The sequence below is a fragment of the Nocardia fusca NBRC 14340 genome (assembly GCF_001618425.1).
In the GTDB taxonomy this organism is placed as follows: domain Bacteria; phylum Actinomycetota; class Actinomycetes; order Mycobacteriales; family Mycobacteriaceae; genus Nocardia; species Nocardia fusca.
In genome coordinates this window covers 1-57,671 of the sequence record NZ_BDCU01000025.1, presented here as the reverse complement: position 1 = coordinate 57,671, position 57,671 = coordinate 1, and the positions used below count along the sequence as shown (strand labels likewise).

The 57,671-nt window shown below is 69.0% G+C and carries 54 protein-coding genes (1 of these 54 running past the window's edge); 26 read left to right on the top strand and 28 right to left on the bottom strand.

Annotated elements, in window-relative coordinates; all coding sequences use genetic code 11:
• Positions 1-236: the 3' end of a patatin-like phospholipase family protein gene (locus tag NF4_RS15365; protein WP_063128021.1), read on the top strand. It extends 733 nt beyond the left edge of the window; 236 of the gene's 969 nt are visible here — the last part of the coding sequence; the start codon falls outside the window, past its left edge; the stop codon is at positions 234-236.
• A gap of 154 nt (positions 237-390) precedes the next feature.
• On the opposite strand, the gene amaB is transcribed toward NF4_RS15365, so the two are convergent.
• The gene (gene amaB / locus NF4_RS15360; protein WP_063128020.1) at positions 391-1,926 is read right to left on the bottom strand and encodes an L-piperidine-6-carboxylate dehydrogenase; all 1,536 of its coding nucleotides are present in this window, start codon (positions 1,924-1,926) and stop codon (positions 391-393) included.
• A 112-nt stretch (positions 1,927-2,038) separates the two neighbouring features.
• Between amaB and NF4_RS15355 the strand changes: the two genes are divergently transcribed.
• Together NF4_RS15355 and lat are read left to right on the top strand one after the other, a co-directional pair.
• Positions 2,039-2,491 carry an Lrp/AsnC family transcriptional regulator gene (locus NF4_RS15355; RefSeq protein ID WP_030522498.1) on the top strand — a complete coding sequence of 151 codons (453 nt, stop codon included), beginning with the start codon at positions 2,039-2,041 and terminating at the stop codon, positions 2,489-2,491.
• An 85-nt stretch (positions 2,492-2,576) separates the two neighbouring features.
• A complete protein-coding gene (lat, locus tag NF4_RS15350; RefSeq protein WP_063128019.1) occupies positions 2,577-3,935 on the top strand; it encodes an L-lysine 6-transaminase in 1,359 nt (452 codons plus the stop codon).
• A gap of 18 nt (positions 3,936-3,953) precedes the next feature.
• Here lat and NF4_RS15345 read toward each other — a convergent pair whose 3' ends face one another.
• Entirely contained in the window at positions 3,954-4,298 is a 345-nt protein-coding gene (locus tag NF4_RS15345; RefSeq protein WP_063128018.1) for a hypothetical protein, read from the bottom strand.
• A 204-nt stretch (positions 4,299-4,502) separates the two neighbouring features.
• On the opposite strand from NF4_RS15345, the gene NF4_RS15340 reads away from it, so the two are divergent.
• Positions 4,503-6,356 (top strand): serine/threonine-protein kinase, encoded by a 1,854-nt coding sequence (locus NF4_RS15340; RefSeq protein WP_063128017.1) that lies wholly within the window; start codon positions 4,503-4,505, stop codon positions 6,354-6,356.
• Here NF4_RS15340 and NF4_RS15335 read toward each other — a convergent pair.
• Positions 6,331-6,909 carry a histidine phosphatase family protein gene (locus tag NF4_RS15335; RefSeq protein ID WP_063128016.1) on the bottom strand — a complete coding sequence of 193 codons (579 nt, stop codon included), beginning with the start codon at positions 6,907-6,909 and terminating at the stop codon, positions 6,331-6,333. The genes NF4_RS15340 and NF4_RS15335 overlap by 26 nt on opposite strands.
• A 104-nt stretch (positions 6,910-7,013) precedes the next feature.
• On the opposite strand from NF4_RS15335, the gene vapB reads away from it, so the two are divergent.
• The 4 genes from vapB to NF4_RS15315 all read left to right on the top strand — a co-directional run bounded on the left by vapB (position 7,014) and on the right by NF4_RS15315 (position 13,252).
• A complete protein-coding gene (gene vapB / locus NF4_RS38625) occupies positions 7,014-7,292 on the top strand; it encodes a type II toxin-antitoxin system VapB family antitoxin (RefSeq protein ID WP_063128015.1) in 279 nt (92 codons plus the stop codon).
• A 79-nt stretch (positions 7,293-7,371) separates the two neighbouring features.
• Positions 7,372-11,919 carry an ATP-dependent helicase gene (locus NF4_RS15325; RefSeq protein ID WP_157120336.1) on the top strand — a complete coding sequence of 1,516 codons (4,548 nt, stop codon included), beginning with the start codon at positions 7,372-7,374 and terminating at the stop codon, positions 11,917-11,919.
• 251 nt (positions 11,920-12,170) lie between these two features.
• Entirely contained in the window at positions 12,171-12,950 is a 780-nt protein-coding gene (locus NF4_RS15320; RefSeq protein WP_063128014.1) for a DNA-formamidopyrimidine glycosylase family protein, read from the top strand.
• 113 nt (positions 12,951-13,063) lie between these two features.
• Positions 13,064-13,252: a hypothetical protein gene (locus NF4_RS15315; protein ID WP_063128013.1), complete on the top strand. Its 189-nt coding sequence runs from the start codon at positions 13,064-13,066 to the stop codon at positions 13,250-13,252.
• A 28-nt stretch (positions 13,253-13,280) separates the two neighbouring features.
• Here the strand turns inward: NF4_RS15315 and glpD are convergent, their stop codons facing one another.
• Positions 13,281-15,011 (bottom strand): glycerol-3-phosphate dehydrogenase, encoded by a 1,731-nt coding sequence (gene glpD / locus NF4_RS15310; protein WP_063128012.1) that lies wholly within the window; start codon positions 15,009-15,011, stop codon positions 13,281-13,283.
• Between the two features lie 349 nt (positions 15,012-15,360).
• Between glpD and glpK the strand changes: the two genes are divergently transcribed.
• Positions 15,361-16,857, top strand: a complete 1,497-nt coding sequence (gene glpK / locus NF4_RS15305; RefSeq protein WP_063128011.1) for a glycerol kinase GlpK — start codon at positions 15,361-15,363, stop codon at positions 16,855-16,857.
• Here glpK and NF4_RS15300 read toward each other — a convergent pair.
• From NF4_RS15300 to NF4_RS15285, 4 genes are all read right to left on the bottom strand, one after another.
• On the bottom strand, positions 16,839-18,044 hold the full coding sequence (locus NF4_RS15300; RefSeq protein WP_063128010.1) for an aminotransferase-like domain-containing protein: 1,206 nt from the start codon (positions 18,042-18,044) through the stop codon (positions 16,839-16,841). The genes glpK and NF4_RS15300 overlap by 19 nt on opposite strands.
• An 83-nt stretch (positions 18,045-18,127) precedes the next feature.
• Positions 18,128-18,940, bottom strand: a complete 813-nt coding sequence (locus tag NF4_RS15295) for a DUF8176 domain-containing protein (RefSeq protein ID WP_232330481.1) — start codon at positions 18,938-18,940, stop codon at positions 18,128-18,130.
• Between the two features lie 361 nt (positions 18,941-19,301).
• Positions 19,302-20,207: a hypothetical protein gene (locus NF4_RS15290; RefSeq protein ID WP_232330480.1), complete on the bottom strand. Its 906-nt coding sequence runs from the start codon at positions 20,205-20,207 to the stop codon at positions 19,302-19,304.
• 520 nt (positions 20,208-20,727) lie between these two features.
• Positions 20,728-22,131, bottom strand: coding sequence for an NAD(P)H-quinone dehydrogenase (locus NF4_RS15285; RefSeq protein WP_063128007.1), 1,404 nt, complete (start codon positions 22,129-22,131; stop codon positions 20,728-20,730).
• Positions 22,132-22,386: 255 nt separating this feature from the next.
• Here NF4_RS15285 and NF4_RS15280 point away from each other — a divergent pair, with 255 nt between their 5' ends.
• Positions 22,387-22,866: a gamma-glutamylcyclotransferase family protein gene (locus tag NF4_RS15280; RefSeq protein ID WP_030522513.1), complete on the top strand. Its 480-nt coding sequence runs from the start codon at positions 22,387-22,389 to the stop codon at positions 22,864-22,866.
• A gap of 425 nt (positions 22,867-23,291) precedes the next feature.
• Here the strand turns inward: NF4_RS15280 and NF4_RS15275 are convergent, their stop codons facing one another.
• Positions 23,292-24,488 (bottom strand): M20 family metallopeptidase, encoded by a 1,197-nt coding sequence (locus NF4_RS15275; protein ID WP_232330479.1) that lies wholly within the window; start codon positions 24,486-24,488, stop codon positions 23,292-23,294.
• A 246-nt stretch (positions 24,489-24,734) separates the two neighbouring features.
• The gene (locus NF4_RS15270) at positions 24,735-25,439 is read right to left on the bottom strand and encodes an enoyl-CoA hydratase-related protein (RefSeq protein ID WP_063128005.1); all 705 of its coding nucleotides are present in this window, start codon (positions 25,437-25,439) and stop codon (positions 24,735-24,737) included.
• A 103-nt stretch (positions 25,440-25,542) separates the two neighbouring features.
• Between NF4_RS15270 and NF4_RS15265 the strand changes: the two genes are divergently transcribed.
• Together NF4_RS15265 and NF4_RS15260 are read left to right on the top strand one after the other, a co-directional pair.
• Positions 25,543-26,322, top strand: coding sequence for a purine-nucleoside phosphorylase (locus tag NF4_RS15265; RefSeq protein ID WP_063128004.1), 780 nt, complete (start codon positions 25,543-25,545; stop codon positions 26,320-26,322).
• Positions 26,323-27,822: a phospho-sugar mutase gene (locus tag NF4_RS15260; protein ID WP_063128003.1), complete on the top strand. Its 1,500-nt coding sequence runs from the start codon at positions 26,323-26,325 to the stop codon at positions 27,820-27,822.
• Between the two features lie 7 nt (positions 27,823-27,829).
• On the opposite strand, the gene upp is transcribed toward NF4_RS15260, so the two are convergent.
• Positions 27,830-28,453 (bottom strand): uracil phosphoribosyltransferase, encoded by a 624-nt coding sequence (upp, locus tag NF4_RS15255; protein WP_063128002.1) that lies wholly within the window; start codon positions 28,451-28,453, stop codon positions 27,830-27,832.
• 152 nt (positions 28,454-28,605) lie between these two features.
• On the opposite strand from upp, the gene NF4_RS15250 reads away from it, so the two are divergent.
• From NF4_RS15250 to NF4_RS15220, 7 genes are all read left to right on the top strand, one after another.
• The gene (locus NF4_RS15250) at positions 28,606-28,920 is read left to right on the top strand and encodes a type VII secretion target (RefSeq protein ID WP_063128025.1); all 315 of its coding nucleotides are present in this window, start codon (positions 28,606-28,608) and stop codon (positions 28,918-28,920) included.
• 4 nt (positions 28,921-28,924) lie between these two features.
• Entirely contained in the window at positions 28,925-30,016 is a 1,092-nt protein-coding gene (locus tag NF4_RS15245) for a C40 family peptidase (RefSeq protein ID WP_198165342.1), read from the top strand.
• Positions 30,017-30,079: 63 nt separating this feature from the next.
• The gene (locus NF4_RS15240) at positions 30,080-30,430 is read left to right on the top strand and encodes a hypothetical protein (protein ID WP_063035762.1); all 351 of its coding nucleotides are present in this window, start codon (positions 30,080-30,082) and stop codon (positions 30,428-30,430) included.
• A gap of 58 nt (positions 30,431-30,488) precedes the next feature.
• Positions 30,489-30,836, top strand: a complete 348-nt coding sequence (locus tag NF4_RS15235) for a YbaB/EbfC family nucleoid-associated protein (protein WP_063128000.1) — start codon at positions 30,489-30,491, stop codon at positions 30,834-30,836.
• Positions 30,837-30,974: 138 nt separating this feature from the next.
• A complete protein-coding gene (locus NF4_RS15230; RefSeq protein ID WP_063127999.1) occupies positions 30,975-32,234 on the top strand; it encodes a SatS C-terminal domain-containing protein in 1,260 nt (419 codons plus the stop codon).
• A 255-nt stretch (positions 32,235-32,489) separates the two neighbouring features.
• Positions 32,490-32,687, top strand: a complete 198-nt coding sequence (locus NF4_RS15225) for a type II toxin-antitoxin system VapB family antitoxin (protein ID WP_030522525.1) — start codon at positions 32,490-32,492, stop codon at positions 32,685-32,687.
• Between the two features lie 90 nt (positions 32,688-32,777).
• Positions 32,778-33,461, top strand: a complete 684-nt coding sequence (locus NF4_RS15220) for a JAB domain-containing protein (RefSeq protein ID WP_084533146.1) — start codon at positions 32,778-32,780, stop codon at positions 33,459-33,461.
• Positions 33,462-33,515: 54 nt separating this feature from the next.
• Here the strand turns inward: NF4_RS15220 and NF4_RS15215 are convergent, their stop codons facing one another.
• From NF4_RS15215 to NF4_RS15180, 8 genes are all read right to left on the bottom strand, one after another.
• Positions 33,516-34,424 (bottom strand): metal ABC transporter permease, encoded by a 909-nt coding sequence (locus tag NF4_RS15215; protein ID WP_030522527.1) that lies wholly within the window; start codon positions 34,422-34,424, stop codon positions 33,516-33,518.
• A 5-nt stretch (positions 34,425-34,429) separates the two neighbouring features.
• The gene (locus NF4_RS15210) at positions 34,430-35,164 is read right to left on the bottom strand and encodes a metal ABC transporter ATP-binding protein (protein WP_063127998.1); all 735 of its coding nucleotides are present in this window, start codon (positions 35,162-35,164) and stop codon (positions 34,430-34,432) included.
• On the bottom strand, positions 35,161-36,078 hold the full coding sequence (locus tag NF4_RS15205; protein ID WP_063127997.1) for a metal ABC transporter substrate-binding protein: 918 nt from the start codon (positions 36,076-36,078) through the stop codon (positions 35,161-35,163). The genes NF4_RS15210 and NF4_RS15205 overlap by 4 nt, the downstream gene beginning before the upstream one ends.
• Positions 36,079-36,219: 141 nt before the next feature.
• Positions 36,220-36,993, bottom strand: a complete 774-nt coding sequence (locus tag NF4_RS15200; RefSeq protein ID WP_063127996.1) for a succinate dehydrogenase iron-sulfur subunit — start codon at positions 36,991-36,993, stop codon at positions 36,220-36,222.
• Positions 36,993-38,792, bottom strand: a complete 1,800-nt coding sequence (sdhA, locus tag NF4_RS15195; RefSeq protein ID WP_063127995.1) for a succinate dehydrogenase flavoprotein subunit — start codon at positions 38,790-38,792, stop codon at positions 36,993-36,995. Before sdhA ends, NF4_RS15200 begins: the two co-directional genes overlap by 1 nt.
• Positions 38,793-38,808: 16 nt before the next feature.
• Positions 38,809-39,240 (bottom strand): succinate dehydrogenase hydrophobic membrane anchor subunit, encoded by a 432-nt coding sequence (locus NF4_RS15190; protein ID WP_030522532.1) that lies wholly within the window; start codon positions 39,238-39,240, stop codon positions 38,809-38,811.
• 3 nt (positions 39,241-39,243) lie between these two features.
• Entirely contained in the window at positions 39,244-39,642 is a 399-nt protein-coding gene (gene sdhC / locus NF4_RS15185) for a succinate dehydrogenase, cytochrome b556 subunit (RefSeq protein WP_084533142.1), read from the bottom strand.
• Positions 39,643-40,282: 640 nt separating this feature from the next.
• A complete protein-coding gene (locus tag NF4_RS15180) occupies positions 40,283-40,543 on the bottom strand; it encodes a GreA/GreB family elongation factor (protein WP_063127993.1) in 261 nt (86 codons plus the stop codon).
• 179 nt (positions 40,544-40,722) lie between these two features.
• Between NF4_RS15180 and NF4_RS15175 the strand changes: the two genes are divergently transcribed.
• From NF4_RS15175 to NF4_RS15155, 5 genes are all read left to right on the top strand, one after another.
• Positions 40,723-41,118 carry a cytidine deaminase gene (locus NF4_RS15175; RefSeq protein WP_063127992.1) on the top strand — a complete coding sequence of 132 codons (396 nt, stop codon included), beginning with the start codon at positions 40,723-40,725 and terminating at the stop codon, positions 41,116-41,118.
• A gap of 52 nt (positions 41,119-41,170) precedes the next feature.
• Positions 41,171-42,172, top strand: coding sequence for an LLM class flavin-dependent oxidoreductase (locus tag NF4_RS15170; protein ID WP_063127991.1), 1,002 nt, complete (start codon positions 41,171-41,173; stop codon positions 42,170-42,172).
• A gap of 136 nt (positions 42,173-42,308) precedes the next feature.
• Complete coding sequence (locus NF4_RS15165; protein ID WP_084533141.1) at positions 42,309-43,730, top strand: thymidine phosphorylase; 1,422 nt, start codon at positions 42,309-42,311, stop codon at positions 43,728-43,730.
• A gap of 73 nt (positions 43,731-43,803) precedes the next feature.
• Positions 43,804-44,901, top strand: coding sequence for an adenosine deaminase (locus NF4_RS15160; RefSeq protein ID WP_063127990.1), 1,098 nt, complete (start codon positions 43,804-43,806; stop codon positions 44,899-44,901).
• 232 nt (positions 44,902-45,133) lie between these two features.
• Entirely contained in the window at positions 45,134-46,435 is a 1,302-nt protein-coding gene (locus NF4_RS15155; protein WP_063127989.1) for a D-alanyl-D-alanine carboxypeptidase family protein, read from the top strand.
• A gap of 60 nt (positions 46,436-46,495) precedes the next feature.
• On the opposite strand, the gene NF4_RS15150 is transcribed toward NF4_RS15155, so the two are convergent.
• The 5 genes from NF4_RS15150 to NF4_RS15130 form a co-directional block, all read right to left on the bottom strand.
• Entirely contained in the window at positions 46,496-47,764 is a 1,269-nt protein-coding gene (locus NF4_RS15150) for an ATP-grasp domain-containing protein (RefSeq protein WP_063127988.1), read from the bottom strand.
• Complete coding sequence (locus NF4_RS15145; RefSeq protein WP_063127987.1) at positions 47,754-48,995, bottom strand: MFS transporter; 1,242 nt, start codon at positions 48,993-48,995, stop codon at positions 47,754-47,756. The genes NF4_RS15150 and NF4_RS15145 overlap by 11 nt, the downstream gene beginning before the upstream one ends.
• Positions 48,996-49,412: 417 nt before the next feature.
• The gene (yhjD, locus tag NF4_RS15140) at positions 49,413-50,441 is read right to left on the bottom strand and encodes an inner membrane protein YhjD (RefSeq protein WP_063127986.1); all 1,029 of its coding nucleotides are present in this window, start codon (positions 50,439-50,441) and stop codon (positions 49,413-49,415) included.
• Positions 50,442-50,484: 43 nt separating this feature from the next.
• Positions 50,485-51,519, bottom strand: coding sequence for a tryptophan--tRNA ligase (trpS, locus tag NF4_RS15135; RefSeq protein ID WP_063127985.1), 1,035 nt, complete (start codon positions 51,517-51,519; stop codon positions 50,485-50,487).
• A gap of 21 nt (positions 51,520-51,540) precedes the next feature.
• Entirely contained in the window at positions 51,541-52,479 is a 939-nt protein-coding gene (locus NF4_RS15130; protein WP_063127984.1) for an oxygenase MpaB family protein, read from the bottom strand.
• A 142-nt stretch (positions 52,480-52,621) separates the two neighbouring features.
• Here NF4_RS15130 and NF4_RS15125 point away from each other — a divergent pair, with 142 nt between their 5' ends.
• A complete protein-coding gene (locus NF4_RS15125; RefSeq protein ID WP_063127983.1) occupies positions 52,622-53,257 on the top strand; it encodes a TetR/AcrR family transcriptional regulator in 636 nt (211 codons plus the stop codon).
• A 21-nt stretch (positions 53,258-53,278) separates the two neighbouring features.
• Here NF4_RS15125 and NF4_RS15120 read toward each other — a convergent pair whose 3' ends face one another.
• The 4 genes from NF4_RS15120 to NF4_RS15105 all read right to left on the bottom strand — a co-directional run bounded on the left by NF4_RS15120 (position 53,279) and on the right by NF4_RS15105 (position 56,746).
• Entirely contained in the window at positions 53,279-53,758 is a 480-nt protein-coding gene (locus tag NF4_RS15120) for a barstar family protein (RefSeq protein ID WP_063127982.1), read from the bottom strand.
• Positions 53,758-54,255, bottom strand: a complete 498-nt coding sequence (locus NF4_RS15115) for a guanyl-specific ribonuclease (protein ID WP_084533139.1) — start codon at positions 54,253-54,255, stop codon at positions 53,758-53,760. The genes NF4_RS15120 and NF4_RS15115 overlap by 1 nt, the downstream gene beginning before the upstream one ends.
• Before the next feature lie 123 nt (positions 54,256-54,378).
• On the bottom strand, positions 54,379-55,524 hold the full coding sequence (locus NF4_RS15110; protein WP_063127981.1) for an RNA-guided endonuclease InsQ/TnpB family protein: 1,146 nt from the start codon (positions 55,522-55,524) through the stop codon (positions 54,379-54,381).
• 379 nt (positions 55,525-55,903) lie between these two features.
• The gene (locus tag NF4_RS15105) at positions 55,904-56,746 is read right to left on the bottom strand and encodes an exodeoxyribonuclease III (protein ID WP_084533138.1); all 843 of its coding nucleotides are present in this window, start codon (positions 56,744-56,746) and stop codon (positions 55,904-55,906) included.
• Positions 56,747-56,803: 57 nt separating this feature from the next.
• Here NF4_RS15105 and ephH point away from each other — a divergent pair, with 57 nt between their 5' ends.
• Positions 56,804-57,652, top strand: a complete 849-nt coding sequence (gene ephH / locus NF4_RS15100; RefSeq protein ID WP_063127980.1) for an epoxide hydrolase EphH — start codon at positions 56,804-56,806, stop codon at positions 57,650-57,652.
• Positions 57,653-57,671 lie beyond the last annotated feature (19 nt).

The window sequence follows — 57,671 nt, the reverse complement described above, 5'->3', positions numbered from 1 at the left end:
GGAAGCTGCGGCCCGGTCAGCAGGCGCTGGAGGACGATGTGCTCGCCGGGATGGGTGCGGCGGCCTGCCAGATCCATCCGCCGGCCGGGTCACCGGATATCAGCAGCGTCGAAACCGATCCCGGCATCCTGGCACGCGGTATGGAGATCGGCCGCCGCGTGGTGGCCGAACTCTTCTCCGAGTTCAGCTGTGTTCATGGCGCCGCCTCCGGCAGCGCGGGGCCAGGGCCCGCGTGACCCCGGTTCTTCACTCCGCCGCTCAGTCGCTGCGTTCCTTCGCTCTGCCGCTCCAGAACCGGGGCGGGCCCGACCATTCATACCGACAATCGGCGTGGATGCGTGAGGGAGTCGCTGCGCGGCCGGTATTTCGCCGGCTGCACAGATCCTGCGGTCAGTCGAAGCGGATGCCTTGGGCCAGGGGTAGCTCGGTCGAGTAGTTGATGGTGTTGGTGGCGCGCCGCATATAGGCCTTCCATGCGTCCGAACCCGATTCGCGGCCGCCGCCGGTGTGCTTCTCGCCGCCGAACGCGCCGCCGATCTCCGCGCCGGAGGTGCCGATATTGACGTTGGCGATACCGCAGTCGGACCCGTCGGCGCCGAGGAAGCGTTCGGCCTCCCGCTGGTCGGTGGTGAAGATCGCCGAGGACAGTCCCTGCGGTACGCCGTTGTGCAGTGCCAGGGCGGTGTCGAAATCGTCGTAGGTGAGGACGTAGAGGATCGGGGCGAAGGTCTCCTCGCGCACCACCTCGGTCTGGGCGGGCATGCGGACGATCGCCGGGTCGGCGTAATACGCCTCGGGCCCCACGCCCTCGGGTTCGACCCGCTCGCCCCCGCAGAGCACCGCACCGCCGTCCCCACGGGCGCGCGCCAGCGCGTCCCACATCGCGGCCCAGGCGCCGGGCCCGTGCAGCGGTCCCACCTGGATACCCGGGTCCAGCGGGTTGCCCACCCGCAACTGCCGGTACGCGCGCACCAGGCGGTCCAGCAGTTCATCGGCGATCGAAGAGTGCACGATGAGCCGGCGCAGACTCGTGCAGCGCTGTCCGGCGGTGCCGACGGCCGCGAAGACGATGCCCCGGACCGCCAGGTCCAGATCGGCGGAGGGACCGACCACGGCCGCGTTGTTCCCACCCAGTTCCAGCAGACAGCGGCCGAACCGGGCGGCCACGCGCGGGCCGACCGCACGACCCATGGCGACCGAGCCCGTCGCGCTGACCAGTGCGACCCGCTCGTCATCGGTCAGCTGCACACCGGCGTCCGTGGACCCCAGAATCAACTGGTGGATCCGGGTATCCGCCCCGGCGTTGGTGGCCGCGCGGCGCAGCAGCGTATGGCAGGCCAGGGCGGTCAACGGGGTACGGTCCGAGGGTTTCCACACCACGGTGTCGCCGCAGACCAGCGCGACGGCGGTGTTCCAGGCCCAGACCGCGACAGGGAAATTGAAGGCCGAGACAACCCCGACCACACCGAGCGGATGCCAGGTCTCCATGAGCCGGTGGCCCGGCCGCTCCGAGGCCATCGTGTACCCGTAGAGCTGGCGCGACAGTCCCACCGCGAACTCGCAGATATCGATCATCTCCTGGACCTCGCCGCGCGCCTCGGCGGGGATCTTGCCCACTTCGAGAGTGACGAGTTCGGCGAGTTCGTCCTGATGGCGGCGCAGCAGTACGGCGAGTTCGCGCACCACGGCCGCCCGCTGCGGCGCCGGGACCAGCCGCCAGGTGGCGAAGGCGGCGGCCGCTTCGGTGATCGCGGTGTCGATTTCGGCGGGGCCGTCGGGCCGCAGGCCGATCAGCGTTCCACCGTCGATCGGGCAGCGTACGAACATATCGCCGGGCGCCGGGACCGCGATCTCCAGTGCGCGCAGCAGTGCGCCGATCCGGTCGGCGTATCCGGTGGGGACGGTCTTCTGTTCGGTCTCGGTCATCGCGAACTCCTCGGGTTCGGCCGGACGAAATACGCTGTGCGAATGGCACGGCCGGAGAATGAACGTTCACAACAGTGTTCCGGCGGTGTGTCCGCTACGTTAGCCTTCGCTGATGGCGGAAACACCGGCAAAACCAACCCTGGACGAGATCGATCGCCTGCTGATCCGGGAATTGATGGCCGATGGACGGGCGACCCTGTCCAATCTGGCCGAGAAGGCGAGTCTTTCGGTATCCGCCGTGCAGTCACGGGTGCGCAGGCTCGAGGCGCGCGGCGTGATCCGTGGCTACACCGCGAACGTCGATCCCGAAGCGCTGGGACAGCTGCTGTCGGCATTTGTGGCGATCACTCCTCTCGACCCTTCCCAGCCCGACGATGCCCCGGCGGCGCTGCAGAACATGCCCGGGATCGAGGCCTGCCATTCGGTGGCGGGCGACGAGAGCTACATCCTGCTGGTCCGGGTGGCCTCGCCGCGGCATCTGGAACAGTTGCTGCAGCAGATCCGGGCGACGGCCAATGTCCGAACCCGGAGCACCATAATCCTTCAGACATTCTACGAAAAGTAGCCGAGACCGTAACAACTCTTATTAGTTACGGACTTGTCAGTAAATCTTCCTGACAAGTCGGTGTCCGGTCCCGTACCGTCGGAGTGTGACCATCGAACTGGAGCACTCCGGCACGGGCGATGGCAGGACAGATGGCCGCATCCCCGCCTCTCGTGTGTTCGAGACCCTGTCGGGCAGTATGCTCGCCGACGGTTTCGACCTGGTACTCGATCTGCGCGCGTCCCGCGGCCGCCATCTGGTGGACGCCCGCGACGGCAGCGATTACCTCGACATGTTCGGTTTCTTCGCCTCCAGCGCGCTCGGGATGAACCATCCCGCGCTGACCGAGGACGCCGGGTTCCGCGCCGAATTGACCACGGCCGCAATGAACAAGCCGAGCAACTCCGATATCTACACCGTCGAGATGGCGCGTTTCGTGGACACCTTCGTCCGGGTGCTCGGCGATCCGCGCCTACCGCACCTGTTCCTCATCGACGGGGGCGCCCTCGCGGTGGAGAACGCGCTGAAAACCGCCTTCGACTGGAAGAGCCGGCACAACGAACTCCACGGACGCACACCACGACCCGGGTACGAAGGCGGGGTGCTGCATCTGACCGGCGCCTTCCACGGCCGCAGCGGATACACCCTGTCGCTGACCAACACCGACCCGGTCAAAACCGAGCGCTTCCCCGCCTTCGACTGGCCGCGGATCGAAACGCCCTGGCTCGGTCCGGATATCGATATCGAGGCGGCGGAACGGCGTGCGCTCGAGCAGGCCGCCCGTGCCTTCGCCGAGCGGCCGCACGGGATCGCCTGCTTCATCGCCGAACCGATCCAGGGCGAAGGCGGCGACCGGCATATGCGCCCGGAGTTCCTGCGCGCGGTCCAGGAACTGTGCCACGCCAACGACGCGCTGTTCGTCCTCGACGAGGTGCAGACCGGCGTCGGCATCACCGGAAGCACCTGGGCCTACCGGCAACTCGGCCTGGAACCGGATGTGGTGGCGTTCGGGAAGAAGACGCAGGTGTGCGGGATCATGGCCGGCGGCCGGGTGGACGAACTCGGCGACAATGTCTTCACAGTGCCTTCGCGCCTGAATTCCACCTGGGGTGGCAATCTCACCGACATGGTGCGGGCCACCCGGATCCTGGAGGTCATCGAACGCGACGATCTGATCGCCCGGGCCGGCGAACTCGGCGATCTGCTGCTCGATCTGCTACGTGACCTCGCCGAGCGGCAGCCCGCGGTCACCGATCCGCGCGGACGCGGTCTGATGTGCGCTGTCACGCTGTCGGACAACGCCTTCCGCGATGCGGTCCTCACCACGCTGCGGGAACGCGAACGGGTGCTCATGATCGGCTCCGGCGAGCGCGGCATCAGATTCCGGCCACCGCTGACGGTGGAACCCGGCGAACTCGTCGAGGCGGTGACCGCGCTGGACCGCGTACTCACCGACCTCGGCTGACACCGCCCCGGCGAGCGATCACACCGCGTCGGGTCGTAGCCCCAGCGCGTCCGCGGCGAACCGGCGCACCGCCTCCGCCGCGGCGACCAACGCCGCCTGCTGACCGGGCCGGGCCCAACCCTCGACCGCGGCGGTCCCGTCCGGTCGCGGGGTCACCCCGATCTCGGCCACCAACTCCGCGGTGGCCGGTTCGCACACCGCCCAGGAGAAATGGGATTCCGTCGCCCACTCGGCGCCGCGGCGGGCCACATAGTCCGGGTCGGTGATCCCGCCCGCAGCCAGCGCGGGCCGGTCGTCGATCCGGTCATCGGCCCGCAGTGCGCGCAGATACCATGCGCCCGCGTTGATCTCGATCGCCTCCATCCGGTCACCCTCGCACAACCCGGCGGGCCCGCCCGACGCCGGTTCGCCTTCGCGGGGTCTGGGTCGCCGACGATATCGGTCGGCGACCTCACACTGTGCCGCGCCGCCGACCGCGGATAGGGTCGGGGTACAGTCCGGCCCCGGGCAGGTCCGCCGATCACCGCAACCGCCCGGACCGTGGGCCGGGACAGGGAAGGATGCGTCATGATCGGGCAGCGATTGGGCCGCTACCGGCTCGAGCGATTGCTCGGCCAGGGTGGGATGGGCCAGGTGTGGCTCGCCTACGCCGAGCCCGCCGGCGGACGCCCGGGCGGGCGGGTCGCGCTGAAGCTGCTGCCCGTCGAACTCGCCGCCGACCAGACCTACCGCAGCCGGTTCGAACGCGAAGCCGAACTCGCCGCCCGCCTGCACGACAGTCATATCGTCCCGATCCACGCCCACGGTGCGCTGGACGGCCGCCTGTTCATCGAGATGGAATACGTCGAGGGCGATGATCTGGGCCGGGTCCTGCGCACGAACGGCCCGCTGACGCCACAGCGCGCCGTCGATATCGTCGCCCAGACCGCGGCGGCGCTGGATGCCGCGCATCGGGCCGGACTGGTGCACCGGGACGTGAAACCGTCCAATATCGTCGTCCGGCGCGACGGTTTCGTGTACCTCATCGACTTCGGTATCGCCCACGGCGCCGGCAGTACCGCCCTCACCGCCTCCGGACTGGCGGTCGGGACCTGGGCGTACATGGCTCCGGAACGGTTCACCGGGAGCACCGACGCGCGCGCCGATATCTACTCCCTGGGCTGTGTGCTCTACGAATGCCTGGCCGGTACCCGCCCGTTCGGCGACACCGATCCGGCGCGGCAGATGCACGACCATCTCACGACCACGCCGCCCAGTGTGCGCGCGCTGGTCCCGGGCATCCCGGTGGAACTGGACCGCGTGATCGCCCGGGCGCTGGCCAAGAACCCGGACGACCGCTACCGCACCGCCGGCGAGTTCGCGCGGGCCGCGCGGGGCGCTCTCCCGGATGCGGCGACGGCACCGGACCCCGGCGCCGTGGAACACCCCGGGACCCGCCACTACGAACTGGACGACCGGCCCGCCGCGGCGGTCGCGGCCCCGCCGGGCACCAGGGCCTACACGGAATACACACCCGGCGGCCCGGTGGCCGGGCAGTCCCCCGCGCACCCCGCCACCCGGGCCTACACCGAGCACGCTCCCGGCGACCCGGGGCTCCGGCAGTCTCCGTCGCGCCCGGCCACCCGGGCCTACACCGGACACGCTCCCGGCGACCCGGCGCCGGGGCCTCCCGCAGCCCGCCCCCCGACCCGGGCCTACACCCGGCTGGAGAGCAGGCCGCAGCCCGGGCACGGGAGCGGTCCGGCGCAGGCCGCCGGGCCCTCGCCGTACAGCCGGGGCGATGCGGGCGCGGCGGTCGCGCCGAACCGTCCCGCACTCCACCGTCCAGGGCACCCGCCCGGCCGCCGCGCGCCACGCGCCCGGGCGAAACCGCCGCGGCGCCGCAAGAGCCTCGTGCGCCGGTTGGTGCTGTGGACGATCGTGCTCGTGGTCGTGCCGCTGCTGCTGATCGGCGGCTGTGTGGCCGCGCTGGTCGGCGGCGCCGGATCGATCCGGTTCTTCGGCGGCGACGACACGCCGACGCCCGGGAGCATCGCCGATCCCGGCGTTCCGGTCCGGGACGGCAACTTCGAATTCTCGGTACGCAACGTGGAATCAGGGGTGGGCGCGGTCGGTATCGAACGCGCCCAGGGGACGTTCGTGGTGGTCAGCTTCACCGTGCGCAATATCGCGGCCCAACCGACGACCTACCTGCCGCTCGGGCAGGAACTCCGCGATACGGCGGGCGCGAAGTACGCCCCCGATGTGACCGCCACCGCGCAGCGCGCGGCCGCCGCGGCCGCCCCGCGTACCCTGCAACCCGACGAGTCGCTGGGCACTCACCTGGTCTACGAGATACCCACCGGATCGGTGCCCGCGAGCATGACCTTCCGCGATTTCCCGCTCTCGTTCGGTACTACGGTCGCCCTGAACACCCAGTAGCCCGGGCGGGTCGATTCAACCGCAGCGTCCACGCGGTCCGGTGAGGCAGCCGGACCCGGGCGCCCGGCGCCACATCGACACGCCAGAACGATTCCGGCGCGGCCGCCAGGGCCACGACCAGTACGGCCCGGATCACCGCCGGAGGGGTCACCGCGATCGTACGCGGCGCCTCGCCCGCGGCCGGCTCGTCGAGCCACCCGCGGACCCGGTCCAGCAGGTCCAGGACGGACTCGCCGCGGTAGCCGGGATCGGTGAGCCGGCGGCCCAATTCTTCCGGCGGCAGCAGGCCCGGTTCCGCACCATGCCAGGCGCCCGCGCCGAGATCGCGTAATCTCGATAGTGGTGCGGCATCCAAGCCCAGTAGCCGGGCAGTCTCTCTGGTCCGCCGCTCCGGGCCCGCGGCTATCCGTGCGCCTGCCGGTGGTTCGACCGCCCGGTCCGCCGGCATCGCCCGCCCCACCGGGGTGAGCGGTTCATCGGCCGGGAAACGCACCGCCCGTGACGCGTCGGTGAGGCCGTGGGAGATCAGATCGAGTTTCCGAACACCAGGCACCGTCGAAGCATAGAAACGCCGGACTGTCACCGGTAGCCGACTCGAAGCACCACCACGGCTGCCGGTCCATCGTGCCCCGCTGCCAGCCAGGAGGTGATCGAGGAATGACAGACATACTCATCCGCGCCGTGCCCGGTGCGGTCATCGACGAGATCGACCGGCAAGCCAACGGCCTGGGTATATCCCGTACCGAATTCCTCCGCCGCCGACTCAGCCGGGAGTTCCGGCCGGTCGGCGGGGTGACCACCGAGGACCTGATCCGGCTGGCCGGACTCGTCACCGAGAACCGGACCCCCGACCTGTTCTCGCCCGACCTCGCCGAAACAGAATTCACCGGCCCGGGGTACACCGGGCCCGATCTGGTCGACGGAGCCCCGGCCTGACCCGTCGGTCGCCCGGCCGGCGCGCGCCGGCCGGGTCGCGACCGTCCCGGTGTCGGTGCTCCGGTGCACACTGGTTTCCGTGACCGAGTTCTCCGCCGCCACCCAGCAGTGGTTCGACGGTGCGTTCCCCGCGCCGACGGCCGCCCAACTGGGTGCGTGGCAGGCGATCGCGGCCGGTGAGCACACCCTGGTGATCGCGCCGACAGGGTCCGGCAAGACCCTGTCGGCGTTCCTGTGGGCCATCGACCGGCTGGCCGCGGCCGATCCGCCGGAAGTGGGTACCTCGGTGCTCTACATCTCCCCGCTCAAGGCCTTGGCCGTGGACGTGGAGCGGAATCTGCGCGCGCCGCTGGTGGGGGTGCGCCAGACGGCCCGCCGCCTCGGTCTGCCGGCCCCGGAGATCAGCGTCGGCGTCCGTTCCGGTGACACCACCGCGCAGGAGCGCCGCCGGTTGCAGCGCACCCCGCCCGACATCCTCATCACCACCCCGGAATCGCTGTTCCTGATGCTCACCTCCGCGGCCCGGGAAACCCTGCGCGGCGTGCGCACGGTCATCGTGGACGAGGTGCACGCCATCGCCGGTTCGAAGCGGGGGTCGCATCTGGCGCTGTCCCTGGCCCGGCTGGACACCCTCACCGAACGACCGGCGCAGCGGATCGGCCTGTCCGCGACCGTCCGGCCACCCGAGGCGGTGGGCCGGTTCCTGGTGGGCTCGGCGCCGATCACCGTCGTCAACCCGCCCGCACCCAAGACCTTCGACCTCTCGGTGCGGGTCCCGGTCCCGGATATGACCGAGCCGGGCGAGTCCGACCAGCCCGGATCGCTGTGGCCGCATGTGGACGAGGCGATCGTCGAACTCGTACTCGAACACCGTTCGTCGATCGTATTCGCCAATTCGCGCCGGCTCGCCGAACGGCTGACCGCCCGGCTGAACGAGGCCTACGCCGGACGGCTGGGCGAATCCGTCGACACGGCCCATGCCCCGCCCGCCCAGCTCGGCCCGTCCACCGAGGTCAACCACGGCGCCGAACCGCTGCTGGCCCGGGCGCACCACGGTTCGGTCAGCAAGGAACAGCGGGCCCTGATCGAGGACGACCTCAAAAGCGGCCGGCTGCGCTGCGTGGTGGCCACCAGCAGTCTCGAACTCGGTATCGATATGGGCGCGGTGGACCTCGTCGTGCAGGTCGAGGCGCCCCCCTCGGTGGCGAGCGGGTTGCAGCGCATCGGCCGGGCCGGCCATCAAGTGGGCGAGATATCGCGCGGAGTGCTCTTCCCCAAGCACCGCACCGACGTGGTGCACTGCGCGGTGACCGCGCAGCGGATGCTGGCCGGGCAGATCGAGGCGCTGAAGATACCCGCGCATCCACTGGACATCCTCGCCCAGCAGACGGTCGCGGCCTGCGCCCTGGAACCGCTGGACGTCGACACCTGGTTCGACACCGTGCGCGGCACCGGCAGCTATGCCGCGCTCCCCCGTTCCTCCTACGAGGCGGTATTGGATCTGCTGGCCGGCCGCTACCCCTCCGACGAGTTCGCCGAACTCCGGCCGCGCCTGGTCTGGGACCGCGACGCCGGCACCCTCACCGGCCGCCCGGGCGCTCAACGGCTGGCGGTGACCTCGGGCGGCGCGATCCCCGATCGCGGCATGTTCGCGGTGTACATGGTCGGCGAAAAGGCGTCGCGGGTGGGCGAACTCGACGAGGAGATGGTCTACGAGTCGCGGGTCGGCGATGTCTTCGCCCTCGGCGCCACCAGCTGGCGGATCGAGGACATCACCTACGACCGCGTCCTGGTGACCCCCGCCTTCGGCCACCCCGGGCGCTTGCCGTTCTGGCACGGTGATTCACTCGGCCGCCCGGCCGAACTCGGTGCCGCGCTGGGCGAGTTCGTCCGCCGGGCCGGTACGCAGACTTCCCCGGAAACCCTCACCGACCAGACCACCGCGGCCGGGCTCGACGAGAACGCGACCGCGAATCTGCGTGCGCTGCTGGAAGACCAGCGCAACGCGACCGGGCGGTTGCCCACCGACCGCACCCTGGTGGTCGAACGTTTCCGCGACGAACTCGGTGACTGGCGCCTGGTCCTGCACTCGCCCTACGGAATGCCGGTGCACGCGGCCTGGGCGCTGGCCGTGGGCGCCCGCCTGCGGGAACGCTTCGGCGTCGATGCCGCGCCGAACGCCTCCGACGACGGCATCGTGGTGCGGCTGCCCGACACCACCGACGAGCCGCCGGGTGCGGAACTGTTCGTCTTCGAACCCGACGAGATCGACGACCTGGTCACCGAACAGGTCGGCGGGTCGGCACTGTTCGCGTCCCGTTTCCGGGAGTGCGCGGCCCGGGCGCTGCTGCTGCCGCGCCGCGATCCCGGACGGCGCGCGCCACTGTGGCAGCAGCGGCAGCGATCGGCCCAGTTACTGGATGTGGCACGGAAATTCCCGGACTTCCCGATCCTGCTGGAGACGGTGCGCGAATGCCTGCGCGATGTGTACGATCTGCCCGCACTACGGGAGCTGCTCACCGCGGTGGCGCGCCGCCGGGTGCGACTGGTCGAGGTGGAGACGGCCACCCCGTCCCCGTTCGCCAACGCGCTGCTGTTCGACTACATCGGCCAGTTCATGTACGACGGCGACAGTCCGCTGGCCGAACGGCGCGCCGCGGCCCTGTCCCTGGACTCCGCCCTGCTCGCCGAACTGCTCGGCCGGGTGGAGTTGCGGGAACTGCTGGACAGTGAGGTCATCGCCCAGGTCGAACTGGAGCTCCAGCGCCGCACGCCGGAACGTCACGCGCGGGATATGGAGGGCCTGGCCGATCTGCTGCGGTTACTCGGCCCGCTGACCCCCGCCGAGGCGCGGGAGCGCTGCCGTGCGGACCCCGCGGACTGGTTCACCGAACTCGCCGGCGCCCGGCGCGCGCTCGAGGTCTCCTATGCGGGACAGACGTGGTGGGCCGCCATCGAGGACGCATCCCGCCTGCGCGATGCGCTGGGAGTGCCCCTGCCGATCGGCACCCCGGCCGCCTTCATCGAACCGGTACCCGATCCGCTCGGTGATCTGGTGGCCCGCTACGCCCGCACACACGGGCCCTTCACCACCGAGTCGGTCGCGCACCGATTCGGTCTGGGCCCCGCGGTCGCGGCGGCCGCGCTACACCGTCTCGGTCTCGAGAAACGCGTGGTGGAGGGTGAGTTCACCCCGGAGACCGGCGGTTCGGAGTGGTGCGACGCCCAGGTGCTGCGGCGGTTGCGGCGGCGCAGCCTCGCCGCCGCCCGGCACGAGGTCGAACCGGTGTCCACCGCAACCTTCGGCCGGTTCCTGCCTGATTGGCAACACATCGGCACCGGCGAGTTGCGCGGAATCGACGGCGTGGCGACGGTGGTGGAACAGCTCGCCGGCGTCCCGGTGCCGGCTTCGGCGTGGGAATCGCTGGTGTTCCCGGCCCGGGTCCGCGATTACACCCCTGCCTTCCTCGACGAGCTCATGGCCACCGGCGAGGTGCGCTGGTCCGGCCACGGCGCTATCAACGCCAAGGACGGCTGGATCGCGCTGCATCCGGCCGATCAGGCTCCGCTCACCCTGTCACCGGCCGACGATCCCGAGTTCACCGAAACCCAGCTGGCGCTGCTGAGCGCGCTCGGCGCCGGACCCGCGCTCACCGCCGGGCCGGACCACCGGTCCGAAGCCGATCCCGCTCCTTCGGTATTACACAGTGGCGGCGCGTACTTCTTCCGCCAACTGTCGGACGCGACGGGCTTGCTGGACGATGCCGCGGTCGCGGCAGCCCTGTGGGACCTGGTGTGGGCGGGCCTCGTCTCCGGCGATACGTTCGCCCCGGTGCGCGCCCGGCTCTCCGGCTCCACCCGGGCCCCGGCCGCGCACCGCACCCCGCGGCGCGCCCCCCGCGGCCGCACCTACCTTCCCCGGCCGGCGATGCCGAGCCGGTCTGGTCCGCCCACCGTGGCCGGGCGCTGGTCGCTGCTACCCGAGCGCGCGACCGACAACACGGTCCGCGCGCACGCCACCGCCGACCTGCTGCTCGAGCGCTACGGCGTGCTGACCAAGGGTTCGGTACAGAGCGAGGGCGTGCCCGGCGGTTTCGCACTGGTGTACCGCGTGCTCAGCGAGTTCGAGGACCGCGGCCGCTGCCGCCGCGGATACTTCGTCGACTCGCTGGGCGGCGCGCAGTTCTCCACCACCGACGTGGTGGACCGGCTGCGCTCGTTCGACGGCGACCGGCGGCCCGCCGGGGCGGCGCTGGCCCTGGCGGCCTGCGATCCGGCCAACCCCTACGGCGCCGCCCTGCCCTGGCCCAAAACCGAGGGCGGGCCCGGTCACCGGCCGGGCCGCAAGGCGGGCGCGCTGGTCGTACTGGTCGACGGAGAGCTGGTCCTCTATCTGGAACGCGGCGGAAAAACCCTGCTCACCTGCACCGAGGATCCTGCCGCCCGGCAGGCGGCAGCGGGCGCCCTGGCCGATCTCGTCCGGACCGGCCGGGCGGATTCACTGGTCATCGATCGGGTCGACGGCGAATCGGTGCACGGCAACACCTTCGCCGAGTTCCTCACCGCAGCCGGTTTCGCCACCACCCCGCAGGGCCTGCGCCTACGGCGTGCGGTCGGCCGCACATAGAGAGGCGACCATTGAGCACTTCCAGTGTCGTGAGCCCACCCAGGTGATCGAGACACATATGCACAGTCGGGCCCGCCCCGGTTACGTGAACGAACGCCGTGACCGAGCCAGTGCCGGTCGACCAACCACAGAGACGCGACCATTGAGCACTTACCCTGGTGTCGGCCTCGAGCCGGCCGCCCCGAGGCCGGGCCGCGAACACCGCCCCGACCTCGCGGCGCCGGAGGCGACGCCGAGGGATACTGGCGCTCATGCCGGAGGGTGATGCCGTTTTCCGCGCCGCGCGGCGACTGCGCGCCGCACTCGAGGGCGCGACGCTGACCCGCAGCGATTTCCGGGTGCCCCGCTACGCGACCGTCGATCTGCGCGGCCAGGTCGTGGAGAGCGTGGGCAGCTACGGGAAGCATCTGTTCGTCCGCACCGAGACGGTCAGTGTGCACACCCATCTGAAGATGGAGGGCAGCTGGCGGGTCTTCCACTGCGGGCAGCGCTGGACCAAACCGCGGGTCGCCGCCCGGATCGTGCTCGGCACCGCGGAGGCCGAGGCAGTCGGATTCGATCTCGGCCTGGTGGAGGTGCTGCGCCGCCGGGACGAACACACCGCCATCGATCATCTGGGGCCGGATCTGCTCGGTCCCGGCTGGGATCCCGCCGAGGCGTTGGACCGGCTCACCCGCGCACCGGATATCCCGATCGGTGTCGCCCTGCTCGATCAGCGCAATCTGGCCGGGATCGGCAATATCTACCGCAGCGAGATCTGCTATCTGCGCCGGGTCCATCCGGCGCGCCCGGTGGGTGAAGTGGAGGATCTGCCGGCGCTGGTGAACGAAGCGCAGCGCGTAATGTATCGGGCCGCGCACGGGCCACCCTGGCGACCGCTGGTCTACGGCCTGGCCCACCGGCCCTGCCGCCGGTGCGGGACCCCCCTGCGGGTCGACATGCTGGGGGAGAAGATGCCACGCGACGACCGGGTGAGCTACCGGGAACGCGGTATCTACTACTGCCCCAAATGCCAGGTCCCACCCGCCTGAGCACGTACGCTGTCGCACGCCGGCCGTCGCCTCTTCTGTGACAGCCGCCATGAGCGTAGTAATGATCGGCCGCTTTCCGACGACACACGGGTACCGCACCGGAAGCAGGTCCCATGAACACCCGAGCCGTCCGACTGGCTGCCCTCACCGGCAAACTGCTCTCCGCGGTGCTGGCCATCGTGGCGACCGCGGCGTTCTGCTACTTCCTGCTGCATCCCGCCGCGACCCCGCAGGCGCCGGCCCCCGTACCGCTCGGCCCGGCGACCACCACGACGCCGAGCCACCACCCGGCCTCCCACTGAGCGGCAGTCCGCCGCGGCGCGGGATGGTTCAGCCCTCGGTGGGCACCGGCTCCAGGATTTCCGACCGGGGTTCGGGCGCGGCGATCCGCAACGCATCGGCGGAGGCATCGTCGGGCTGGGTCTGCGACCGCACCTCGGCGTCCACCCGGGCCAGATAGGTCCGGACCTCGCGGTCGGTCTCCGCGTCGCTCCAGCCGAGCACCGGGGCGATCAGCCCGGCGACCTCCTCGGCGCATTCACCGCCGCGGTGCGGGTACTCGATGGAGATCCGGGTGCGCCGGGCGAGCACATCGTCGAGGTGCAGCGCACCCTCCGCGGCCACGGCGTACACCGCTTCCACCCGCAGATAGGATGGGGCCGCGGCGATCGGCTGTTTCAGGTCGGGGCGGTCGGCGGCCAGCGCCATGACCTCGTCGACGAGCGAACCGTAGCGGTCCAGCAGATGTTTCACCCGGTACGGGTGTATTCCGTAGTCTTCGGCCAGTTGCACGGTCTGGTTGACCAGCGCGAAATAACCGTCGGCGCCGAGCAGCGGCACCTTCTCGGTGATCGAGGGCGAGACCCGGGCGGGGATGTCCTGGGCGGCCTCGTCCACCGCGTCGTAGGCCATCACCCGGTAGGTCGTGTACTTGCCGCCGGCGATGGCGACCAGTCCCGGCGCGATCCGCGCGACGGCGTGCTCACGCGACAGTTTCGAGGTCTCGTCGCTCTCCCCGGCCAGGAGCGGGCGCAGGCCCGCGTACACCCCGTCGATATCGGCATGGGTCAGCGGGGTGACCAGCACCTCGTTCACCCGTTCCAGCAGGTAGTCGATATCGGCTTTGGTGGCGGCCGGATGGGCCAGGTCGAGATTCCAGTCGGTGTCGGTGGTGCCGATGATCCAGTGCGCGCCCCACGGGATCACGAACAGCACCGAGGTGGCGGTGCGCAGGATGATCGCGGCGTCGCTGACGATCCGATCACGCGGGACCACGATGTGCACGCCCTTGGAGGCCCGCACATGGAACCGGCCACGCTGCTGCGACAGGGCCTGCACCTCGTCGGTCCACACACCGGCCGCGTTGATCACCACGTGACCGCGCACCTCACCGGTGGTCCCGTCCTCGCTGTCGCGTACCTGCACGCCGACCACCCGGTCGGCTTCCCGCAGGAACCCCACCACCTGGGTGGAGGTGCGGATCACCGCGCCGTAGTGGGCGGCGGTACGGGCGACGGTCATGGTGTGCCGGGCGTCGTCCACCACTGTGTCGTAGTAGCTGATCCCGCCGATCATCGAGTTGCGCCGCATGCCCGGAGCCAACCGCAACGCGCCGTGCCGCGACAGGTGCCGCTGCCCGGAAACGGATTTCGCCCCGCCCATGGTGTCGTAGAGGAACAGTCCCGCCGCGACGTAGGGCCGCTCCCACGCCCGCCGGGTGAGCGGGTAGAGGAACCGCAGGGGTTTCACCAGGTGCGGCGCCAGATGCGACATGGACAGTTCGCGTTCCTTCAACGCCTCGCGCACCAGGCCGAATTCGAGCTGTTCCAGATACCGCAGGCCACCGTGGAACATCTTGGACGACCGGCTGGAGGTCCCCGAGGCCAGATCGCGCGCCTCCACCAGCGCCACCTTCAGGCCGCGGGTCGCGGCGTCGAGCGCGATCCCGGCGCCCACGACACCGCCGCCCACGACGATCACATCGAAGTGGTCCTTGTTCAAGTGTTCCCATGCGGAACGGCGCTGATCGGGTCCGAGGAACTGCGATCCCGGCTGCAACATCACCGTCCCCCCTCCGGAGCGGGGGCATGCGGTCCGCGGAGGCCGAAGCGTTGGCGTTGGTATCGCATCATCGGTATCGACTCCTCGAGTACGCGATCGACTGGGGTCGGCTGTGGGTTGGCGCGTTCGGTGTCCAAGCCTAGTGGCACAGCCGGGCAAAGCCCGTCGACAGCCCGCGCACGGCCGCAGCGAAGGCGGAGGTACGCCTAGTGGCACAGCCGGGCAAAGCCCGTCGACAGCCCACGCACGGCCGCAGCGAAGGCGGAGGTACGCCTGATGGGGGAACCCGGGCAAACGTCGGCACAGAGACACCCGTCACCGATCGGCCGGATTGCGCTAGCCTCCTGCCATGCGCTATGTGGCCGCCATCGACCAGGGCACGACCTCGAGCAGGTGCATACTGTTCGACCGGCAGGGAAAGATCGCGGGGGTCGCCCAGCGCGAGCACGACCAGATCTTCCCGAAGCCGGGCTGGGTCGAGCACGATCCGGAAACCCTGTGGCGCAATACCGAGTTCGTGCTCGGCGCGGTACTGGATGAAGCCGGGATCACCGCGGGCGATATCGCGGCCGTGGGCGTCACCAATCAGCGCGAGACCACCGTCGTCTGGGAACGCGATACCGGGCGGCCCGTACACAACGCGATCGTTTGGCAGGACACCCGCACCGACCGGTTGTGCACCGAACTCGCCGGATCCTCGGGCGCGGCGCGCTACGTCGAGCGCACCGGCCTGCCGCTGTCGACGTATTTCTCCGGACCCAAGGTGCGCTGGATCCTGGACACCGTGCCCGGCGCGCGCGAGCGGGCGGCGGCGGGCGAACTGTGCTTCGGCACCGTGGACAGCTGGCTGCTGTGGAAGCTGACCGGCCGGCACATCACCGATGTCACCAATGCCTCGCGCACCCTGCTCATGGATCTGCGCACGCTGGCCTGGGACGAACAGATCTGCGCGGAGATCGGGGTGCCGACGGCGATGCTGCCGGAGATCCGGAGTTCCTCGGAGGTCTACGCGGAGATCGGCGCGGGTCCGCTGGCGGGAGTGCCGGTCGCGGGGATCCTCGGCGACCAGCAGGCCGCGATGTTCGGGCAGGCGTGCCTGGCTCCGGGCGAGGCCAAGAACACCTACGGCACCGGCAACTTCATGCTGCTGAACACCGGAACCACTCCCGTTTTCAGTGAGCACGGCCTGCTGACCACGGTGTGTTACCGGCTCGGTGACCAGCCGCCGGTGTACGCGCTGGAGGGGTCGATCGCCGTCACCGGCGCCCTGGTGCAGTGGTTCCGCGACAATCTGGGCATCATCTCCTCGGCGCCCGAGATCGAGGATCTGGCGCGCACCGTGGACGACAACGGCGGCGCCTATATCGTCCCGGCGTTCTCCGGGCTGTTCGCCCCGCGCTGGCGGCCCGACGCCCGCGGGGTGATCGCCGGGCTCACCCGATTCGTCACCAAGGCCCATCTGGCCCGCGCGATCCTGGAATCGACCGCCTTCCAGACCCGCGAGGTGATGGACGCCATGCGCGCGGACGCCGAATCCCGCTCGCTGGACCTCGAGGCGACAGCCCTCAAGGTCGACGGCGGTATGGTCGCCAACGATCTGCTCATGCAGTTCCAGGCCGATATTCTCGATCTACCGGTCGTCCGGCCGCTGGTCAACGAAACCACGGCGCTCGGGGCCGCCTACGCGGCCGGGCTGGCGGTCGAATACTGGTCGGGCACCGACGATATCCGGGCCAACTGGGCCGCCGACAAGACCTGGAACCCGAGTATGTCCGCCGCCGACCGCGACTCCCGCCTCGCCGACTGGAACAAGGCGGTCGAACGTACCTACAACTGGGCCGACTGAACCGGTGCCCGGTCGCCGGCGGCCCGGGCCAGCCGTGACATCGCCTCGGTGAGCACCGCCGGGGCGGCGGTGGTGAAGCACATCCGCATGGCGTTCGGATAGGGGTTGCTCACCGCGAACGCCCCGCCCGGCACGAAGGCGACGCCCGCCTCGAGGGCCCGGGGCAGCAGTTCACCGGTGTCGGTGCCGTCGGTGAACTCCGCCCAGACGAACATGCCTCCCGACGCCTCCGTGCAGCGCAACCGGTCGCCGAAGTGGTCGCGGGCCGCGTCGACCAGAGCGGTGGCGCGGGTGGCGTACACCCCGCGGACCGTGTCGATATGGCCGGTGAGCCAGGCGCTGTCGGCGAGCAGTTCGGCGGCGATCTGCTGGGTGAGCGCCGAACCGCACAGATCGGCCCCCTGCTTCAACAGTTCGACCGCCCGGCACACCCGTGGCGGGGCCACCATCCAACCCACCCGCAGCGTGGGAGCGATGATCTTCGACGCCGAGGACAGCCGGATAACCGTCGACGAATACGAGGCCACCGACGCGGGCGCGGGCCGGTCGAACCACAGTTCGCCGTACGGATCGTCCTCGATCACCCAGAACCCGTGTTTCTCGGCCAGCGCGGCGAGCGCCTGCCGGCGGCGGGGGCTCATGGTCACGCCACCGGGGTTGTGGAAGTTGCTCACGGTGTGCACCAGCGCCGGACGCTCCCCGGCGGCGAGCAGCTCCGCGAGCCGGTCCACTCGCAGGCCCTCGCTGTCCAGTGGCACCGCCACGATCCGCGCACCGGCCGCCCGGAACACCTGCAGCGCGCCGATATAGGCCGGATCCTCGACCACCACCAGCGCGCCCGGGTCGATCAGCACCTCGGCGAGCAGCGACAGCGCCTGCTGCGAACCGTGGGTCACGAAGATCTCGGCGATATCGACCCGGCGACCGAGCCGGTCCGATTCCCGGCCGGCCAGGACTTCGCGCAGCGGGCCCCACCCCGGGGACTCCGTGTACTGCAGCGCGGCGCTGCCCCGCAACGCCGATTCGGCCGCGGCGGCGATGCGCGCGCCGGGCATGAGTTCGGCATCGGGTAGGCCGCCGGCCAGGCTGAGGATATTCGGATCGGCGGTGAGTTTCAGCAGGTCACGAATGGCCGAGCTGGTGAGGCCGGCCAGCTTGCCGGCCAGCGGCGGTGCGAAATGCGACATAGGGGCCTCCGGGAATTACCTGCTGATAGCCCGATCATCCCATGTATTACCACCATATGACATTGTGATTTCACATATTGGGATCAGCGACGGTCCGCGATCACCCAGAGCACGGTTTTCCCGTCCCGATCCACCGTGGTCACCGTCTGCTTGTACACCGTCGTCTTACCGTTCGGCTGTAGCTCGGTCAGGTCGACATCGAAGGAGGCCGGCGCCCGCTCGACAATCCGCACGCAATGCTCGGTACCCGCCGGGATATGCGTATCGATCGCCGACTGGATCGTCTCCGCGGAAGAAATGGCAGGCGAATCCGCCGCGACGAACTGACGGGCTCCTACCCCGCTGCGCTCCACATAGAACTGATGCTGGAAACCGAGAATGGCGCCCGCGCCGCTGGTCGTATCCCCGACCCCGTCGCCGACGATCACCCCGTCCTCCTGACTCGCCGGACAGCTCAGCGCGGAACCGGAATCGGCGACCGGCGGCCCCGCCGGCGCGTCGTCACCGCCGCTCACCACGACGACCGCCACCCCCACCGCGACCAACGCCACCAGCACCGCGACCACCGTCACGAGCCGGCCGACCGGGATACCGCGGCGCGGTTTCGCGGCGAGCGCCCCGGCCACCGACTGCGGCGTGAGCTTCTGGGCGATGGGATCGCTGTCCCAGGACAGACCGCCCGCCCGTGGCCGGACCGAACCCGCGGCCGGCTCGGTCCCAACGGACTGGTTCGGCTGACCCGATCCCGGCCAGCGCAGGTCCGGGCCGGTGTGGCGGACTGTGGCCTGGTCCGGTTCCGGTACCCGTTCGCCGGCCGGCGAGATGCGCGGGGCCAGGTCCGCTGGAAGCTGATGGCGGACCGTGGTGGAGTCCGCGGCGGGCGCGGGCCGCGTCACCGGCCGGGATTCGGTCGACGCCGGTCGGTGGACCGGGGTGGAGCTGTCCGGCGCCCGGTACTGGGGCGGCGGCGGAGGAACAGCCGACGGCTCGGCCGTGCCGGCACCGGGCGCCGGGCGCCAGGTCAAGCCGGAATCCTCCGGACGCGTATTCGGCTTCCAGCCCGGCATCGATAGCTCGCCCGTCGGCGGCCCGAACTCCGATACCGGCGGACCGAAGTCGCCGGTGGGGGGTCCGAAATCCGCCCGTTCGGGTTCGCGCTCTCTACCTTCGCCCTCGCCGGTCACAGCCCATCCCTTCCGAGACACGCGGGTGGGGCGGCCGTGCACGACCGCCCCACCCGGCAAGATTTCACTCGTGTCAGTACTGGAGTGAACCACCCCACTGGGTATTGACGCCACCGAGGTTCAGCGCCTGCTCCGGGTAGTTGCCCGGGGGCAGCAGCGGCGGAGGCGGCGGAATCTTGGCCGCGGCGTCCAGCGCGGCGGCGCCACCCGGCTGCTGAGCGATCCAGTGCTCCACGGCGGCCTTCGCCGTGTTCACCGGGGTGGTGTCGATCACGTGGTCGAGCCGGTTGTCCGGCAGCCCGTTTCCACCGGTGAACGTCGAGACGTTGATGGTGTTCTCGTCGACGAACTCCACCGAGATACCGGCCTCGCCCGTACCGGTCGGGGTACGGAAGCCGGCGGTGCCGACATAGCCGGACTGGTTGGAGAAGTGGTGGGTGTTGGCGAAATGCCCGGGAGCCAGGGAACCACCGTCGAGGGCGGCACCGATCTCCATATGCGGACCCTGCATCTCGACGACCGGCGCGACCGGCGCCTCGTCCAGACTCGGCGCCTGCCACTGCGGACTCTGCGGCTCGATCAGGGTGTCGGTCTGCGGAGCACTGGGCTGCGCGTTCTCCCCGTCGGTCTCCGGCGCCACGGCGGGCGCGTCACCCGGCTGCGCGGGCGGCTGCTGACCCTGCGGCGTATTCGGCGAGATGGCCGGCTGCGCCGGGGCGGGCTGCCCCGGGACGGGCAGCGGCGCCACACGCGGCGTGGTGACACCGGGCTGGGTCGGGCCGGTGAGGCCCTGATCGTTCTGGCCCTGCTCCGGGGTGGTGACACCGGGCTGGCTCGGGCTCGGAGTCGGGCTGCTCTCCGGCTTTTCCTCGTTGTTCTGCACGCCGGGCTGGCTCGGCGTGGTCTCCGGCCCGCTCTGCTGGCCCTCGGTGCCGGGCTGCTGCTGATTATTGGTGCCCGGCTGCGAAGGCGCGGGCACCGGCGTCGTCGGCGTAGCCGGCTGGTCGCTCGGAACGGCCCCCGCCGGCGACGCGAAAATGGCCATGGCCGCGGCAGTCGCAAGAGGCAGCGAAGTGCTCGCCACCGCCCGGCCCGCCCGGTTCGGCTTACGATGTTTCACTTTTCGCCCAATCCCTTTCCCGGATGCGGCGCCACCTGCGGTCCGCGTCCAGTTCCGTCTCATACGAGACACGAACTCCAGCGGTTCACCCGATAGTGGGCCGTTCGCTGTCCGAGTCCGAAAGGACGAACCCCCCGGCACCAAACTCCACGACCGCCCGTCGATCGCATCTCTGCCTCGGAAGTGAACCACACTCGAGCAATTCCGGCAATGTGACGAAAACTCACCACAGGCAGGAACACTCACGGGTGAAACGCGGGTGAAAAAGCAGTGACGCGGCCAGGAACTCGGGCCGATTACGGCAATCGATTTCGATTACGGCCGCATTTCCCGGACGGGTCGGCATTCATACCCACTACCCACCGGCGCTGCCGGCAACTCAGCCCAGGTCGTCGTGGCGCATGAGCTGGCGGGCGGCCTCCATGACCGAGCCGGTGAGCGAGGGGTACACCGAAAAAGTTTGTGCCAGATCATTGACCGTCAGATTGTTCTGGACCGCCAGCGCGATCGGCAGGATCAGCTCCGAGGCGATCGGGGCGACCACCACACCGCCGATGACCACACCCGTCGCCGGACGACAGAAGATCTTGACGAAACCGCGGCGCAGACCCGACATCTTCGCCCGCGGATTGGTGTTCAGCGGCAGCATCACCGTGCGCGCCGGGGTCTCCCCGTTGTCGATGGCCGTCTGGCTCACCCCCACGGTCGCGATCTCCGGACGGGTGAACACCGCCGAGGCCACCGTTTTGAGCCGGATCGGGCTGACCCCCTCGCCCAACGCGTGGTACATGGCGATCCGGCCCTGCATGGCGGCCACCGAGGCCAGCGGCAACAGACCGGTGCAGTCACCCGCGGCGTAGATACCGGGCACCCCGGTCCGCGAGACCCGGTCCACCCGCAGGTATCCGCCGCGATCCAGTTCGATACCGGCCTGTTCCAGGCCCAGCCCCTCGGTGTTCGGCGTGGACCCCACGGTCATCAGCGCGTGCGAACCCGACACCGTACGGCCGTCGGCCAGGGTGACCAGCACCGAATCACCCGTGCGCTCCACCTTGTCGGCTCGCGCGTGCTTCACCAGTTCCACGCCGCGTTCGGCGAAGGCGTCCTCCAGCACCAGCGCGGCATCCGCGTCCTCCCCGGGCAGCACCCGGTCCCGGCTGGACACCAGGACCACCCGCACGCCCATTTCCGTGTACGCGGAGACGAATTCGGCACCGGTCACACCGGAACCGACCACCACCAGCGTCTCCGGCAGCTCCGCCAGGTCGTAGAGCTGCCGCCAGTTCAGGATCCGCTCCCCGTCCGGCTCGGCCCCGGGCAGCACCCGCGGCGAGGCACCAGTGGCGATCAGTACCACCTCCGCCTCGATGGTCTCCTCGGTCGCGTCCGGGAACGACACCACGACCCGATGCGTCGCCCGGCCCGATCCCGGCCCCGCCAGCCGCCCCCGCCCCGGCAGCACCCGCACCCCCGCCGCCTGCAACTTGGACCGGATATCCGAGGACTGCGCCAGCGCCAGCGCCTTCACCCGCTCGTTGACCTCGGGCAACCGCACCTCGGCCTGGCTCGGGTCGAGCGTGATCCCCAGGTTCCGGGCGCGCCGCAGATCGGTCCGAACACCGGTGGAAGCGATGAACGTCTTCGACGGCACACAATCCCAGAGCACACACGCCCCGCCGATACCGTCGGAATCGATCAACACCACCTGCGCCCCGTGCTGGGCCGCGACCAGCGCCGCTTCGTAGCCTGCCGGTCCGCCACCGATGATCGCAATGCGGGTCATACATTCCCCTTGTCCTAATCACCCGCGCGCGGCGCGCGGCAGCTTCGCGGCCTTCACTCGCCGGGACCAGCCTAATAGGTGCTGCCGATCGCACCCCATCGGCATTCCGCGCGGGGCCGCGACGAAGGCGGAGGCAGCCCCGGCGCGCACCCCGCGCCCGCTCCCGGCCTGGTCGCACCGGCCCGAAGCACATCCCGGAACGCTATTTACGACGCCCCGTACCGGTGAGAGCGAGCACACAACTAAGCTGCCGGTGTGCCGATCTACGCTGCCTACGGGTCCAATATGGACTCGACCCAGATGCTCGAGCGCTGTCCGCACTCCCCCATGTCCGGGACGGGCTGGCTGGAGGGCTGGCGCCTCACCTTCAGCGGGGACGACATCGGCTGGGAAGGTCCGCTCGCCACCGTGGTCGAAGAACCCGGCTCCCGGGTCTTCGTCGTGCTCTACGACGTCTCCCCCGAGGACGAGCAGCGGCTCGACCGTTGGGAGGGCTCCGATTTCGGAATCCACCGCAAGATCCGGCTCCGCGTCACCCCCAGTCCCGGAAGCGGCAGCGACCCGATCCTCGCCTGGCTGTACGTCCTCGACGCCTACGAAGGCGGCCTCCCATCGGCGCGTTACATCGGCGTGATGGCCGACGCGGCCGAGAAGGCGGGTGCCCCGGAGGAGTACGTGCACGCCCTGCGCACCCGCAACAGCCGCAACGTAGGCCCGGGAAACAACTTCAGTTGATTTGGCGCGCTGGCGCGCGCGGGGTCGAGGCCCCCTCGGTCCCGCCGTTCAGGCCTCGAGACTCGAGCCTTCGGCTCATGCGATGTGCGGTGGGCCGCCCATAGAGTGCGACGATTGAGCACCTTCGGCCAAGGGCGGGACGGGCCTCGACCCTTCCAGGGCCTCGCTGAACTCGGCGCCGAGAGGGTGCCGCTGTTGGTGAAGGCGATGACGCCAGGTCAGCCGAGCGGTCGAGTCGGCAACCGATCCGGACATCGAATGCCGACGTAACCCCCCTGCGTCGAGTTTTACGAGACACCTCCAAGGGTTGAGGCCCGTCTCGCCGTTTCGGCCTCGAAAGCGCATGAGCCGAAGGCTCGAGTCTCGAGGCCGAAACGGCGAGACCCAGGGGGCCTCAACCCCGCGCGCGCCAGCGCGCCAAAAACTCAGACCAGTTCCATCCCGGCCTGCAGGACGATGTTGGTGAACGTCCGCACCCCCACCGGCAACGCCCGTTCGTCGAGATCGAACGTCGGCTGGTGCAGGTCGAGCTGGGGGCCTTCGCCGGGCCAGACGCCGAGGCGGGCCATGGCGCCGGGTACTTCTTCCAGGTACCAGGAGAAATCCTCGCCGCCGCCGGATTGCGGGGTGTCGGCGAGAGCGTCGGGGCCGATGGCACGGACCGCGTCGCCGAGCATGCGGACCGAGTGTTCGTCGTTGACCACCGGCGGCACACCGCGCCGGTAGTCGAGCTGGTAGCGCACGCCGGTCGGCGCGAGCAGGCCGTCGACGATCTCGCGCACCATCGGTTCGAGCAGGGACCAGGTGGCGTGGTCGCCGGTGCGGACGGTGCCGGTGAGCATGCCGGTCTGCGGGATCGCGTTCGGGGCCTTGCCGGCGCTGACCGCGCCCCACACCATGACCGTGCTGGTGCGCGGGTCGATCCGGCGGGTGAGCAGGCCGGGCAGACCGGTGATGACGGTGCCGATCGCGTAGACGAGGTCGCTGGTGAGGTGCGGGCGGGAGGTGTGCCCGCCCGGCGAATCCAGCACCAGTTCGACGGTATCGGCGGCGGAGGTGATGGCACCGACCCGGATGCCGACCTTGCCGACTTCCAGACGCGGATCGCAGTGCAGGGCGAAGACCCGGTCCACGCCGGTCATCGCGCCGGCCGCGACCATATCGATGGCGCCGCCCGGCATGACCTCCTCGGCGTGCTGGAAGATCAGCCGTACCCCGACCGGGAGATCGAGGTCGGCCAGCGCCAGCGCGGTACCGAGCAGGATACTGGTGTGCGCGTCGTGGCCGCAGGCATGCGAAACGCCGGGCACCGTCGAGGCGAAGGGCCGGCCGGTGAACTCCTGGAGCGCCAGTGCGTCCATATCGGCACGCAACGCGATCCGCGGTGCGTCCTCGGGACCGATATCGCAGATCAGACCGGTACCGGTCGGCAGCACCCGGAACGAGAGTCCGGCCTTCGTCAGCCAGGTGCCGACGAATTCGGTGGTCGCGAACTCGGTACGGGATAATTCCGGGTTGGCGTGGATGTGCCGGCGCCATTGAACGAGATCGACCGTGTGCTCGGCCAGCCACGCCGTCACCGCGTCCTGTCCGTCTCGCACCGTACGGCCGGTTGTGCTCACCGAATGTCCTCCTGTCGTAGAACGAGCAGCTGTGAACCACTTCTCCACGTGCGCGGACCGCCCGTACACGTATCGTCCGCGGCCGGGGCCGCGGTACATACCGGCGGTTCCGCTATCCCCCGGGGAACGGCCGTATCCACCAGTTTCGCACCGCTGCCGGATCCGTGCGCGGCGGCATCGGTGCCGCACCCGCGTATCCGGTGGGGCGTGAGCGTTCGGTCGACGCCCGGCCGGCTCGTCTCGCGGTTAGTTCGAGGCGAATGCCAGGTTATCGGGAGTGGTCGGCACCGCGAGGCCGGCCAGCGCCGTGGCGTGCAGGGCGCGTTTGATGGTGGGCAGGCTGGGAGTCCGATTGGCAGCCAGTCCGGCGGCCCTCTCCACCGCGGCGGCGCGCAGTGCCTCGGCGTCGGCGACGTCGTCCACGATACCCGCCGCCCGGGCCTCCGCGGCGCCGAACCGGTGGCCGGTGGTCATCGCGGTGACCGCCACCTGGTTGGTCAACCGGCTGGTGAGCAGGGCGTTCATCCCCACGGTGAAGGGCATCCCCAGATGTACCTCGGGTAGGCACCAGAATCCGCGATCGGCGCGCATCACCCGGAAATCGTGGCAGGTGGCGAGCATGGCGCCGGCGCCGAAGGCGTGACCGTTGACAGCCGCGACGGTGGGCAACGGAAACGCGAGCAGCCGGCTGAACACGCTGTGCACGCGGTCGAGGTAGCCGTGCATCCGGTCGAGATTCGCGAACAGCCAGTCGGTGTCGAGTCCGTTGCTGAAGAACTTCCCGGTGGCGGTCGTCACCAGCGCGGCGGGCCCCTCGACGGCCACCACGGTGTCCAGCAGCGCGTGCGTCTCGTCTATCCACTCGTGGCTGAAGCGGTTCTCGCTGTCGGTCTGGCCCTCGTTGCCCAGCGACAGCACGAAAACGTTTCCATCACGTTCCAGGTACGGCATCTGTGCAGCGTATCGGCTACGGATCGGGGATGGCCGCCGGAGGCCCCACCGGCGCAGGCGGTTCGGGCGGGCCGGCGGCGCGGGAGGCCATACACTGGCCGCCATGCTTGCCGAAGAGGCTGCCGAGGAGATCGCGGCCCGTTCGTCCGTGGATCGACACCGGGTCGCGGTGGTGCTGGGTTCGGGCTGGCAGGACGCCGCCGCCGAACTCGGGACCCCCAATGCCGAGATACCTATGCCGGAGCTGCCCGGATTCGCCGCGCCCACCGCGCAGGGTCACGTGGGGCGGGTGGTGTCGGTGTCGATCGGCGATACCCACGCCCTCGTGCTCATGGGACGTCAGCACCTGTACGAGGGTCATTCCGCCGAGGAGGTCGTGCATCCGGTGCGGACCGCGGTCGCTGCGGGCGCGGAGACGGTGATCCTCACCAACGCCGCCGGCGGAATCCGCCCGGGTATGCGGGTCGGGGAGGCCGTGCTGGTGCGCGATCACCTCAATCTCACCGGTACGACACCGCTGACCGGACCTTCCTTCGTCGATCTGGTCGACGCCTGGGACCCGCGGTTGCGCGATCTCGCACGGCGCGTCGACCCGGACCTGACCGAGGGCGTGTACGCCGGACTCACCGGACCGCAATACGAGACGCCCGCGGAGATCCGCATGCTGGCCACGATCGGGGCCGATCTGGTGGGGATGTCGACGGTGCTGGAAGCCATCGCGGCGCGCGCCCTCGGCGTCCGGCTGCTCGGCATCTCCCTGGTCACGAACCTGGCGGCCGGGGTCACGGGTGCGCCGCTGGCTCATGCCGAGGTACTCGCGGAGGGACGCGCGGCTGCGCCGCGCCTGGGCAAATTGCTGCGCGGTGTGCTGGAGCAGCTGTAGATGCTGACCTTCGGTACGGCGGGTCTGCGCGGGCCGCTGGCCCCCGGCCCGGACGGGATGAACGAGACCACGGTGGCGCGGGCCACCGCCGGGCTCGCCGCCTGGCTGCGGGACCGCTGTCTCGGCGGCGGCACGGTGGTGGTCGGCCGGGACGCCCGGCACGGGTCCGCGGAATTCGCGGCGGTCACCGCCGAGGTGCTGACCGCGGCCGGTTTCGCGGTGACCCGGCTGCCCGAGCCGCTGCCGACCCCGGTCACCGCATTCGCCGTGCGCGAATCGGGTGCGGTGGCGGGTGTGCAGATCACCGCATCGCACAATCCGCCCGGGGACAACGGCTACAAGGTGTTCGTAGACGGCGGCACCCAGCTGGCGCCGCCCGCCGATACCGAGATCGAGCAGCGGATGACGGCGGTCACCGAACCGATCGGACGCAATCCGGTCGCCGCGTCGGGGGGTGCGGTCCTATCGCACTATCTGGCGCGGGTCGCGCAGCTGCCCCGGCTGATCGGCGGGGACGGGGACCGCGCCGGGATCCGGATCGCGTTCACGCCGTTGCACGGTGTCGGCGGCGCCACCGCTGTGCACGCGCTCACAGCCGCCGGTTTCACCGATATCCACGCGGTGACCGAGCAGTTCGCGCCCGACCCCGATTTCCCTACGGTGCCCTTCCCGAACCCGGAGGAGCCGGGAGCGGCGGATCTGCTGCTGCGGCTGGCCGAGCGGGTGGACGCCGATCTGGCCGTGGCGCTGGATCCCGACGCCGACCGCTGCGCGCTGGGTGTCCCCACACCGGACGGGTGGCGCATGTTGCGCGGGGACGAAACCGGGGTGCTGCTGGCCGACGATGTGCTGCGCACGGCGACCGCGGACCCGCTGGTCGCGACCACGATCGTCTCGTCACGTCTGCTCTCCCGGCTGGCGCCGGCGCGGGGCGCCCGCTACGCCGAAACACTCACCGGGTTCAAATGGCTGGCGCGCGCGGGTGACGGCCTGGTCTACGCGTACGAGGAGGCGATCGGGCACTGTGTGGACCCGGCAACCGTCCGCGACAAGGACGGTGTCTCCACGGCGGTCATGGCCGCAGACCTGGTGTCCCGGCTGCGTGCCCGTGGCCGCGCACTGAACGACGAACTCGACGATCTGGCCGTCGAGTTCGGTGTGCACGCCGGCGATCAGGTCTCGCTGCGCCTGCCCGATCAGCGGGCGGCCGCCGCGGTGGTGGAGGCGCTGCGGGCCGCGCCGCCGGGAACACTGGCCGCGACCGCGGTCGAGTACACCGATATGGCCGCGCTGCGGGGCCGGATGCGTACCGACGCACTGGTCTTCACCGGTGACGGTGTGCGATTGGTCGTCCGGCCCTCGGGCACCGAACCGAAGCTCAAATGCTATCTGGAGGTGGTGCACCCGGTGTCCGGCCCGGCCGGGTTGCGGACCGCCAGGGACGCCGCGCAGGAGCGGCTTTCGGAGTTGCGCGACTACTGCCGCACGCTGGCCGGCTGAGGCGGGTTCAGCGCGGTCCGAACTGACGGTCCCCCGCGTCGCCGAGTCCGGGCACGATATAGGCGTCGTCGTTGAGCCGGTCGTCGATCACCGCCGTCACCAGCCGGACCGGATATCCCGAACCCGCCAGCGCCGCGATACCTTCCGGTGCCGCCACCACACAGACGGCGGTGATGTCGAGCGCGCCCCGGTCGGCCAGCAACCCCAGCGTGTGCAGCATGGATCCGCCGGTGGCCAGCATCGGGTCCAGCACCATCACCGGTGTGGCCGACAGGTCGTCGGGCAGCGATTCCAGATACGGCACCGGCCGGTGGGTCTCCTCGTTCCGCGCGACACCGACGAAACCCACCTGCGAGTCCGGAATGAGGTCGGTGGCGGCGTCGACCATGCCGAGTCCCGCCCGCAGGACCGGTACGAGTAGCGGCGGCCGGGCCAGCCGCACGCCGCGGGTGGCCGCGACCGGCGTGGTGATGTCGAAATGTGCCACGGGCGCGTCCCGCAGCGCCTCGTAGACCAGGAGTCTGGACAGGTCCCGCAGGGCGGCCCGGAAGGCGGGGTCGGGGGTGCGTTCGTCGCGGAGTGTGGTGAGCAGTATCGCCACGAGCGGATGATCCAGCGTGTGCGTGCGCATGAGGGAACGATAAAGTCGACGGGGTAGCGGCGGACGTCGCGCCGTGGCTTTCCGCGGAAATCGAATTCCGCGGAACCGTGCGGGAAGCCGACGCGTCGAAACCGGTAGATGACATACTCTGCCCGTTAACGAAGTCGATGGGGGAACCTCTGATGGTGAACATCTCAGCCGATGCCCAGGGCATCGCGGCCTACGGCACCACCGCCGGGGTGATGGCCTCCGAACTCGCGGCGGCGGGGACCGGGGCCGCAGGTGCGGCGCCCACGGTTCTGGGGCCGATCTTCGGTCTGATCGGCGGCGATTTCCTCGCGGCGTACGCAGCCGCGCATGCCGGCCATGTGGCGACGATCGGCCAGCTGTCCGCGGTGCTGGGCACGATGAGCGGGGCGGCCGGCGTGGCCGCGGTGAGTTACGCCGAGGCCGACATCAGCAATGCGGCCGCCCTGCGCGGTGCTGCCGGGGAGTGACCCGGTGATCGATATCAATACGCTGGCCAGGCCGATTCTCGAACTGCTCGCCAGTTTCGGCACCGGCGTGCTGGCCACCGGCGGCCCCGGCGACGCATTGCGTACCGCGTCCACGGCCATCGACCAGGTTCATGCGCTGGGCCGCAGCGGCATCAATCAGATGAACACCGCGTGGGACGGGACCGGCGCGGACGCCGCGACCTCGAAGGCGCTGCGCGTGCAGACCTCGGCCGCGAGCATCTCCGACCGCGGCAACGAGATGGCGACCGTGATGGGCCAGGCCGCGGCCCATGTGGAGACCGGCAACAAAGACCTCACCGCCATCGCGCAGTCGTTCGTGAACACCGCCGCCGCGGCCGCGCCCGCGCTGGGCACCCCGGCGGGTATGTCGCTGCTGGTGGGATCCGCTATCGATCATCTGGGCCAGGCCCTGGGCGTGGTGGGCCGGGTGCAGAACGAACTGCAGACCCAGACCTCCTCGATGAACGAGCTCACTCCGCCACCGCCCACCCCGTCGGCGGCGAGTACCGCGCCGGTGAGCACTCAAGCCGTTTCGACGGTGGCGTCGGGGCTGAGCACCGCGGCCGGGATGGCCGGCTCGATGATGAGCACCGCCATGTCGTCGAGCCCGAGCGGCACCACCACCAGCTCCGGGACCCCGCAGAAAACCGCCACCTCGACCGGTACCGCCACGGGCGAGGGCGTGAAGGTCACCCTGCCGGACGGCAGTGTGGTGGAAGCGCCGAACGAGAAGGCCGCCACCGCGGTGAAATCGGCCCTGGGCACGCTCGGCACCCCCTATGTCTGGGGCGGCAACACCCCCGGTGCCGGGCTGGACTGCAGCGGGATGACCAAATACGCCTACGGCGAGGCCGGCGTGGAACTGCCCCGGTTGGCGCACGAACAGGCCAACGGCGCCACCCCGGTGTCGCCGGGCGATCTCATGCCCGGCGATCTCGCGGTATGGGACGGCCATGTGGCGATGGTGATCGGCAACGGCCAGTTGATCGAAGCCGGCGATCCGGTGCAGATCAGCTCGGTCCGGACGGAGAACAGCGGGATGGAATTCCTCGGGTTCTACCGGCCCACGGAGTGAACCGCAGCAGCATCGGGACCCGTATCGGAGATGGTCATCCGATCATGACGAGTGGACAGAGTGATGAGTGAGCAGCAGCTTCCCGAGGTACCGAATGTCACGATGGCGGTCAGCCGCAATCGGGCCGGCACGCTGTCGGTACGCGCCACCGACCAGGGGATGCCGGTGGAGATCAAATTCGAACGCAGCGAATACCGCTACGGCGCACAGGCTCTCGCCGACGAGATCCTGCGGCTGACCCGACGCTCCACCATCGCGGCCAAGGCCAAGCGCCGGGAACTGCTGGCGGAGAACGGAATGCCGGCCGACATCTTGGACCAGCTCGGTCTGCCCACCCGGCAGCAGGCGGTCGACGAACTGGACCGGATGGATGATGCCGACACCGGCCCGACGAGCTGGATGCGGCCGGTATGAGCGGCCCGCACGCGCGACACCACCACAGCGGATTCCCGCTCGGACCCAGGAGAGATGTATGAGCGCGGAAATGGACGCCCTGGTCGCCGACGCCACGCGGAAACTGGAAGCACTGGAAGCGGCGCTGTACGGACTCAAACAGGTCCGCGGCCGGTTCAGCACCGAGGACGGGATGGTCACCGCCGAGGTCGACAGCGACGGAGCCCTGGTGAGTTTGCAGCTCACCGAGGCGGTGACCGCATTACCACCCGCCGAAGCCGCCCAGCTCGTCATCTGGGCCTGCCGGCAGGCCGCCGAGGATGCCGGTGGCCGGCGTTCGGAGGTCGTTGCCACACTGAACGAGTCGTTTGCTCCGGCGGCCCCGGGAGTGGTCGACCCGACCGGAACCGCACCGGACGGCGCCTGATCGGTCAGCTCACCGCGCGCACCTGCCCGACGCCGCGCGGTTGTGCGCGGACCGAGGCCCGGAATACTCCGTCTCCGCGACAACTGTGCGCGGACCAGGGGTGGGCTCCGCTCGGCCCGACCTATTAGGCTTCCGCGTATGGCTTCTGGAGACATCGTCCCGATCGAGCTCGGTCTGACCGACGGCGATCTTGTCACCCTGTGGGCACCGCGCTGGCGTGACGGTGACGACGAGTGGGAGGCGTTCCTAGGACATGAGGACGCCCTCTACGGCTTCGAGTCCGTGGCCGAACTAGCGGCCTTCATCCGGACCGACTCCGACAACGATCTGATCGATCACCCGGCGTGGAAAGTGGTCGCGGGCCTATCCGCCGCCGAACTCGAGCCCGGCGACAACTACTCCTTCGATCTGGTCGGTGTACCGGAACTGGCCGCCGGTGACCCGGATGTGGACACCGTCGCCGAGCTGGAGGACACCTTGGCCATGGTGCGCAATATCGGCGAGGTCTGCGAGCTCGAAACGGTCACCAAGTTCTTCGGTTCGCACCCCTCGCTGGGTGCGCTGGCCGGCGGCACCCATATGTTCGCGGGCCGCGACGGCGAGGAACTGTGGGATCAGATCGGCGCCGCGGTGGCAAAGAGCTGGGACGATGTGCTCGACGCCATCGATTCGGTGGTGCAGGTGCCCGAGGTCGACGCCGAGGCGGTCGCCCTGGCCGAGGCCGAGCTGCTGGCCGCCGAGGAGAACGAGGTCGACGCCGACGACGTGGCCGATACCGACGACGACAGCGATTTCGAACCGGTCGACCTGGACGACGAAGACGACGAAGACGATGACGACGACGCCGAGCTCACGTTCTGGGAGGAAGTCGGGATCGACCCCGTCAAGATCGTGACGGCCGATACCGAATACTTCACCCTGCGCTGCTATCTCGACGACGAGCCGATCTTCCTCGGCGCCAAGAACGCCATCTCGGTGTTCGCCAGTGAGCGTGCGCTTGCACGCTATCTCGCCGACGACCACGAACACGATCTGGCACGGATCAGTACCTTCGCCGAAGTGCAGACCGCCGCCATCGACGGATCGCTCGAGGTGGAGGTCACCGAGGAGAACGTCTACGTACTCCCCGGCCTGGCCGATGATCTGGCCGAAGGGCCGGAAGCGGTCGATACCGAGCAGCTCGACCTGGTCTTGGAGTTGTTCTCCGATGCCGCCGACTACGCCGACGACGACGCGGTGGAGCAGGCGCTGGCCAAATCGACCCCGCTCGGCTGGTATGTGTCCTACCTGCTGCAGCCGGACCCGACCCGGATGGCGCCCAACCCGCCGTTCGACGCCGAGGCGCGTGCCTGGCGCGAACTCGAACGCAATTTCGAATCGCGCCTGTCTCCGCGCTGACCTGTCCCGCGTCGGCCGGGGCCCTAGGCGTACCTCCGCCTTCGCTGCGGCCGTGCGCGGGCTGTCGACGGGCCTTGCCCGGCTGTGCCACTAGGTCTCGATGTGGACACACGGCGTGACATTCGGTCGATAAACCGGCAGCGACTGGGCAAACTGACTCGCCAGCGGCATTGTCGTTGCGCAGCCACTGCCCGGTTCGTCCCGGGCGGCGGTAACAATGCCGCCGCACCACGGCGGATGTACTAAGGAGGACGCATGCCGACAGTGCGGATCGAGCTCGATCAGGATCTGCTGGCGGCCGCCGGGGCCATCATGGGCACGGCGTCGAACAAGGCGACCATTCACGAGGCACTGCGCCGGATCGTGGTGCACGAGCGGCAGCTACGGCATTTCGAGCGGCTGGCGGCGTCGGCGCTGAGCCGTCCACCGCAGCCCGCGGTGGTCGACGGCTGATCCAGCCGGGCATCCGCCCCGAGCCCGGCGAACCCTCCGGAACTGTCGGTACCCGCTGGCATGATGACCACGGAATCCGGAGGGGGAATCATGCCGATACCGATCACCGATCTGCCCAGGTCACAGCGACCGCGGGAACGTTTGTGCACGCTCGGCCCGCAGGCATTGAACGACGGTGAGCTGCTCGCCCTGCTGCTCGGTCAGGGCCGCCGCGGCGAGAGCGCGGTCGAACTCGCCCTCGCCCTGCTCACCGAGTTCGGCGGAGTCTGCGGACTGGCCTCGGCACGGCCCGAGGAACTGCTGCGCCGGCCCGGCGTGGGAGTGGCCAAGGCCGCGGCCATCGCCGCCGCGTTCCAGCTCGCCGCCCGGGCCCGCAGCGGCGCGCAGGCCCCGGCGCCACTGCTGCGCGCCGAGGATGTGGCCCGGGAGGCCGCCCCGTTGTTCGCCGGGGCTCGCGTGGAGCGGTTGCTGGTGCTGATCTGCGATGCGCGCAACCGGCCACGGCAGCGGGTCTTCGTCGCCGAGGGCGCCATCGACGAGGTCGCGGTTCCGGTGCGCGAGATCCTGAACACGGTCCTGCGCCACGACGGTCGCGCCTTCGCGCTGGCGCACAATCATCCCTCCGGTGACCCGACTCCCAGCCCGGACGATCGCCGGGCCAGCACGCTGCTCGCCGCGGCGGCACGGACGGTCGGCCTGCGGTTTCTGGACCATGTGGTGATCGCGGGCGACTGCTGGCGGCGGGCCGCCCCGTTCGAGGATGCCTTCCCGTGAATCCCACCCTCCCGGGCCGCCGTTCGTGATCGTGTTCCCGGCACCCCCGGCCCGTCAGGTGGGCGGTTCGACGGCCACGGCAGCCGTCGGCTCTCCGGACACCTCGCGCGCCCGGCGGCGCCCGGCCGCCAGCCGGGAACCGATCAGGCCCTGCCGGGGCGCGAACAGATAGACCGCGGTGAAGACGACGCCCTGGGCCAGCACGATGGTGGCTCCGGGTGCGGTGTCGGCGTAATAGCTCACGTACAGGCCGGTGACCGCGCAGATCGCCGAGAGCGCCGGGGCGATCACCAGCATCCGCCCGAACCGGTCGGTGAGCAGGTAGGCGGTCGCACCGGGGATGATCAGCATGGCCACCACCAGGATCACCCCGACCGCCTGCAGGGCCACCACCGAGGTCAGCGCGAGCAAGCCGAGCAGAGCCGCGCCCAGGAGGCGCGGGTTCAGTCCGAGCGCGTAGGCGTGGGTGGGGTCGAACGCGTACAGCGTGAAATCGCGGCGTTTGAGCACGAGTGCGACGAATACCAGGGCGGCCAGCCCCGCGATCTGGATCAGTTCCTCCTGGCTCACGCCCAGCAGGTTGCCGAAGATGATGTGGTTGAGGTCGGTATTGCTGGGGGTCACCGAGACGAGTACCAGGCCGAAGGCGAACAGCGTGGTGAACACGATGCCGATGGCGGCGTCCTCCTTCACGCGGCTGGTGTCCCGGACCAGGCCGATCAACCCGACCGCCAGGAACCCGAAGATCACCGCCCCGACAGCGAACGGTACCCCCGCGATATAGGCCAGAACCACGCCCGGCAGCACCGCGTGCGAGACCGCGTCCCCCATCAGCGACCAGCCCACCAGGACCAGCCAACAGGACAGCAGTCCGCAGACGATGGCCGCGACAAGGCTGGCGGTCAGGGCACGCACCATGAACGCGTAGCGCATCGGTTCGAGTAGGAATTCGATGAGGTCCATCGCGCTCACCGCTGTCCGATGACGTCGAGGCCGAAGGCGAGGGCGAGGTTCTCCGGCCGCAGCGCCTCCTCGGGGTCGCCGTGGACGAGCACCCGCCGCATCAGCAGTACGGCTTCGTCGGCCAGGCCGGGCAGGGCATGCAGATCGTGGGTGGAGATCAGCACGGTCGCCCCCTCGGCCGCGAGTTCGCGGAGTAGTCCGGTGATGGTCGCCTCGGAACGTTTGTCCACCCCGGCGAACGGTTCGTCGAGGAGCAGGATCCGGGCGCCCTGGGCGATACCGCGGGCCACGAACGCGCGTTTGCGCTGGCCGCCGGAGAGCCGTCCGATCTGACGGTCGGCCAGATCGGTCAGTTCGACCCGTTCCAGCGCCTCGTCCACGGCCGCCCGGTCGGCCCGGCTCGCCCGCCGGGTGAATCCCATCCGGCCGTACCGGCCGGTGGTCACCACATCGCGCACCGACAGCGGGAACGACCAGTCCACGGCCTCGTTCTGCGGGACATAACCGAGGAGCCCGGCCCGCCGGGCCGCGACCGGCTTCGCACCGCCGATCCGGACCGTGCCGCGGTCGGGAGTGATCATGCCCATGAGAGTTTTGAACAGGGTCGATTTCCCGGACCCGTTCATCCCGATGAGCGCGCAGACGCGGCCGGCGTCCACCGTCAGCCGGACCTGGTCGAGTGCCTGGACTTCGCCGTAGTAGACGGTGACGCCGTCGATGTCGATCGCGGGGACTGTCATGGCCTGCTCCCGGTGAGTGCTGCGGCGATGGTTTCGGCGTCGTGCCGGATGAGGTCGAGATAGGTCGGTACCGGGCCGTCGGCCGCCGACAGCGAATCCACGTAGAGCACCCCGCCGAATTTCGCCCCGGTGGCCTCGACCACCCGGCGCATCGGGGCGTCGGAGACCGTGGATTCGCAGAACACCGCCGGGACCTCGTGGTCACGAACATATTCGATGACCCGGGTGATCTGCTGCGGGGTGGCCTGCTGCTCGGCGTTGACCGGCCAGATGTAGTACTCCGACAGGCCCGCGTCACGGGCCAGGTAGGAGAAGGCGCCCTCGCAGGTCACCAGCGCGCGCTGGCGGCGGGGCAGGCCGGCGAGGTCGGCGACGAGTTCGTCGTGGACCTGCTGCAATCGCTGTTTGTAGACCTCGCCGTGGGCGCGGAAGTCCGCCGCGTGCTCGGGCACGAGCCGGGAGAAGGCCGCGACCATGTTGTCCACATAGGTGCGCACGTTCAGTGGCGACATCCAGGCGTGTGGATTGGGTTTCCCGGCGTAGGCGTCGGAGGTGATCGGGACCGAGGCGACCCCGTCGCTCACGGTGATGTGCTCGGCGTCCAGGTCGGCGACGAACTGTCCGAACCAGGCCTCCAGGTTCATGCCGTTGTCCAGGATCAGATCCGCTTTGGCGGCACGTTTGATATCGCCCGGGGTGGGCTCGTACCCGTGGATCTCGGCACCGGGCTTGGTGAGCGACTGCACCTCGAGGTGGCCGCCCGCGATGTTCGACGCGATATCGGCGAGCACGGTGAAGGAGGTGACGACGACCGGTTTACCGGTACGTGGCAGATGGAACGTCTCGCAGGCGGTGAGCACGATGGTGAGACCGCAGGCCGCGAGCACGGCGGCGATCCGGGGAAACATCTGCATACCGAACCACCCGCCTTCCAGTCAGAATGGTAAGTTCGGGTACCCGAATTATCAAGTTCGCGTGACGAAATACGAATGACCGGCAACGCAAAACCGCCCCCGCGCGGGGCACGGGAGCGGTTCTGTCGAAGCAGGCCGGGGTCAGCGGGCGAACAGCAACGCCCGCTTGACCTCCTGAATGGCCTTGGTGACCTCGATACCACGCGGGCAGGCATCCGTGCAGTTGAAGGTGGTGCGGCAGCGCCACACACCGTCGACCTCGTTGAGGATGTCCAGGCGCTCCCGGGCGGCCTCGTCGCGGCTGTCGAAGATGAAGCGGTGCGCGTTCACGATCGCGGCCGGGCCGAAGTAGCTGCCGTCGTGCCAGTACACCGGGCAGGACGTGGTGCAGCAGGCACACAGGATGCACTTGGTGGTGTCGTCGAACCGGGCACGGTCGGCCTGGCTCTGGATCCGCTCGAAGGTCGGTTCGTTACCGGAGGTGATGAGGTAGGGCTTCACCGCCCGGAACGCGTCGAAGAACGGTTCCATGTCCACGACCAGGTCCTTCTCGACCGGCAGACCGCGGATGGGTTCGACGGTGATGGTGACCGGCTTACCGCTCTTCGGCAGCATGTCCTTCATCAGGACCTTGCAGGCCAGCCGGTTCACCCCGTTGATCCGCATGGCGTCGGACCCGCACACACCATGCGCGCAGGAGCGCCGGAAGGTGAGGGTGCCATCCAGATAGGACTTGATGTAGATGAGGATGTTCAGGAAACGATCCGTCGACAGCGCGGGCACCTGGAACGACTCCCAGCGCTGACCCTGACCGTCCTCGGGGTTGAACCGCGCCACCTTGACGGTGATCATGGTCGAACCCTCGGGGACCGGCGCCGGGTTCGCGGCCGTCGGATTCTCGGCTACAGCGGTCATCAGTACTTACGCTCCATCGGCTCGTAACGGGTCTGCACCACCGGCTTGAAGTCGAGGCGGATATCGGAGAGGAGATCCGCACCCTCCTTGTAGGCCATCGTGTGCCGCATGAAGTTCACGTCGTCGCGGTCCGGGTAGTCCTCGCGCGCGTGCCCGCCACGCGACTCCTTGCGGTTGAGCGCCCCGACCACCGTGACTTCGGCCAACTCCAGCAGGAAGCCGAGTTCGACGGCCTCGAGCAGATCGCTGTTGTAGCGTTTGCCCTTGTCCTGCACCGTGATCCGGGCGTAGCGCTCCTTGAGCGCGTGGATATCGGTGAGAGCCTGCTTGAGGGTGTCCTCGGTGCGGAACACCGACGCGTTGTTGTCCATCGACCGCTGCAGTTCGGTGCGGATATCGGCGACCCGCTCGTTGCCGTGGTCGGACAGGATCAGCGCCAGCCAGTCCTGCACCATCTGCGCCGGGTTCTCCGGCATATCGACGAATTCGGCGCGGTGGGCGTATTCCGCGGCGGCGATACCGGCGCGGCGGCCGAACACGTTGATATCGAGCAGCGAGTTGGTGCCGAGCCGGTTCGCTCCGTGCACCGAGACGCAGGCGCATTCGCCGGCGGCGTACAGGCCGGGCACGATATCGGTGTTGTTCTTCAGCACCTCGCCCTGGATGCGGGTGGGGATGCCGCCCATCACGTAGTGACAGGTCGGGAACACCGGCACCAGTTCCTTCACCGGGTCCACACCGAGGTAGGTGCGGGCGAACTCGGTGATATCGGGCAGCTTCTCCTCGAGGACGTCCTCGCCGAGGTGGGTCACGTCGATGTAGACGTAGTCCTTGTTCGGTCCGGCGCCGCGGCCCTCGAGCACCTCGAGCACCATGGAACGGGCGACGATATCGCGCGGCGCGAGGTCCTTGATGGTGGGCGCGTAGCGCTCCATGAACCGCTCGCCGTCGGCGTTGCGCAGGATGCCGCCCTCACCGCGGACCGCCTCGGAGATGAGGATGCCCAGGCCGGCCAGGCCTGTGGGATGGAACTGGTGGAATTCCATATCCTCGAGCGGCAGCCCCTTACGGAACACGATCGCCATACCGTCACCGGTCAGCGTGTGCGCGTTGGAGGTGGTCTTGTACATCCGGCCCGAGCCGCCGGTGGCGAAGACGATCGACTTCGCGTGGAAGACGTGCAGCTCACCGGTGGCCAGCTCGTAGGCGACCACACCGGTGGCGACCTGACCGCGATCGGTATCGGTCAGCACCAGGTCCAGCACGTAGAACTCGTTGTAGAACTCGACATCGTGCTTGACGCAGTTCTGGTACAGCGTCTGCAGGATCATGTGACCGGTCCGGTCGGCGGCGTAGCAGGCACGCCGGACCGGGGCCTTGCCGTGGTCACGGGTGTGCCCGCCGAAGCGGCGCTGGTCGATCTTGCCCTCGGGCGTGCGGTTGAACGGCAGACCCATCTTCTCCAGGTCCAGCACCGCGTCGATGGCCTCCTTGGCCATGATCTCCGCCGCGTCCTGGTCGACCAGGTAGTCGCCACCCTTGACCGTGTCGAAGGTGTGCCACTCCCAGTTGTCCTCTTCGACGTTGGCCAGGGCCGCGCACATACCGCCCTGGGCCGCGCCGGTGTGGCTGCGGGTGGGGTACAGCTTGGTCAGCACCGCGGTCCGCGCCCGCGGGCCGGCCTCGATGGCCGCCCGCATGCCCGCGCCACCGGCACCGACGATCACGACGTCGTAGCGGTGCTCCTGAACAGGTCGAGACTCAACTGTCGCGCTGGTTCGTTCGCTGCTCTCACTCATGCGAGGGGGCCCGTTCCTAACTGATATTGGGATCGAAGGTGAAGATGACGTAGGTGCCCACGCCCATGATCAGGATCATCGACAGCACCAGCAGCGTGTTCAGCCAGAACCGGGTCGAATCCTTGCGCGAGTAGTCGGCGATCACGGTGCGCACACCGTTACCGCCGTGCAGCTGCGCCAGCCACAGCATGGCCAGATCCCAGATCTGCCAGAACGGGCTGGACCACCGGCCGGCCACGAAGGCGAAGTTCAGCCGTTTCACGCCGCCGTCGAGCAGCAGCATGATCGCCATATGACCGAAGACCAGCACGATGAGCGCGAGACCGGAGAAGCGCATGAACAGCCACGCGTACTTCTCGAAGTTCCCGCTGGCGTGCGAACGCGGCGAGCGGGGCAGGTCCAGGCTCGCCGGACGGTCGTAGGACTTGCCGAGAACGGGTGCAGACATGGCTCAGTGCTCCGTCAACAGTAGGTAGAACATGCGGCCGATCGAGGGCACCAGGAGCACGACCAGGAGCCCGATGATGCCCCAGAGCATCTGCTTCTGGTAGCGCGGTCCGTTGGACCAGAAGTCCACCAGGATCACTCGCACACCGTTGAGCGCGTGGAACAGCACGCAGAAGACCAGGCCCATTTCCATGAGCGCGACGATGGGGGTCTTGTAGACCGCGATCGTCTCGTCGTACATCTGCGGGCTGACCCGTACGAGCGCGGTGTCCAGGACGTGCACGAAAAGGAAGAAGAAAACCGTGACACCGGTGATCCGGTGCAGGGCCCAGGACCACATTCCGGGGTCGCCTCGGTACAGCGTTTTGCGCTTCGGCTGAGCCGGAGCTTCTATCGTGGCCATAGAGTTTCGGTGCCTCCAACATCGTTGATGGACCCGGTCGCAGATCCCGGCACCGGTGTGGCGGGCCGGAAATCGGTGGCGTACCAACCCGCGGCCGACAGGGGCCGACTCCGGGGCCGCTGTCGATAGGGCTCGCCGCCGCCGAACCTGAACCGATCTGTTCTGGACTCTAATCCTCTGGCAATCGGGGAACTAATTCGGCGTGCCGCGCGTTGCGCCCAGATCACACAGGTTAGGTTTACCTTTGTAGGGCGGTGAAGGGGTTCCGCGGCGGGTTCGTCGCGCCCTCGATCGCCTACCTCCAGAACCTTCCGGCGACATCGAATTGTTCCGCAAAACCCTGGTGTGCAGCGGATTTCACATCCGGTCCGCAGCACATGCGCGCACCGCCCGATTTTCCTCGCGCACGCCGGCTCACAATGCCGATCTCGCCATTGCGCGCAGCGGCAATGTGCAAAATGTCTCAGTACGGGAGACGAAGTTACTCAAGAGTAGCGGACAGATCCCCGCGACGTCGAAAGTCTTTCCGCGATACCCCCCGGAATTGCGCGCGGACCGCAGCCCGGCCCGGACCGAGCGGACGAGCCGGCCCACCGGCCGCCGCCTACCCGGAGCGGCCCGCCGGTGGAACCATGCCGGATCAGTCGCCCTCGTGGATCGAATCGACCCGTAGCCGCACGGCCCCGTAGTTGAAAACGGTCTCGACGATATCCCCGGGCACCTGACCCAGCAGGGCCTGACTCGCCGGCGCGCTCTGCGGGTACTTGCCGACGGCGGGATCGGCCTCGTGATCGGGCACGATCTGGTACTCCATCCGTACCTCGACCTTGTCGAAGGCATCGAGCCTGGACAGCAGCAACTTCGAATACACCATGACGATGAGGAACTTCGGAAGCGTCATTCGCACCTTCCTGGTGAGGGGTCCCGGACCGAGCGGCCGGGCACTCTACGTATCTCCGAGCGGAACGACGTGTTTCACATCCGCTCGGAACAGATCGTGCGCGCGGGCGCGCGGCGGACACGGTGATGCGGCAGGCTGGGCCGGGACCCGGTGGGTCGCCCACGGACGCGGGAGCAGCTATGGATATCGACTGGAATCTTCTTCGCACCAGCGCGCACACCGCCATGCGACGCGCCTATGCCCCCTATTCCAGATTTCCGGTCGGGGCGGCCGGTTGGGACGGCAGCACGATTTCGGTCGGTTGTAATGTCGAGAACGTGTCCTATGGGCTGGGCCTCTGCGCGGAATGCGTGCTGGCCGGCAACAACGTCACCGCGGGCGGCGGGCGGCTGCTTGCCGTGTCGGTCTGCGATTCCCGGGGCGCGATCCTGCTGCCCTGTGGTCGCTGCCGCCAGGTGCTCTACGAGTTCGGCGGGCAGGAACTGCTCATCGACCACCCCGATGGGCCGGTACCGCTGGGCCGGCTGCTGGCGGACGCCTTCGGTCCCGACGACCTCGCCGCCGGCCGGGCCTGACCCTCCTCCGCCGCCGTGGAATCCCGGCGGCGCCGAACGGGTTGGTCCGGGTATGACAGTTCCCCTCTCCGTGCTCGACCTGGCCGCCGTCGCCGCCGACGGATCGCATCGGCAGGCGCTCGCCGACACCCTGACCGTCGCCCGCGAGGCCGAGCGTTTGGGGTACCGCCGGTTCTGGGTGGCCGAGCATCACGGCATGCCGGGTATCGCGAGCTCGGCGCCGCCGGTGCTGATCGCCGGGGTGGCCGCGGCGACCGAACGGATCCGGGTGGGTTCCGGCGGGGTGATGCTGCCCAACCATTCCTCGCTGGTGGTCGCCGAACAGTTCGGCACCCTGGTCGCGCTCTACGGTGACCGCATCGACCTGGGGCTGGGCCGGGCCGCCGGGACCGATCCGCTCATCTCGGCCACCATCCGGCGCGGCGCGGCGGCCGAGGCGGTGGAGGACTTCCCGAAACAGGTGGTGGAACTGCTCGCCTATTTCGGGACGATCCCCCCACTGCGCGGCGGACAGGGCGACCGTATCCAGGCGGTGCCCGGTAACGGCGACACCCCCGAGATGTGGCTGCTCGGTTCCAGCGATTTCAGTGCCCGGCTGGCGGCGATGATGGGTCTGCCGTTCGCGTTCGCCCATCACTTCGCCGGTGGACGCAACACCCCGCTGGTGTTCGAGCTGTACCGCAGCGAGTTCCGCCCCTCCGAGGTGCTCAGCGAACCGCATTCGATGCTGGCCGTGGCAACCGTGGTCGCCGACTCCGCCGCGGAGGCCCGTCGGCGCACCCTCCCGCAGAGCCTGGTCCAGCTGCGAATGCGCACCGGTCAGCTGCCGCAGCGCATACCGACCCTGGCCGAGGCGGAGGAGTACCCCTGGTCGGACGCGGAGAACGCCTTCGTCGACGACCGCAACGCCGACCAGGCGATCGGCACTCGCGAGCAGGTCCTCGACCGGCTCGGCACGCTGGTGAAGGACACCGGCGCGGACGAGATCATCGTGACCCCCACGGGGCCCACGGTGCAGCACCGCCTCGAGACCCTGCGGGCACTCCAGGAGTAGTTTCCGGCCACGCCGGGCGGCCTGCCCGCCGCGGTCGCGACGCCCCGACGTATCCGGGTAGGCGAAGCCGGCGGGCCGCCGGGGCCCGGCTCGGCACACCCCGGCACGACCGCCGCGGCGCTGCCAGACTGGTGGCGTGACGGCACACGACGCGGTATCGATCATCGGGACCAAACGCGACGGCGGCGAACTGTCCGACGCGCAGATCGATTGGGCCATAGCCGCTTTCACCCGCGGCGAGATGGCCGACGAGCAGATGGCGGCGCTGGCCATGGCGATCGTGCTGCGCGGGATGAACCGGCGCGAGACCGCGCGCTGGACCGAGGCGATGCTGCGGTCGGGCCGACGGCTGGACTTCACCGATCTCCCGCGACCGACGGTCGACAAACATTCCACCGGCGGCGTGGGCGACAAGATCACCCTGCCGCTGGCTCCGCTGGTCGCCGCCTGTGGCGCGGCAGTACCGCAGCTGTCCGGCCGTGGACTGGGATACACCGGCGGCACACTGGACAAACTGGAATCGATTCCGGGCTGGCGGGCCGATATCGCCCCGGACCGGATGCGCGAGATCCTCACCGACCCGGCGGCGGGCTGCGTGGTCTGCGCGGCCGGCGCCGATCTGGCGCCCGCCGACAAGCGCCTCTACGCATTGCGCGACACCACCGGCACGGTCGAATCCATCCCGCTGATCGCCAGTTCCATCATGAGCAAGAAGATCGCCGAGGGCACCGCCGCCCTGGTGCTGGATGTGAAGGTCGGGTCCGGCGCGTTCATGCGTACCCGCGACGAGGCGCACGCGCTGGCCACCGCCATGGTCGAACTGGGCGCCGACGCGGGCGTGCGGACTGTGGCGCTGCTCACCGCGATGGACACCCCGCTGGGCCGTACCGCGGGCAACGCGCTCGAGGTCGCCGAGGCCGTCGAGGTGCTCGCGGGCGGCGGACCGGCCGATATCGTGGAGTTGACGCTGGCCCTGGCGCGCGAGATGGTCACGCTGGCGGGTCTGGACACCGATCCCGCCGACGCGCTCGCCGACGGCCGCGCCATGGACCGCTGGACCGCGATGATCCGCGCCCAGGGTGGTGACCCCCTCGCCCCACTGCCTACGGCCGCGCATACCGAAACGCTGTCCGCCCCGGCGTCGGGAACCCTGACCCACCTCGATGCGCGCGGGGTCGGTATCGCCGCCTGGCGCCTGGGCGCCGGCCGCGCCCGGCAGGGCGACCCGGTCCAGGCCGCCGCGGGCGTGCAGTGGCATGCGGGCCCCGGCGACCGGGTCACCGCCGGACAACTGCTGCTCACCCTGCACACCGGCACTCCGGCGGCGTTCCCCCGCGCGTTCGAGGCCTTGGCCGAGGCATTCACCGTGGAGACCGGATCCACCGACCGGCCCGCACCCGGCCCGCTCGTCCTCGACCGGGTCGCCGGCGACGCGCAGTGCCCCGGACAGCACTGGTCGCCACACCGGTATCCCGGTCACCCGCCCGCCCGGTCCGGCCCGGGTACCGCACACAACCACCCGCATCCGGCCGCTGACCACGAAGGGAATTCGAAGTGAGCGCCCGTCGACGAGGTGGAACCTTTCGGGCCGTCCGGCTGACCGCCGCGACATTCGGCGATACCGTCGGCATATGACCGGACCTCTGCCGCTGGATCTCGCCACACTGCGCCGGGCACCGAAGGCGCTGCTGCATGATCATCTCGATGGCGGTCTGCGGCCCGCCACCGTGCTCGAACTGGCCGCGGACTGCGAATACGACCGGCTCCCCGCGACGGATGCCGAAGCCCTGGCGCGCTGGTTCCGGGACGCGGCCGACAGCGGCTCGCTGGAACGCTATCTGGAGACCTTCACCCATACGGTCGCGGTGATGCAGACCCCGCAGGGATTGCACCGGGTGGCCCGCGAATGCGCCGAGGATCTGGCCGCGGACGGGGTCGTCTACGCCGAGGTGCGGTTCGCGCCCGAACAACATCTCGAAAAGGACCTGACCCTCGACGAGGTGGTCGAACATGTACTGGCCGGGTTCGCCGCGGGTGAGGCGGCCGCCGCCGCGGCGGGACAGCCCATCGTGGTGCGCTGTCTGCTGACCGCCATGCGGCACGCGGCGCGGTCCCGGGAGATCGCGGAACTGGCGGTCCGCTTCCGCGACCGGGGTGTCTGCGGATTCGATATCGCGGGCGCGGAGGCCGGATACCCGCCCACCCGGCATCTGGACGCCTTCGAGTACATGCGGGTCAACAACGCGCATTTCACCATCCACGCCGGTGAGGCCTTCGGGCTGCCGTCCATTCACGAGGCGCTGGCGTTCTGTGGCTGCGACCGGCTCGGGCACGGCGTCCGGATCGTCGACGATATCGAGGTGTCCGGCGCGGTCGAGAATGCCCGGCTCGGGCGGCTGGCGGCGTATGTACGCGACACCCGCGTGCCGCTCGAACTGTGCCCCTCGTCGAATGTGCAGACCGGCGCGGTGCCCGCACTGGACAAACACCCGTTCGACCTGTTGGCGCGGCTGCGTTTCCGGGTCACGGTGAACACCGACAATCGCCTGATGAGCGATACCAGCATGAGCCGGGAGATGCTCAAACTGCACCAGACCTTCGGCTACGGCTGGAGCGATCTGGAACGGTTCACCATCAACGCGATGAAATCGGCGTTCATCCCGTTCCCGGAGCGGCTGCGGATCATCGACGACATCATCAAACCGGGATACGCCGTGCTGCTGGGTTGAACCGGCGCCCGGCCGGAATACCGGTCGGTACGGAAGCCACCGGTGGGAGCCCGTGGCGCACATCCGGCACGCCGGGATTCCAGGCGTACCTCCGCCTTCGCTCCGGCCGTGCGCGGACTGTGGACGGGCCACGCCCGGCAGCGCCCTCTAGGCGTACCTCCGCCTTCGCTCCGGCCGTGCGCGGACTGTGGACAGGCCACGCCCGGCAGCGCCCTTTAGGCTCGGCGTCGATATGTACAACAGGTTGCTACACCAGCGCACCGCCCGTCTCCTCGGTTCGGTGCTCTCCGCCGCGATTCTGGCGGCCGGACCACTCACCGTCTGCGGGAGCGCGGCAGCGCAGCCCGCGCCACCCACCACCACTCCTTTCACCACTCCCGTCACCGATACCTGCCCGCAGAAGACACAGCCGCCGCCGGCAATCGATGCCTCCGAGGTCCCGGAACCCGGTGAATCGGCGCCGACGCCGCTGCCGGTCCCCGATTCCCCGATCGGCGGGAAACGGCTCGGCGAATGCGGTGTGGTTCTGCCCACCGGCGCGCCGGCGCTGCCCGCCGATATCTCCGCGACCGCCTGGATGGTCTCCGACCTGGACACCGGCGCCGTCCTGGCCACCAAGGACCCACACGGCCGGTACCGCCCGGCCAGCACCATCAAGGTGCTGCTCTCGATCGTCGCGCTGCGCACCCTGGACCTGGACAAGGTCGTCGTGGGCACCCAGGCCGACGCCGATGTCGAGGGCACCAGGGTCGGGATCGGTCCGGGTGGCCGCTACAGCAACCGGCAGTTGCTGCACGCCCTGGTGATGGCATCGGGCAACGATGCCGCCCACGCGCTGGCCGCTCAACTGGGCGGCGACGACGTGGCGGTGGTGAAGATGAACGACCTCGCCGAATCACTGCACGCCTACGACACCCGCGCGGCCACTCCGTCCGGTCTCGACGGGCCCGGTATGAGCACCTCGGCCTACGACCTGTCGCTGCTGTTCCGGGAGGCCATGTCGATCCCGCTGTTCGCGGAGATGATCGGCACCGAGCAGTTCGACTTCCCCGGCTACCCGCCCGACCCGCGCATCCCCGGCGACCAGGACCATCCCGGCTTCCCGATCGCGAACGACAACGGACTGCTCTACAACTATCCCGGGGCACTGGGCGGAAAGACCGGTTACACCGACGACGCCCGCCAGACCTTCGTCGCCGCCGCCGAACGCGACGGCCGCAGGCTGGCGGTGACCCTGCTCCAGGCCGATGTGCTGCCGATCCGCCCGTGGGAACAGGCGGCCCGGTTGCTCGACTACGGTTTCGCGCTCGCCCCGGGTGCGCAGGTCGGCGATATCCCCGGCGACGACGACGAATCCGTGGTCAGCGCACCGGGGCTCGCGGTGCCGCCGCCGGAGGATGCGGTGGCGTATTCGGCACAGGGCCCGGGCGGCGGTGAATTCGACGAACTGTGGATGCTGCTCATGGTCGCGGGTCTGATCCTGGTGCCGATTCTGCTGCTCGGTACCTGGCACGTACGCACCCGTCAGCGGTAACCGGAAGCTCCCGCCGATAGCGCCGGCCGGGGGCCCTCACCACCCCCGGCCGGCCCGAAATCAGTCCGTGGTGAAGAAGTCGCCGGCCCGCTTCCGCACCTCGACGCACCGGAAATCCAGTTCGTCGGCGGTATCCGCGACCACGAACACCAGACCGAGCGCCACCGAATCCATCATGGATCTGGTCGCCGGATAGATCTTCCCCGGCTCGGCCGCCATCCGGACCTCCCGCACACCGGGCAGGTCCGCCAGTTCCGCCTCGGCGCCGCCCAGATACCGGGCCTCCCGCTCGACACTGAGCAGCACCAGCGCACCGCGCCGGGACAGTACATAGCCGCTGTCGCGTTCGGCCGGCGCGCGCATGCCGAAGAGTTCGGCGATGTATTCGCTCTCGCGGTGGATCTGCGAAGTACCGGTCAGCACATGGGTGTGCTGCGGGTGACCGATGCCGTGGGCGCGCGCCCCGAAATCGATCAGCCGGGGGCCCAGCGGGCCGGACATGATCTCCATATGCGCGGGCCCGATCCGCATTCCCAGAGCATCGAGCACCCGGCGCGCGTACTCGGCCAGTTCCCGCACGATCGGATCGTCGTGGTCGAGCCACCGGCCCTTCTCGTAGACGAAATCACCGGACTCCGAAACCCATTTGTCGTACACGGTGACACAGACGAGTTCGTGTCCGGCCGGAGTGGAGAAAGTGTCCACGGCGTATTCCACCCGGGGGGCCGGGTACATCTCCTGGACGAGGGCGGCCGAGGTGCCACCGAACAGTCCGGCGCTGTCGGTGATCGCGGTGACCGCCTCGGCCAACTGGCCGGGGGTCTCGACCAGCCGGACCCCGACGGAGGCGGCACCGCGGGCCGGTTTCACCACCAGCTTGCGGCCCGCGCGTAGTTCGGCCACCGCTTCGGCCGGGACGGCGTCGTGACCGGCGGGGACGGCCCGGGTGGTCAATGTCGGAACCCCGGCCGCGGCCAGGGCCTCGAACATGTACTGCTTGTCCCATCTTCGCTGCGGTAGCACCGTCTCACCGGCCGGGCAACCCGGAATGTCGGCGCGGAGCCGCTCGGCCAATTCGACACCGGGTTCGGATCCGGCGATGACATAGGCGACCGACCGCTCCGTGCACATACGCAGCAGCGCCTCATACGAATTACCGAGATCGGCGGCGAAATCCAGGGCCCCCGGAGTGGGGGCGGTACGGAATTCCGATACCAGCGCATGGTCGGTGTCCAGGAGGATGGGTTCGATCCCGTACTGCTGGAGCACCCGGGGATACAGCTTTCCCGAGCTCACGGGATCCACGATCAATACCGAATTATCCGCCACGAACCGAACTCCTGTCCTTGGACATTCCTGCAACTACCGCCACCGCACCCGCGGCGAACGAGATCTGGATGACGAGCGTCCAGTACAGCGCGCTGTCGTGCAGCACCCCGAAGGCGCCGAGACCCGGGCCCACCGCGAAACCGAAGGACTGGGCGGCCGACAGGTATCCCTGGTACCTGGGGTTCTCCGCAGGAGTCGAGATATCGGCTATCGAAGCGCTCGCCTGCGGGATGAAAATGGCCTCGCCCAGCGAGAAGAGCACGAATCCGATAATGCACACGGTCCAGCTCGAGCCCGCGCCGCAGACGACGAGCCCGAGCCCGGTGACCAAGATCCCGAGCCCCAGCGCGTAGTTCCATTTCAGTCTTGCCGTCAACGTACTGATCGGCAGCTCGAAGAAGATGATGAAAAGCGAATTGATGACGAGCAGGACGCTGTAGAGCCGACCGTCGTCGGAAATCTTCTCGACCGAGAGGGGAATTCCACTCATACTCTGCGCGTAGACCGCCATGGCAATGCCGAATACCACAACCACCGCCCACAGCCGCGACACGCGGGACGGGTCGTACGGTACCGCCGCGGCGGAATCGGAGACGAGATCGGGCGCGGGTGCTTCTCGTTCCCGCGCCGCCGCCAACGCCTCGGCACCCCGGAGTCTGCCGCGCTCGGAGAACAGGAACGCGGCGGTACCCGCCGATCCGAGCGCGGACAGAAAGAACAGCATCGAGAAGTTGTGCTCACCCACCGCGGAAACCATGATCGGAGCCACCGTGACACCGCTGCTCAGGAAAATCCGATGGAAAGCGACCACCGTGACGGTATTTCCCGCGTAGGCCGATCCTGTGACCAGCGCCGCCGCCGGCCCCGAGAACGATTGCGTCAGCGCCACGCTCAGCGAGGCGAGCACAATGGCCGGTACCGGATCATTCGTCGACATACCGAGCAGGTACAGCAGCGGAACATTGAGGAAGGATCCGGCGATGAGCACATCGGTGGAGCCGAAACGGGCGGCGAACCAGCCGCCGGCGACCGAGCCGAGTACACCGGTGAAACCACCCGCGAACAATGCGAGGGTCAGCGCCGAGGGACTCAGCCCCATCGATTTGTAGAACACCGTGGAGAACAGCGCCAGAAAGCCGACCGACCTGCTCAGAAAGGTGGTGATCGAAATGATCCATACTTCCGCGGGAAACGTCGGTGGTTTCCGCTTGCCGGCTAACGCGACGACCAACGGGCCCTCCGCCTCGAATCCGCCGGGCGCACCATCTCTGGTGTGGGATGCCGGGTCGCCGCCTCGGAATCCACCGGGTCCTCCTCTGCTCGGCAGCATGCCGAATACTCTGCGCCCCGGTGAATTTCCGGGAACCGAGCTGCCTCGGATCGGACGATATGACAAGCGCCGACCCGGAACATCCGTCATGCGAACCGAAACATCCGCATTCGGGCGCATAAGCACTTACCCGACGGGGTACTCGAGTACCCCGCCGAGGTGAATACGACCGGGCGGACCATGTGAAGCGCCGATTGGGCACCGGAGTATTCGAATATGTCGCCCACCGGCCGCCCGCAGTTCGGGCCCGGGCCGCCGAGATGAAATATGACCGAACAGCCGGTGTTCCGCCGAGTTACGCGCGTCCGGGCGCGCCGCTCAGCCGCGGCGGCGGCGGCGCAACCGAGTGATCCCCAGTGTGGCGAGCGCGCCCGCGCCGAACAGCGCGGCACCACCGACGAACCCCGGCCGTCCGCTGTCCATTCGCGGCCGGATCAGCGCCGGCGCGGGGACCGGCACCGAGGCCAGTTGCTCGTTCTCCCGCGCGGTCGCCGCCCAGGCCGTGGCGAACAGAATGATCCGATAGACCACATAACTGAACACCATGATGCCGATGATCGAGCCGAAGGCGGCGCCGGCCGGGCTGTTCAACACCGACCGCATATAGAACCCCGCGATATTCTTGAAGATCTCGAAGCCCACCGCCGCCAGTGCCGCGGCCTTCAGAGCGCTACGCAAGGTGACCGGCTCCCGGGGCAGCCGGGCAATGATCCAGGCGAACAGCGCCCACGAGGCCACCATGGCGAGCACCGTGGACAGCAGCCACAGCAGCCAGCGCACCCCGGGCATCTCGTCGAGCCCCACCAGTTCGAGCAGTTGCACGCCGAGCCGGCTCGACGCCACCGCCGACAACCCGAGTGACACCACCAGAGCGAGGAAAAGACCCAGCAGCGCACCCAGGTCCGACAGTTTGGTGCGCAGCCAGTTGTCCTCGTCCGAGGGCTGCTCCCACTGTTCGGTGAGCGCCTTGCGCAGGTTCGCCATCCAGCCGAGACCGGAGTACAACCCGGTGAGCAGGCCGAGCACACCCACCGTCCCGCGCGAGCGCACCGCCTGGTCGATCAGATCGTTGAGCTGATCACCCATCTCGCCCGGGATGTTCTCGACGACCTTCTCCTGCAGTTCACCGAGCAGCTCGGCATTGCCCGCGAGCACGAAACCCGCGATGGCGAAGGCGATCATCAGCAGTGGGAACAGCGACAGCACAGTGAAATACGTAATGCCCGCCGCGTAGTAGTCGCCGCGCTGACTCTGATATCTACCGGCCGCGCGCACCAGATGGTCGAGCCACGGCCGCTGTCCGATCACACGCTGGACTGCGGCCTTGCCGTTGTCGATCACCTGCACTGTTCGCGCCCCTCATCGCCACACGCACGGCCGCGGACCGATATCAGTGGGTCAGAAACCCGACCCGGTCGTAAACCTGTGCGAGAGTGTTGCCGGCGATCTCGCGCGCACGCTCGGCTCCCGTGGCGAGTATGCGATCGAGTTCACCCTGATCCGCCATGTACTCTTCCACTTTCGCACGCAACGGCGTGACAAATTCGGCCAGTGCGTCGGCGACGTCGACCTTCAGATCGCCGTACCCGCGGCCGGCGTAATCCTTCTCCAGCGTCACGATCGGCGTCTCGGTCAGCGCCGACAGAATCACCAGCAGATTGCTGACACCCGGCTTGTGCTCGACGTCGTAGCGGATCTCGCGCTCGGTGTCGGTGACCGCCGAGCGCACCTTCTTCGCCGTCACCTTGGGGTCGTCGAGAAGGTTGATCAGACCCGCGTCCGAACTCGCGGACTTGCTCATCTTCGCGGTGGGATCCTGCAGGTCGTAGATCTTCGCGGTGCCCTTGACGATATGGGCCTCCGGCACTACGAAGGTCTTCTTGAACCGGGTGTTGAACCGCTGGGCGAGGTTGCGGGTGAGCTCGAGATGCTGACGCTGGTCCTCCCCCACCGGCACCTGATGGGCCCGGTAGAGCAGGATATCGGCCGCCATCAGCACCGGATAGGTGAACAGGCCGACGGTGGTGTTCTCCGCCCCCTGTTTCACCGACTTGTCCTTGAACTGGGTCATCCGGCTCGCCTCACCGAAGCCGGTGATGCAGTTCAGCACCCAGGTCAGTTCGGCGTGCTCGGGCACCTGTGACTGCACGAACAGGGTCGAGCGCTGGGGGTCGATACCCAGTGCCAGCAGCTGCGCCGCGGCGACCCGGGTGCGGCGGCGCAGTTCCTTGGGATCCTGCGCCACCGTGATCGCGTGCATATTCGGGATGAAGTACAGCGTGTCGTATTCGTCCTGCATATTGACCCAGTACTGCAGGGCACCGAGATAGTTCCCGAGGTGGAACGAGGCACTGGTCGGCTGGATACCGGAGAGCACCCGCTGTTTACGTTCCCCGGCGGCCGGGGTCTGCGCAGGACTGGACATGCCCCGATCTTCGCATGCGGTTCAAGCCGAATTTCGCTCCGCCCACTTGCGCGGATCGATCCCGGGCATACTGCGCTTCCCCTCCCGGGCCAGACGCTGCTCCTGCTTCGTGATCAGCCGGTACACCGGTGCGCTCGGCCCGTTGAGCACGGTTTTCACCGGCCGCGGTACCAGCACCGAGGGCACGCTGTGCGCATTGCGCACCGACTGCGCCAGCCCGCGGTAGGCGATCTCGTCGGTACGTTTCCACTCGATCCCGTACATTTCGCGGATCCGCCCCGGCAGGCTGCCCTGGACCAGCAGGTAGTACGCCGAGCTCACCTGCCGGCCCGGCGCACGCTGCGGGTAGGGCACCGTGTGCCCGGACAGATAGTTGCCCACCTTGCGCGCCTCGCCGGTGAGGAACAGCTCGTCGGAGGCCAGGTAGCTGTCGAAGTATGCCCGGAACGCCCGATAGTCCGCCGGCGCCGCCGCCCGCGGCATACCGAACAGCTCACCCCAGCGCACATAGTCCTGGTACAGGTCCTCGCGTTCGGTATCGCTGAGCCGCCGGACCAGCAGGTCGTACATGACCTCGGCCGAGTCGAAGGTGAACGCCATGGTCATGAAGCTCAGGTGCGGGTCATAGGCGGAGTAGGCCGACCCCGCCGGGTGGTGCGCCCCCGCGTCCTCGGGTAGCCGGCCCTTCACCGTCGCGTGCTTCTTCCCGGTGAACTCCAGCGCCCGGTCGGCCTCCTCCCGGCTCCCGAAGAAGACGGCTTCGAAGAGTTTCCCGGTGAGCGCCAGCCGGGTGTAGGGGGTGTCGCGATGTTCGGTCGATTCGGCGGTCCCCACGTAGAGCAGCGGGTTCACCGCGCCGATCACCAGCGCCCGCAGCCCGTAGGTGAGGCCTACGGCGCGTTTGCGCATCACCCGCCGGATCATCGAGTCGTCGGAAAAGTATCCGGTGTCCACGGCCATCTCAGCCTCCTGGTCCGCTCCACGTCGAGCACTGCGCACCCGCATCTGGCAATAGCATCCACCAGTTGAGTAGTTTCTGGCAAGACCTGTTCCCAAATTGCCGTGTTCATCAGCGCGCGTCCGGCGCGCATAAACTCCAGCTATGGCAGCGCAGCGCACCTATGGCGGTTTGTCCGCGGAGGAACGGCGGATCCAACGGCGCACCGCGTTGCTCGATGCGGCACTCGAGATCATCGGAACCCAGGGCCTGGACAAGCTCACCGTGTCCGGGATGTGCTCGGAGGCGGGCCTCAACGAGCGCTACTACTACGAGAGTTTCAGCAGCCGCGACGACGTACTCACCGCGCTGGTGGACGGTATCGCCGAGGAACTGGTGATCGCCATCGCGGCGGCCCTGCAGACCGCCGGCGAGGATTCGCGGGCCAAGGCGCACGCGGCCATCACCGCCGGTATCCACCTGCTCACCGACGATCCCCGCAAAACCGAGGTCACCATGGTCGCCGCGATGGCGACCCCGCAGTTACGGGCGCGCACCACCGAGACGATCCGGGTCTTCGCCCGGCTGGTGGCCAGTGAAGGGATCGAGTTCTACGGGGTCACCGACCCGGCGCCGGACCCGGTGATCGATTTCCGGGCGACCTACCTGGTGGGCGGGCTGGTCCAGACGCTGACCGGCTGGGTACGCGGTGATCTGCCGATCGGCCGGGACGAGCTGATCGATTACACCACCGACGTCTTCGTCCTGCTCGGTGAGGATTTCGCGCACCGAGGCAAATGAACCGTTCCGCGCACGGGGCGGTCAGACGCGGACGGGAACCGCGGTCAGTCCCTCCGGCGCCCCCTGCAGCACGACCCGGAACGCCACCTCCCGCGAGGTCCAGAATTCCGCGCATTCGGTGAGCACCGAATCGAACCACTCCCGCTCCCCCGGCGCGTCCGCGAGCAGTTGCTCGGCATCGCGGACGGCCACCACATAGCCGGTGGCGTCCCCGAGCAGGTCCTCGAGGTTGAACAGGCACTCGTCGAAGGCGTCCTTGTTCGGCCGGAAGTAGTACGGAAACTGCAACGCCGCCGCGAATTCGTCGAACAACGCCGCCACCGTGCGCATCCGGCTGCCGCGGACTTCGCGCACCCGGTAACCGGCGGGCGCGCCGTAGCGCACCCGGCTGAACTCGGCGGCGTCCACGGTCGCCACGCCCACGGCCGGCGGGGCGACGGTGGCTGTCGATCCGTGGCGCGGGAGGGTGAGGAAATCGGCCAGCAGGACAGGTTCGGCCATCAGCGCATCCTGGTGAAGGTGTCGTAGTGGTCGCCGGTGTACCAGGCCGAGCCGTCGCTGCCGGTGACGATACGTTCGGCGTCGCGGGACTGTCCCGGTTTCTTAGGGTTCACATCCCATTCCTGGTATTTGATCCTTTTGCCCGCGGAGTCCGCGGCGGGCAGCCGGCCCTCCCGGTTCCCGAACGGGACGCCGCCCTTGGTGCCCGGCGCGTTCGCCGAATCGGGCCAGCGCCCGGCATCGATCTCCGCGAGTGTGACGTAGGCACGATCGGGCACCCCCGCCACCTTCGACACCACCGGGGCATCGGACGCCGTGGTCCGGCCCGGTGCGGGCTTCGGAATGGCCGATGTGGAGGTCACCGTGGTCTCCGACCGAGCCGCCGCGGCCGGCGACCCGCTGTCGTCCCCGCCCACCTGGGTACTGAGCAGGGCGACCACGACGGCCACCAGCACCGCACCCACCGCCGACAGGACCTTCACAACTTTCGCACGCACGACTACCCCCTATCTACTTCTTTTTCATCGATACTGGACCTTGACCTCGTCCCGGCCCTGAAGGCCGGGATTCCCTGACTCACGACAGGGCCTTCCTGTTTCATCGAGATCGCCTCCTCGCGCTTATGCGCGGGAAGGTCTTACACCATCTCCGCAGGCTGACACCGCCAGCCCGGCGGCCAGAATGTTCTTCGCAGCGTTGTGGTCCCGATCGTGTACCGCCGCGCATCGCGGGCAGCTCCACTGCCGAATATTCAGCGGCAGCGCATCGACGATGTGCCCACACGCTGAGCACGTTTTCGACGACGGATAGAACCGGTCGATCGCGATGAGCTCCCGCCCGTACCACTGCGCCTTGTACTCGAGCATCGACCGGAACTCCGACCAGCTCGCATCCGACACCGCCCGCGCCAGGCTGTGATTGCGGACCATGTTCCGCACGCTCAGATCCTCGATGGCGATCGCTTGGTTTTCGCGCACCAGCCGAGTCGAGACTTTGTGCAGATGGTCCCGCCGCCGATCGGCGATGCGGGCATAGACCTTGGCAACCTTCGTTCGTGCCTTGGCCCGGTTGTTCGATCCTTTCTGCGTGTGCGCGAGCCTGCGCTGCGCCTTGGCGAGTTTCTCGCGGTCGCGGCGCTCGTGCCGCGGGTTGACGATCTTCTCCCCCGTGGAGAGCGTGTAAAGGCTGGAGATCCCCGCGTCCACGCCGACCGTCGCCTTGATAGGGACGTGCTCGACGATCGTGTCCTCGACCAGGATCGAGATGTGATACCTGCCCGCCGAGTCGCGGGAGACGGTGACCTGCGACGGGTCTGCCCCCTCCGGCAGCGGACGGGACCAGCGGATGTCCAGTGGCTCGGACTGTTTGGCGAGCGTGATTCGTCCGTTGCGGTAGACGAAGCACCCCCGGTAGTAGAGGGCCGAGTCGCGGCTCTTGCCCTTCTTCTTGAACCTGGGGTAGCCGGTTTGCTTGCGCCAGAACTTGTCGAACGCGCCTTGCAGATTCCGCAGTGCGGCCTGCAACGGCCCCTTCGACGGTTCGGCGAGCCATGCCGTGTCGGGGTCGCGTTTCCAGCTCGTGAGCATCTTGTCCGTCTCGGCATGGGTGACCCGCCGCTGCTCCTGCGTCCAGGCGCGGGACCGCTCGTCCAAGGCACGGTTGTAGACGTAGCGGACACAGCCGAAGGTGCGGGCGAGCTGCTCGCATTGCTCGTCCGACGGATAGAAGCGGAACTTGTACGCCCGCTTCACCACCTTCGACGCCATGCCTGACAGAATAACAGTCGATCCTGTCAGGATGCCGTTAATGCGCTGACCCGGCCCTGAAGGACCGGGCATGCGCGCTACGCTTCCGGGTCACGGGAGCATGGTTCGACCAGTGTTCCGCGTAGGTCGCGGCACGTTCAACCACCGCCTGCTTCGCCCGTGCGGCGGTTGCCGCGTCGCCAGCCGGTAAGCGATGCGTAACGGTACCGACTCGGGTTCAGCACCCATTGAATGCCCTCGGAACCTCGAAGGAACTCGGCTACCGACGGCGTTCGATCGCTGCTCGAATCAACCCCCCGAGCAGATTCACCGGCCCATTGCTGCCGCCGAAGCAGCGTTTTCCACGCGCAGCAGTCCAGCCGTACCCGTGTGGAGGTGGCTAACTCGAGTTTCCGGCGCCCACCAGCGCGGCAGGGGTAGCTTCAGCCGCCGGATAAGGCCAGTTGAACTCCACGGTCACCGGAGCATGGTCCGACCAGCGTTCGGCGTAAGTAGCCGCCTTCTCTGTCACCGCCGACACCGCCGAGGCTGCGATATCCCCAGTTGCGTAAACCGCGTCGATCCGCCAGCCGGTGTCGTTGTCGAACGCGCGCCCACGATACGACCACCAGCTGAACGGACCGTCGCCCTCCGGGTGGAGTTCCCGGACGACATCGACGTATCCGGCCGCCAGTTGCCGGTCCAGCCAGGCCCGTTCGGCGGGCAGGAAGCCGGATTTCTTCAGGTTTCCCTTCCAGTTCTTCAGGTCTCGTTCGGTGTGCGCGATATTCCAGTCGCCCGCGATGACGAAAGCACCGGCGCGGGTGGACATCCGGGCGGCGAGTTCGTCGAGGAACCGGTACTTCTCGTCCTGCCGTGGCGTATCCGCCTCTCCGGTATGGACGTACACGCTCGCGACAGTCACCTCGTCGAACTCGACCTCGAGGTAGCGGCCGGTGGTGGCGAACTCGCTGTCCGGTTCGATCCCGATCCGCACCGATCGCATCGGACGCCGCGCCAGCACCCCCACTCCCGCCCGGCCTTTGGCACCGGGTTCGGCGTGGGCGAGCGACCACCCGTCGTCCAGTGCGGGCGCGAGCGCGGCGGCCACCTGGGCATCGTCGGCACGCGTTTCCTGCAGGCAGACGATATCGGCCTCGGTTCGGGCCAACCAGGCGAGCAGCCCCTTGCCCGCGGCCGCCCGGACCCCGTTGACATTGACAGTGGAAAGGATGTACGGCACCGATCGACCGTACAATGACAAGCCACCGCTACTTGCCAGGAAGGGGTGACGACATCGATGTCAGGCACCTCCGCTACCCCGTCGTCCGGACCCGTCAAGGCTCTGCACCTGGGATCGGGCGCCCCGCTCCTGCTGCTCCACGGTTTCCTGCTCTCCCCGCACTGCTGGGAGCAGACCGCGGCCCGTCTCGCGGCACGCTGCGAGGTCTTCACCCCGGCGCTGGCCGGGCACTGGGGCGGCCCGGAATTCTCCGACGACGACTACACGGTGCCGACGATCGCCGACCGGGTCGAGGCCCAGCTCAACGACCTCGGCTGGCGTACCTGCCATATCGCCGGCAATTCACTCGGCGCCTGGGTGGGTTTCGAACTGGCCCGGCGCGGCCGCGCCCGCACCCTCACCGCCATCGCGCCGGCCGGCGGCTGGCGCACCCCCTCGGCGGCGCAGCTCTACGCGGCCGCCAAATTCATCGCGTTGACCCCGCTCATCGAATTCGGCCGGAAGCTGGGTGATTTCCCGACCGACAGCCGGGTGGTCCGGCGTGCGGTCGCCCATCTGCTGGTCCGCAATGTCGAGGACGTCCCGCGCGCCGATATCGCCGACCAGATCCGCGCGGCGCTGCACTGTCCGGCGCTGCGCCCGCTGGTCGCCGCCACGCTGCGCGGACCGGGCCTGGCGGATATGTCCGAGCTGAACACTCCGGTCCGGCTGATCCTCGCCGATTCCGACCGCTTCCTGCCGGCACAGACCTACGGACGCCGGTTCCTACGCGAACTGCCGGAGTCGGCGGACCGGATCATGATGCGCCGAGCGGGTCATGTACCGATGCTGGAGACCCCGGAGCGGGTCGCGAACCTCATCGCCGAGCACATCTACGCCAGCCGCGACCACCTGCGCGCTGTGTAAATCGGCGCGCCTTCGGCGC

Coding starts and splice junctions, on each gene's coding strand:
- amaB (WP_063128020.1), bottom strand. CDS start 1,926: ATGACCGAGACCGAACAGAAGACCGTCCCCACCGGATACGCCGACCGG.
- NF4_RS15355 (WP_030522498.1), top strand. CDS start 2,039: ATGGCGGAAACACCGGCAAAACCAACCCTGGACGAGATCGATCGCCTG.
- NF4_RS15345 (WP_063128018.1), bottom strand. CDS start 4,298: ATGGAGGCGATCGAGATCAACGCGGGCGCATGGTATCTGCGCGCACTG.
- NF4_RS15340 (WP_063128017.1), top strand. CDS start 4,503: ATGATCGGGCAGCGATTGGGCCGCTACCGGCTCGAGCGATTGCTCGGC.
- vapB (WP_063128015.1), top strand. CDS start 7,014: ATGACAGACATACTCATCCGCGCCGTGCCCGGTGCGGTCATCGACGAG.
- NF4_RS15320 (WP_063128014.1), top strand. CDS start 12,171: ATGCCGGAGGGTGATGCCGTTTTCCGCGCCGCGCGGCGACTGCGCGCC.
- NF4_RS15315 (WP_063128013.1), top strand. CDS start 13,064: ATGAACACCCGAGCCGTCCGACTGGCTGCCCTCACCGGCAAACTGCTC.
- glpD (WP_063128012.1), bottom strand. CDS start 15,011: ATGTTGCAGCCGGGATCGCAGTTCCTCGGACCCGATCAGCGCCGTTCC.
- glpK (WP_063128011.1), top strand. CDS start 15,361: ATGCGCTATGTGGCCGCCATCGACCAGGGCACGACCTCGAGCAGGTGC.
- NF4_RS15300 (WP_063128010.1), bottom strand. CDS start 18,044: ATGTCGCATTTCGCACCGCCGCTGGCCGGCAAGCTGGCCGGCCTCACC.
- NF4_RS15285 (WP_063128007.1), bottom strand. CDS start 22,131: ATGACCCGCATTGCGATCATCGGTGGCGGACCGGCAGGCTACGAAGCG.
- NF4_RS15270 (WP_063128005.1), bottom strand. CDS start 25,439: ATGCCGTACCTGGAACGTGATGGAAACGTTTTCGTGCTGTCGCTGGGC.
- NF4_RS15265 (WP_063128004.1), top strand. CDS start 25,543: ATGCTTGCCGAAGAGGCTGCCGAGGAGATCGCGGCCCGTTCGTCCGTG.
- NF4_RS15260 (WP_063128003.1), top strand. CDS start 26,323: ATGCTGACCTTCGGTACGGCGGGTCTGCGCGGGCCGCTGGCCCCCGGC.
- upp (WP_063128002.1), bottom strand. CDS start 28,453: ATGCGCACGCACACGCTGGATCATCCGCTCGTGGCGATACTGCTCACC.
- NF4_RS15250 (WP_063128025.1), top strand. CDS start 28,606: ATGGTGAACATCTCAGCCGATGCCCAGGGCATCGCGGCCTACGGCACC.
- NF4_RS15240 (WP_063035762.1), top strand. CDS start 30,080: ATGAGTGAGCAGCAGCTTCCCGAGGTACCGAATGTCACGATGGCGGTC.
- NF4_RS15235 (WP_063128000.1), top strand. CDS start 30,489: ATGAGCGCGGAAATGGACGCCCTGGTCGCCGACGCCACGCGGAAACTG.
- NF4_RS15230 (WP_063127999.1), top strand. CDS start 30,975: ATGGCTTCTGGAGACATCGTCCCGATCGAGCTCGGTCTGACCGACGGC.
- NF4_RS15225 (WP_030522525.1), top strand. CDS start 32,490: ATGCCGACAGTGCGGATCGAGCTCGATCAGGATCTGCTGGCGGCCGCC.
- NF4_RS15220 (WP_084533146.1), top strand. CDS start 32,778: ATGCCGATACCGATCACCGATCTGCCCAGGTCACAGCGACCGCGGGAA.
- NF4_RS15215 (WP_030522527.1), bottom strand. CDS start 34,424: ATGGACCTCATCGAATTCCTACTCGAACCGATGCGCTACGCGTTCATG.
- NF4_RS15210 (WP_063127998.1), bottom strand. CDS start 35,164: ATGACAGTCCCCGCGATCGACATCGACGGCGTCACCGTCTACTACGGC.
- NF4_RS15205 (WP_063127997.1), bottom strand. CDS start 36,078: ATGCAGATGTTTCCCCGGATCGCCGCCGTGCTCGCGGCCTGCGGTCTC.
- NF4_RS15200 (WP_063127996.1), bottom strand. CDS start 36,993: ATGACCGCTGTAGCCGAGAATCCGACGGCCGCGAACCCGGCGCCGGTC.
- sdhA (WP_063127995.1), bottom strand. CDS start 38,792: ATGAGTGAGAGCAGCGAACGAACCAGCGCGACAGTTGAGTCTCGACCT.
- NF4_RS15190 (WP_030522532.1), bottom strand. CDS start 39,240: ATGTCTGCACCCGTTCTCGGCAAGTCCTACGACCGTCCGGCGAGCCTG.
- sdhC (WP_084533142.1), bottom strand. CDS start 39,642: ATGGCCACGATAGAAGCTCCGGCTCAGCCGAAGCGCAAAACGCTGTAC.
- NF4_RS15180 (WP_063127993.1), bottom strand. CDS start 40,543: ATGACGCTTCCGAAGTTCCTCATCGTCATGGTGTATTCGAAGTTGCTG.
- NF4_RS15175 (WP_063127992.1), top strand. CDS start 40,723: ATGGATATCGACTGGAATCTTCTTCGCACCAGCGCGCACACCGCCATG.
- NF4_RS15170 (WP_063127991.1), top strand. CDS start 41,171: ATGACAGTTCCCCTCTCCGTGCTCGACCTGGCCGCCGTCGCCGCCGAC.
- NF4_RS15160 (WP_063127990.1), top strand. CDS start 43,804: ATGACCGGACCTCTGCCGCTGGATCTCGCCACACTGCGCCGGGCACCG.
- NF4_RS15155 (WP_063127989.1), top strand. CDS start 45,134: ATGTACAACAGGTTGCTACACCAGCGCACCGCCCGTCTCCTCGGTTCG.
- trpS (WP_063127985.1), bottom strand. CDS start 51,519: ATGTCCAGTCCTGCGCAGACCCCGGCCGCCGGGGAACGTAAACAGCGG.
- NF4_RS15130 (WP_063127984.1), bottom strand. CDS start 52,479: ATGGCCGTGGACACCGGATACTTTTCCGACGACTCGATGATCCGGCGG.
- NF4_RS15125 (WP_063127983.1), top strand. CDS start 52,622: ATGGCAGCGCAGCGCACCTATGGCGGTTTGTCCGCGGAGGAACGGCGG.
- NF4_RS15120 (WP_063127982.1), bottom strand. CDS start 53,758: ATGGCCGAACCTGTCCTGCTGGCCGATTTCCTCACCCTCCCGCGCCAC.
- NF4_RS15110 (WP_063127981.1), bottom strand. CDS start 55,524: ATGGCGTCGAAGGTGGTGAAGCGGGCGTACAAGTTCCGCTTCTATCCG.
- ephH (WP_063127980.1), top strand. CDS start 56,804: ATGTCAGGCACCTCCGCTACCCCGTCGTCCGGACCCGTCAAGGCTCTG.